The 57,201-nt window shown below is 72.4% G+C and carries 49 protein-coding genes (1 of these 49 only partly in view); 20 read left to right on the top strand and 29 right to left on the bottom strand.

The window, feature by feature from the left end:
- Both ACWGIS_RS11955 and ACWGIS_RS11950 read right to left on the bottom strand, forming a co-directional pair.
- Positions 1–1,553, bottom strand: partial view of an Ig-like domain repeat protein gene (locus tag ACWGIS_RS11955; RefSeq protein WP_453362266.1) — the 5' portion only. The gene continues 145 nt to the left of window position 1, outside the view; only the first 1,553 of its 1,698 coding nucleotides appear in the window; the start codon lies at positions 1,551–1,553; the stop codon falls past the left edge of the window.
- Positions 1,554–1,976: 423 nt separating this feature from the next.
- Positions 1,977–3,809 (bottom strand): phosphoenolpyruvate carboxykinase (GTP), encoded by a 1,833-nt coding sequence (locus ACWGIS_RS11950; protein WP_453362265.1) that lies wholly within the window; start codon positions 3,807–3,809, stop codon positions 1,977–1,979.
- 325 nt (positions 3,810–4,134) lie between these two features.
- Between ACWGIS_RS11950 and trhA the strand changes: the two genes are divergently transcribed.
- The 3 genes from trhA (at position 4,135) to ACWGIS_RS11935 (ending at position 6,458) form a co-directional block, all read left to right on the top strand.
- A complete protein-coding gene (trhA, locus tag ACWGIS_RS11945) occupies positions 4,135–4,839 on the top strand; it encodes a PAQR family membrane homeostasis protein TrhA (RefSeq protein WP_453362264.1) in 705 nt (234 codons plus the stop codon).
- Positions 4,840–5,067: 228 nt separating this feature from the next.
- Positions 5,068–5,685 carry a TetR/AcrR family transcriptional regulator gene (locus tag ACWGIS_RS11940; RefSeq protein ID WP_453362263.1) on the top strand — a complete coding sequence of 206 codons (618 nt, stop codon included), beginning with the start codon at positions 5,068–5,070 and terminating at the stop codon, positions 5,683–5,685.
- Between the two features lie 44 nt (positions 5,686–5,729).
- The gene (locus ACWGIS_RS11935) at positions 5,730–6,458 is read left to right on the top strand and encodes a Mut7-C RNAse domain-containing protein (RefSeq protein WP_453362262.1); all 729 of its coding nucleotides are present in this window, start codon (positions 5,730–5,732) and stop codon (positions 6,456–6,458) included.
- Between the two features lie 31 nt (positions 6,459–6,489).
- Here ACWGIS_RS11935 and ACWGIS_RS11930 read toward each other — a convergent pair whose 3' ends face one another.
- From ACWGIS_RS11930 to ACWGIS_RS11910, 5 genes are all read right to left on the bottom strand, one after another.
- Entirely contained in the window at positions 6,490–8,901 is a 2,412-nt protein-coding gene (locus ACWGIS_RS11930; RefSeq protein WP_453362261.1) for a galactose oxidase-like domain-containing protein, read from the bottom strand.
- A complete protein-coding gene (locus ACWGIS_RS11925) occupies positions 8,898–10,112 on the bottom strand; it encodes a glycosyltransferase (RefSeq protein WP_453362260.1) in 1,215 nt (404 codons plus the stop codon). Before ACWGIS_RS11925 ends, ACWGIS_RS11930 begins: the two co-directional genes overlap by 4 nt.
- Entirely contained in the window at positions 10,109–11,746 is a 1,638-nt protein-coding gene (locus ACWGIS_RS11920) for an ArnT family glycosyltransferase (RefSeq protein ID WP_453362259.1), read from the bottom strand. The genes ACWGIS_RS11925 and ACWGIS_RS11920 overlap by 4 nt, the downstream gene beginning before the upstream one ends.
- Complete coding sequence (locus ACWGIS_RS11915; RefSeq protein WP_453362258.1) at positions 11,743–13,005, bottom strand: glycosyltransferase; 1,263 nt, start codon at positions 13,003–13,005, stop codon at positions 11,743–11,745. The genes ACWGIS_RS11920 and ACWGIS_RS11915 overlap by 4 nt, the downstream gene beginning before the upstream one ends.
- Before the next feature lie 188 nt (positions 13,006–13,193).
- Positions 13,194–15,230, bottom strand: a complete 2,037-nt coding sequence (locus ACWGIS_RS11910; protein WP_453362257.1) for a thioredoxin domain-containing protein — start codon at positions 15,228–15,230, stop codon at positions 13,194–13,196.
- Between the two features lie 202 nt (positions 15,231–15,432).
- On the opposite strand from ACWGIS_RS11910, the gene ACWGIS_RS11905 reads away from it, so the two are divergent.
- On the top strand, positions 15,433–18,651 hold the full coding sequence (locus ACWGIS_RS11905) for a tetratricopeptide repeat protein (protein WP_453362256.1): 3,219 nt from the start codon (positions 15,433–15,435) through the stop codon (positions 18,649–18,651).
- Positions 18,652–18,711: 60 nt separating this feature from the next.
- Here ACWGIS_RS11905 and ACWGIS_RS11900 read toward each other — a convergent pair whose 3' ends face one another.
- Positions 18,712–18,969, bottom strand: a complete 258-nt coding sequence (locus tag ACWGIS_RS11900) for a hypothetical protein (protein WP_453362255.1) — start codon at positions 18,967–18,969, stop codon at positions 18,712–18,714.
- Positions 18,962–19,822 carry a mycothiol conjugate amidase Mca gene (gene mca, locus ACWGIS_RS11895; RefSeq protein WP_453362370.1) on the bottom strand — a complete coding sequence of 287 codons (861 nt, stop codon included), beginning with the start codon at positions 19,820–19,822 and terminating at the stop codon, positions 18,962–18,964. Before mca ends, ACWGIS_RS11900 begins: the two co-directional genes overlap by 8 nt.
- Positions 19,823–20,018: 196 nt before the next feature.
- On the opposite strand from mca, the gene ACWGIS_RS11890 reads away from it, so the two are divergent.
- Both ACWGIS_RS11890 and greA read left to right on the top strand, forming a co-directional pair.
- Complete coding sequence (locus ACWGIS_RS11890) at positions 20,019–20,420, top strand: DUF4307 domain-containing protein (RefSeq protein WP_453362254.1); 402 nt, start codon at positions 20,019–20,021, stop codon at positions 20,418–20,420.
- 227 nt (positions 20,421–20,647) lie between these two features.
- Positions 20,648–21,145 (top strand): transcription elongation factor GreA, encoded by a 498-nt coding sequence (gene greA, locus ACWGIS_RS11885; protein WP_402380308.1) that lies wholly within the window; start codon positions 20,648–20,650, stop codon positions 21,143–21,145.
- A gap of 91 nt (positions 21,146–21,236) precedes the next feature.
- Here the strand turns inward: greA and ACWGIS_RS11880 are convergent, their stop codons facing one another.
- The 3 genes from ACWGIS_RS11880 to ilvA all read right to left on the bottom strand — a co-directional run bounded on the left by ACWGIS_RS11880 (position 21,237) and on the right by ilvA (position 24,566).
- Positions 21,237–22,094: an ABC transporter permease gene (locus ACWGIS_RS11880; RefSeq protein WP_453362253.1), complete on the bottom strand. Its 858-nt coding sequence runs from the start codon at positions 22,092–22,094 to the stop codon at positions 21,237–21,239.
- On the bottom strand, positions 22,091–23,131 hold the full coding sequence (locus ACWGIS_RS11875) for an ATP-binding cassette domain-containing protein (RefSeq protein ID WP_453362252.1): 1,041 nt from the start codon (positions 23,129–23,131) through the stop codon (positions 22,091–22,093). The genes ACWGIS_RS11880 and ACWGIS_RS11875 overlap by 4 nt, the downstream gene beginning before the upstream one ends.
- 205 nt (positions 23,132–23,336) lie before the next feature.
- Complete coding sequence (gene ilvA, locus ACWGIS_RS11870) at positions 23,337–24,566, bottom strand: threonine ammonia-lyase (protein ID WP_453362251.1); 1,230 nt, start codon at positions 24,564–24,566, stop codon at positions 23,337–23,339.
- 164 nt (positions 24,567–24,730) lie between these two features.
- Between ilvA and ACWGIS_RS11865 the strand changes: the two genes are divergently transcribed.
- The 3 genes from ACWGIS_RS11865 (at position 24,731) to ACWGIS_RS11855 (ending at position 26,288) form a co-directional block, all read left to right on the top strand.
- Positions 24,731–25,237, top strand: coding sequence for a MarR family winged helix-turn-helix transcriptional regulator (locus tag ACWGIS_RS11865; protein ID WP_453362250.1), 507 nt, complete (start codon positions 24,731–24,733; stop codon positions 25,235–25,237).
- A gap of 308 nt (positions 25,238–25,545) precedes the next feature.
- Complete coding sequence (locus tag ACWGIS_RS11860) at positions 25,546–26,043, top strand: sigma factor-like helix-turn-helix DNA-binding protein (protein ID WP_453362249.1); 498 nt, start codon at positions 25,546–25,548, stop codon at positions 26,041–26,043.
- On the top strand, positions 26,040–26,288 hold the full coding sequence (locus tag ACWGIS_RS11855; RefSeq protein ID WP_453362248.1) for a hypothetical protein: 249 nt from the start codon (positions 26,040–26,042) through the stop codon (positions 26,286–26,288). Before ACWGIS_RS11860 ends, ACWGIS_RS11855 begins: the two co-directional genes overlap by 4 nt.
- A gap of 7 nt (positions 26,289–26,295) precedes the next feature.
- Here the strand turns inward: ACWGIS_RS11855 and ACWGIS_RS11850 are convergent, their stop codons facing one another.
- Positions 26,296–27,450 (bottom strand): cystathionine gamma-synthase, encoded by a 1,155-nt coding sequence (locus ACWGIS_RS11850; RefSeq protein ID WP_453362247.1) that lies wholly within the window; start codon positions 27,448–27,450, stop codon positions 26,296–26,298.
- Between the two features lie 186 nt (positions 27,451–27,636).
- Here ACWGIS_RS11850 and ACWGIS_RS11845 point away from each other — a divergent pair, with 186 nt between their 5' ends.
- The gene (locus ACWGIS_RS11845; protein ID WP_453362246.1) at positions 27,637–28,755 is read left to right on the top strand and encodes a hypothetical protein; all 1,119 of its coding nucleotides are present in this window, start codon (positions 27,637–27,639) and stop codon (positions 28,753–28,755) included.
- A 156-nt stretch (positions 28,756–28,911) separates the two neighbouring features.
- Positions 28,912–29,577: a peptide-methionine (S)-S-oxide reductase MsrA gene (msrA, locus tag ACWGIS_RS11840; protein ID WP_453362245.1), complete on the top strand. Its 666-nt coding sequence runs from the start codon at positions 28,912–28,914 to the stop codon at positions 29,575–29,577.
- Positions 29,578–29,716: 139 nt separating this feature from the next.
- On the opposite strand, the gene ACWGIS_RS11835 is transcribed toward msrA, so the two are convergent.
- Positions 29,717–29,917 (bottom strand): hypothetical protein, encoded by a 201-nt coding sequence (locus ACWGIS_RS11835; RefSeq protein WP_453362244.1) that lies wholly within the window; start codon positions 29,915–29,917, stop codon positions 29,717–29,719.
- 192 nt (positions 29,918–30,109) lie between these two features.
- Positions 30,110–31,150: an NAD(P)-dependent alcohol dehydrogenase gene (locus ACWGIS_RS11830; protein ID WP_453362243.1), complete on the bottom strand. Its 1,041-nt coding sequence runs from the start codon at positions 31,148–31,150 to the stop codon at positions 30,110–30,112.
- A 171-nt stretch (positions 31,151–31,321) separates the two neighbouring features.
- Here ACWGIS_RS11830 and ACWGIS_RS11825 point away from each other — a divergent pair, with 171 nt between their 5' ends.
- Positions 31,322–32,236, top strand: coding sequence for a helix-turn-helix domain-containing protein (locus ACWGIS_RS11825; protein ID WP_453362242.1), 915 nt, complete (start codon positions 31,322–31,324; stop codon positions 32,234–32,236).
- Positions 32,237–32,401: 165 nt separating this feature from the next.
- On the opposite strand, the gene ACWGIS_RS11820 is transcribed toward ACWGIS_RS11825, so the two are convergent.
- The 6 genes from ACWGIS_RS11820 to ACWGIS_RS11795 form a co-directional block, all read right to left on the bottom strand.
- A complete protein-coding gene (locus ACWGIS_RS11820; protein ID WP_453362241.1) occupies positions 32,402–33,172 on the bottom strand; it encodes a globin domain-containing protein in 771 nt (256 codons plus the stop codon).
- Between the two features lie 151 nt (positions 33,173–33,323).
- On the bottom strand, positions 33,324–36,641 hold the full coding sequence (locus tag ACWGIS_RS11815; protein WP_453362240.1) for a S8 family peptidase: 3,318 nt from the start codon (positions 36,639–36,641) through the stop codon (positions 33,324–33,326).
- 224 nt (positions 36,642–36,865) lie between these two features.
- On the bottom strand, positions 36,866–37,549 hold the full coding sequence (locus tag ACWGIS_RS11810; RefSeq protein ID WP_453362239.1) for an ABC transporter ATP-binding protein: 684 nt from the start codon (positions 37,547–37,549) through the stop codon (positions 36,866–36,868).
- A gap of 49 nt (positions 37,550–37,598) precedes the next feature.
- On the bottom strand, positions 37,599–39,032 hold the full coding sequence (locus ACWGIS_RS11805) for an ABC transporter permease (protein WP_453362238.1): 1,434 nt from the start codon (positions 39,030–39,032) through the stop codon (positions 37,599–37,601).
- 207 nt (positions 39,033–39,239) lie between these two features.
- A complete protein-coding gene (locus ACWGIS_RS11800; protein WP_453362237.1) occupies positions 39,240–40,493 on the bottom strand; it encodes a L,D-transpeptidase in 1,254 nt (417 codons plus the stop codon).
- 243 nt (positions 40,494–40,736) lie between these two features.
- Entirely contained in the window at positions 40,737–41,081 is a 345-nt protein-coding gene (locus ACWGIS_RS11795) for a hypothetical protein (protein WP_453362236.1), read from the bottom strand.
- A gap of 131 nt (positions 41,082–41,212) precedes the next feature.
- Between ACWGIS_RS11795 and ACWGIS_RS11790 the strand changes: the two genes are divergently transcribed.
- On the top strand, positions 41,213–41,557 hold the full coding sequence (locus tag ACWGIS_RS11790; protein WP_453362369.1) for an LPXTG cell wall anchor domain-containing protein: 345 nt from the start codon (positions 41,213–41,215) through the stop codon (positions 41,555–41,557).
- Between the two features lie 60 nt (positions 41,558–41,617).
- Positions 41,618–42,364, top strand: a complete 747-nt coding sequence (locus ACWGIS_RS11785; protein WP_453362235.1) for a DUF2625 family protein — start codon at positions 41,618–41,620, stop codon at positions 42,362–42,364.
- A 283-nt stretch (positions 42,365–42,647) separates the two neighbouring features.
- Here the strand turns inward: ACWGIS_RS11785 and ACWGIS_RS11780 are convergent, their stop codons facing one another.
- The 4 genes from ACWGIS_RS11780 to ACWGIS_RS11765 all read right to left on the bottom strand — a co-directional run bounded on the left by ACWGIS_RS11780 (position 42,648) and on the right by ACWGIS_RS11765 (position 49,050).
- The gene (locus tag ACWGIS_RS11780; protein ID WP_453362234.1) at positions 42,648–44,369 is read right to left on the bottom strand and encodes a DEAD/DEAH box helicase; all 1,722 of its coding nucleotides are present in this window, start codon (positions 44,367–44,369) and stop codon (positions 42,648–42,650) included.
- 294 nt (positions 44,370–44,663) lie between these two features.
- On the bottom strand, positions 44,664–46,202 hold the full coding sequence (hutH, locus tag ACWGIS_RS11775; RefSeq protein ID WP_453362368.1) for a histidine ammonia-lyase: 1,539 nt from the start codon (positions 46,200–46,202) through the stop codon (positions 44,664–44,666).
- Between the two features lie 118 nt (positions 46,203–46,320).
- Positions 46,321–47,472, bottom strand: coding sequence for a diguanylate cyclase domain-containing protein (locus ACWGIS_RS11770; RefSeq protein ID WP_453362233.1), 1,152 nt, complete (start codon positions 47,470–47,472; stop codon positions 46,321–46,323).
- 771 nt (positions 47,473–48,243) lie between these two features.
- The gene (locus ACWGIS_RS11765) at positions 48,244–49,050 is read right to left on the bottom strand and encodes an enoyl-CoA hydratase/isomerase family protein (protein ID WP_453362232.1); all 807 of its coding nucleotides are present in this window, start codon (positions 49,048–49,050) and stop codon (positions 48,244–48,246) included.
- Between the two features lie 201 nt (positions 49,051–49,251).
- Between ACWGIS_RS11765 and ACWGIS_RS11760 the strand changes: the two genes are divergently transcribed.
- Positions 49,252–49,911, top strand: coding sequence for a hypothetical protein (locus ACWGIS_RS11760; RefSeq protein WP_453362231.1), 660 nt, complete (start codon positions 49,252–49,254; stop codon positions 49,909–49,911).
- On the opposite strand, the gene ACWGIS_RS11755 is transcribed toward ACWGIS_RS11760, so the two are convergent.
- Positions 49,886–51,124, bottom strand: a complete 1,239-nt coding sequence (locus tag ACWGIS_RS11755; RefSeq protein ID WP_453362230.1) for an adenylate/guanylate cyclase domain-containing protein — start codon at positions 51,122–51,124, stop codon at positions 49,886–49,888. The two genes, ACWGIS_RS11760 and ACWGIS_RS11755, sit on opposite strands and share 26 nt — an antisense overlap.
- 207 nt (positions 51,125–51,331) lie before the next feature.
- Positions 51,332–52,216, bottom strand: a complete 885-nt coding sequence (locus tag ACWGIS_RS11750; protein ID WP_453362229.1) for a biotin--[acetyl-CoA-carboxylase] ligase — start codon at positions 52,214–52,216, stop codon at positions 51,332–51,334.
- Positions 52,217–52,347: 131 nt separating this feature from the next.
- On the opposite strand from ACWGIS_RS11750, the gene ACWGIS_RS11745 reads away from it, so the two are divergent.
- Both ACWGIS_RS11745 and ACWGIS_RS11740 read left to right on the top strand, forming a co-directional pair.
- On the top strand, positions 52,348–53,949 hold the full coding sequence (locus ACWGIS_RS11745; RefSeq protein ID WP_453362228.1) for an acyl-CoA carboxylase subunit beta: 1,602 nt from the start codon (positions 52,348–52,350) through the stop codon (positions 53,947–53,949).
- A 17-nt stretch (positions 53,950–53,966) separates the two neighbouring features.
- Positions 53,967–54,173: an acyl-CoA carboxylase subunit epsilon gene (locus ACWGIS_RS11740; RefSeq protein WP_453362227.1), complete on the top strand. Its 207-nt coding sequence runs from the start codon at positions 53,967–53,969 to the stop codon at positions 54,171–54,173.
- Between the two features lie 15 nt (positions 54,174–54,188).
- On the opposite strand, the gene ACWGIS_RS11735 is transcribed toward ACWGIS_RS11740, so the two are convergent.
- The gene (locus ACWGIS_RS11735; protein ID WP_453362226.1) at positions 54,189–55,319 is read right to left on the bottom strand and encodes an SGNH/GDSL hydrolase family protein; all 1,131 of its coding nucleotides are present in this window, start codon (positions 55,317–55,319) and stop codon (positions 54,189–54,191) included.
- Positions 55,320–55,469: 150 nt separating this feature from the next.
- On the opposite strand from ACWGIS_RS11735, the gene mmpB reads away from it, so the two are divergent.
- Positions 55,470–55,598, top strand: coding sequence for a morphogenic membrane protein MmpB (gene mmpB, locus ACWGIS_RS11730; protein WP_453362225.1), 129 nt, complete (start codon positions 55,470–55,472; stop codon positions 55,596–55,598).
- A 52-nt stretch (positions 55,599–55,650) separates the two neighbouring features.
- Positions 55,651–56,271, top strand: a complete 621-nt coding sequence (locus tag ACWGIS_RS11725; RefSeq protein ID WP_453362224.1) for a Maf family protein — start codon at positions 55,651–55,653, stop codon at positions 56,269–56,271.
- Here ACWGIS_RS11725 and ACWGIS_RS11720 read toward each other — a convergent pair whose 3' ends face one another.
- Positions 56,272–56,751 (bottom strand): hypothetical protein, encoded by a 480-nt coding sequence (locus ACWGIS_RS11720; RefSeq protein WP_453362223.1) that lies wholly within the window; start codon positions 56,749–56,751, stop codon positions 56,272–56,274.
- Positions 56,752–57,105: 354 nt separating this feature from the next.
- On the opposite strand from ACWGIS_RS11720, the gene ACWGIS_RS11715 reads away from it, so the two are divergent.
- On the top strand, positions 57,106–57,201 hold a 96-nt coding region (locus tag ACWGIS_RS11715; protein WP_279617129.1), incomplete at its 3' end, for a biotin carboxylase N-terminal domain-containing protein.

Here is a 57,201-nt window from a genome sequence, read left to right as displayed (position 1 = left end):
GACGGGAGCGCACCCGAACCGAGGCGGTCGGCGCGCTCCACCCGCACCGTGGCACCGGGTTCCAGCGCCGGTCCCTGCCGGCCCAGCGTGCCGGTGATCTCGACCCCGCCGCCGAGAGTGGCCTCGTCCGGAGCGGTCAGCGTGAGCGTCGTCGGCGCCTTGTACACCGGGACCGTCAGACTGACGTCCTCGGCCGGCCGGTGCGTGAGGTCGCCCAGGTACGAGACGGTGTACGTCGCCTCCCCCACCGCGTCCGGCTCGTCGAACACCGTGAAGGTGCCGTCCGCCCTGGCCTCCACGGAGGCGAGCCGGTGCGTCCCGGACGCGTCCGTGCGGACCGCGGAGACCTTCACCGGATCGACCGGAGCGGTGCCGTCCAGGGTGAGGCGGCCCCGGACGGCGAGCGCCTCGCCGACCACGGCCCGGCTCGGCGAGTGGCTCAGTCCGCCGCTGAAGCGCGAGTCGTACTGGGCGGCGGGCGGCTGGATGACGTGCAGCCAGTACTCGCTGCCGTAGGCGTTGGTGGTGACGGCGAACAGCCGCGTCCCGTCCTTCGACCAGCCGAGCCCGCGCGGGGCGACCCGGTCGCCGTCGAGGCCGCCCTCGAAGGCGAACTCCAGCGGCGCGGCCGCGCTCCCCGGGTCGGCCTTCTGCACGAGCAGGTCGGCCGTGCTGCCGGAGGCGGCGGCACCGCGGGCGAGATAGGTGCCGTCGCCGCTGAACGCCACGGCCGACGCCGTCGCCCCGGCGGGCAGCGCCGCGTAGGAGCCGTCCGCGTCGGAGAGGTCGGCGGTGTTCAGCAGGCGCGTCCCGTAGCCCGCGTCGGCGACCGCGAGCAGCTTGCCGTCCGCCGAGACCGACATGTCCTTGAAGTTCAGCGCGCCGTTGCCGTCGGCGTCCGCGAACCGCCGGGCGGCCCCGCGCACCAGGGTGTCACCGCCGGTGTCGAACGAGGTCAGGAAGGGGTTCTTCTCCGGGCTGCCCTGCGGCTGCCCCATGAAGAGCCGGTTCGGGGCGCCGTCCCCGGTCGCCAGCTGGAGCCGCCCGGTGGCGGACCACTTGGTGTCGTACGCGGCGCCCCCGGTGAACCCGTACAGGCTGTTCGTGTACGAGGAGCAGTCGTCGGTGTTGTAGTTCTGCGTGTACCAGATCTTGCCGCCGGAATGCGCGACCTGGCGCCCGCAGTAGGCGTACCAGGGGGTGTACGCGTACACGCTCCTGGCCAGTGTCTGCGTGTCGTACGCCGCGATCATCTCGTAGTTGGACGCGTAGAGCGTGCCGCTGTCCTCACTGAGCGCCATTCCCGAGACCGGGCCGCTGGAGGTGAGCGTGGCCACCTTGCGGCCCTCGAAGTCGTACACCTGGATGGAGCCGTCGGCGCTGCTCCTGCTGTCCTCGGTGACGTAGACGCGCTGGTGCGCCGAGTCGATCACCATCGCCGCGTACGAGGAGATCGGCAGCTTGGCCACGGAGTCCGTCGCGGCGACCGCCGCGGGCGCCGCCCCCACCGTCAGACCGGCCCCCGCCATCCCGAGCGCGGCCAGCGCGGCCACCGTCCGTCCACGGCTGTGTGCGGTTGTCAACTGTGCCCCCCACAGGCTGAGTCGAGCGCCCCGCTCGTCGAGCGGGGCGCCTGTAGGGGCATGAAACAACTGTGCGTATCCGCTGGGCAAGGGGCTCATGGGGCGTGTCGCCGCCCGGGCCGGGAGGGCCGAGGGCCGGCGCGTCACCCGGGCAGGGAAGTCGCGGGTCCGCATGTCGCCGCCCGGGCGCGGGAACTCGTAGGGCCCGCCTGTCGCCGTCCTGGCCCAGGGCTCCGGGTCGGCGTGTCGCCACACGGCCGGGGCTCGTCCGGCCTGTCGCCGTCACCTGCGCACGGCCGGCCGGCTCGCCCCGGGTGGAGCCGTCACCCGCGGCCGGCCTTGACGACGTCGCAGGTCAGGGCAACGGGCCGGCCGCGGAGCAGGGGGTGGGCCTCAGCCCAGGCGCTGCACCAGCGCGCGGTACTCGTCCCACAGTTCCTTGGGCGTGTGGTCGCCGAAGGTGTTGAGGTGCTCGGGCACCAGCGACGCCTCCTCGCGCCACACCTCCTTGTCTACGGTGAGCAGGAAGTCGAGGTCGGACTCCGGCAGGTCGAGGCCCTTGGTGTCCAGCGCGCCCTTGGCGGGCAGCACGCCGATCGGGGTCTCGACGCCCGCCGCCGTGCCCTCCAGGCGCTCGACGATCCACTTCAGCACGCGGCTGTTCTCGCCGAAGCCGGGCCACACGAACTTGCCCTCGTCGTTCTTGCGGAACCAGTTCACGTAGTAGATCTTCGGGAGCTTCGACTGGTCCTTGCCCTTGGCCACGTCGACCCAGTGCCCCATGTAGTCGCCCATGTTGTAGCCGCAGAACGGCAGCATGGCGAAGGGGTCGCGGCGCAGCTCGCCCACCTTGCCCTCGGCGGCGGCGGTCTTCTCCGAGGCGACGTTCGCGCCCAGGAAGACGCCGTGGTTCCAGTCGAAGGACTCGGTGACCAGCGGCACGGCGGAGGCGCGGCGCCCGCCGAAGAGGATCGCGGAGATCGGCACGCCCTTGGGGTCCTCCCACTCGGGCGCGATGATCGGGCACTGCGCGGCGGGGGTGGTGAAGCGCGCGTTCGGGTGGGCGGCCGGGGTCCCGGACTCCGGCGTCCAGTCGTTGCCCTTCCAGTCCGTCAGGTGGGCCGGGGTCTCCTCCGTCATGCCCTCCCACCAGACGTCGTTGTCGTCGGTGAGCGCCACGTTCGTGAAGACGGAGTTGCCCCACAGGGTCTTCATCGCGTTGGCGTTGGTGTGCTCACCGGTGCCGGGCGCGACGCCGAAGAAACCGGCCTCGGGGTTGATGGCGTACAGGCGGCCGTCCTCGCCGAAGCGCATCCAGGCGATGTCGTCGCCGATCGTCTCGACGGTCCAGCCGGAGATCGTGGGCTCCAGCATGGCGAGGTTGGTCTTGCCGCAGGCGCTCGGGAAGGCGGCGGCGACGTACTTCGACCCGCCCTGCGGCGGCGTCAGCTTGAGGATCAGCATGTGCTCGGCGAGCCAGCCCTCGTCACGCGCCATGACGGAGGCGATGCGCAGGGCGTAGCACTTCTTGCCGAGCAGGGCGTTGCCGCCGTAGCCCGAGCCGTAGGACCAGATCTCACGCGACTCCGGGAAGTGCGAGATGTACTTCGTGGAGTTGCACGGCCACGGCACGTCCTCCTGGCCCTCCTCCAGCGGCGCCCCGAGCGTGTGCACGGCACGCACGAAGAAGCCGTCGGAGCCGAGCTCGTCCAGGACCGGCTGACCCATGCGGGTCATGGTGCGCATGGACACGGCGACGTAGGCCGAGTCGGTGATCTCGACGCCGATGGCGGAGAGGTCGGAGCCGAGCGGGCCCATGCAGAAGGGGACGACGTACATCGTCCGGCCGCGCATGGAGCCGCGGAAGAGACCGCCCTCGCCGTCCTGACCCTGGAAGATCTCCCGCATCTCGGCGGGCGCCTTCCAGTGGTTCGTCGGGCCGGCGTCCTCCTCCTTCTCGGAGCAGATGAACGTCCGGTCCTCGACCCGCGCGACATCGGTCGGGTCGGAGGCGGCGTAGTAGGAGTTCGGGCGCTTGATCGGGTCGAGCTTGCGGAAGGTGCCCTTGCGGACGAGCTCCTCGCTCAGCCGCTCGTACTCCGCCTCGGATCCGTCACACCAGACCACGCTGTCCGGCTGGGTCAGTTCGGCGATCTCGTTCACCCACGAGATCAGTTCCTGGTGAGAGGTGGGGACGACGGTGGGAGCCGCGATGTCGCGCGCCACGATTGCTCCTAGAATGAGGGGTTTTGTTGTTTTATGCCCCGTGGGGGCCGCGACCCGGATGCTTCACGGTGATGGATCATGGGCGCTCATCCGGTGCCGACCGCACTCATTTGATCATCCGACGCATCCGCCCATATGTCCAGAGGGCCTCACACCTGAGCGGCGTGAGCATCACCACTCGCAGGCGGGTTTCCCCGGGCACATTCGTTCCCCTTCGAGGCCCCGTGCTGTCACGTCTGCGACATCACGTGAGACGCTGGCCACTATCGACCGACCCGGGTCGTACTGACGCGTAACTTACGCTTCCGTAGGTAGGATTGACTGCATGACTGCGCCCGTCCCCGACGCGCCCACGGACTCGCCGGCCGCCGGCCGCGGCCCCGTCGAACTCACCCTGCCGCACCCGGTCAAGCCCAAGCTGCGCGGCTGGCTGCACCTCGGCATGTTCCCCGCCGTGCTCATCGCGGGACTGCTGCTCACCGCGCTCGCCGACACCGGCCGCGCACGGCTCGCCTGCGGGATCTACACGCTGACGGCCTGCCTGCTGTTCGGTGTGAGCGCCGTCTACCACCGCGGCGACTGGACCCCGCGCATGGACGGTGTCCTGCGCAGACTCGACCACGCGAACATCTTCCTGATCATCGCCGGCACGTACACACCGCTGACGATGCTCCTGCTGCCCGACGACAAGGGCCGAGTGCTCCTGTGGGGCATCTGGGGAGCCGCCCTGGCCGGCATCCTCTTCCGGGTGTTCTGGGTCGGGGCGCCGCGCTGGCTCTACACCCCCTGCTACATCGCGATGGGCTGGGCGGCCGTGTTCTTCCTGCCCGACTTCATGCGTGCCGGCGGGGTGGCCGTCCTGGTCCTGGTCGTCATCGGCGGCCTGCTCTACAGCGCGGGCGGCGTGATCTACGCGCTCAAGCGCCCCAACCCCTCACCCCAGTACTTCGGCTTCCACGAGGTCTTCCACTCCCTCACCCTGGCCGCGTTCACCGCGCACTACGTCGGCATCTCGCTGGTGGCCTACTAGCACCGGCCTCGCCACCGAGAGCTCCAGGGCCGCGACCGTCCGCCGCGGCCCTGTCCCGTGTCAGGACCCGGTTCCGTGTCCGGGCCTCCCATGTGCGGGCGCTGTTCCACGTGCGGGCCTGTCCCGTGTCCGGGCCCGGTTCCGGCTGACCCCGGCCCGCCGGAACCACCGGCCCAGGCGGCTCACGGCGAGGGTGCTCGTCCCCGCCCGTGGCGGAGAATGGGCGCCATGGCCGCCACCGCACACCGCTCCACCGCCGAGCCCCGGCCGGGGCTGCGCGAGCGGAAGAAGAACAAGACCCGGCTCGCCATCCGCGCGGCGGCCCACCGGCTGGTCCAGGAGCACGGCTACGACGCGACCACCGTCGAGCGGATCGCCGCGGCGGCCGACGTCTCCCCCTCCACGGTCCTGCGCTACTTCCCCGCCAAGGAGGACATCGTGCTCCCGGACGGGCTCGACCGGGAGGCGGAGGAACAGCTCCGGTCACGGCCCGCCGGGGAACCCTGGCCCGAATCCCTGCGGCACGTGCTCGGGCACGCCCTCGGACGCGGCCTCGCCGAGCGGCCCGAGGTGCTGCGGCTGCTCACCCGGCTCATGGCCGAGGTGCCCGCGGTGCGCTCCCGGACGAGGGAGATCCTCTCCGGCACCGGCCGCATGCTCTGCCGGGTCATCGGCGAACGCACCGGACGCGACCCCGACGGCCTGGACCTGCGCGTGTACGCCGCGGCGCTGACCGGCGCCCTGCTGGAGACCGCCCTGTACTGGGCCGAGGGCGGTCACCGCGAGGACCTCGCCGCCCTCGTCGACCGCACCCTGGACGCCCTGGAGCACGGCCCGGCCCGCTGAAAACCCGGAGGCCGCGGGCCCGGCCGCCGTGGCATCCTGACCCGGTGAACGGACCGGAGATCCACGTCGAGTTCGCCCCCGAGCTGGGCCTGTTCGTCCCGCCCGCACGGCGGGCCGCCGCCACCGGGGTGGCCACCGACGGCGCCTCCACCCTCGGCCATGTCGTCGAGTCGCTCGGCGTCCCGCTGACCGAGGTCGGCGCCCTGGTCGTGGACGGCCGCGAGGTGCCCGTGTCGCACATCCCCGCCGCGGGCGAGTCCGTCCACGTGCGTGCCGTCCGGCGCCCGCAGTCCGTACCCGGGGCGCCGCTGCGCTTCCTCCTCGACGTCCACCTCGGGACGCTGGCCCGCCGGATGCGCCTGCTCGGCGTCGACGCGGCGTACGAGTCCACCGACATCGGCGACCCGGCCCTCGCCGCCCGCTCGGCGGCCGAGCGGCGCGTCCTGCTCAGCCGCGACCGCGGGCTGCTGCGGCGCCGCGAGCTGTGGGCCGGCGCCTTCGTGTACAGCACCCGTCCCGACGACCAACTCGGCGACGTGCTCGGCCGGTTCGCGCCCGAGCTGAAGCCCTGGACGCGCTGCACCGCGTGCAACGGGCTGCTCAGGGAGGCCACCAAGGAGGAGCTGGCCGACCGGCTCGAAGGCGGCACGAGCCGGTCGTACGACGTCTTCGCCCAGTGCGCCGCGTGCGGGCGCGCCTACTGGAGGGGCGCGCACCACGACCGCCTGGAGGCCATCGTGGAACGCGCCCTGGCGGAGTTCGGAAGCCACTGAAGGCACGCGGTCCGGCTCAGCGGAGCCGACATCAGGACCTCCGCACGTCCCCCTTTCCGCAGGTCCGGCCGTCCCGGTCGGGGTCGAGGCCCAGCGGATCGTCGCCGCCGTTGACGCGCAGCCGGCCGTAGTCGTTGGCCTTCAGCCAGGCGCACCGGGCCGCCGCCGTGTCCTTCACACCGGCGGGGAACACCGTCGGCACGCACACGTTGACCGACCCGTAGTGCGGGTCGCAGCCGGAGACCGTCGGGCTCACCCGCTGCGAGGTCCGCTTCTTCCCCGGCCCGCTCGTCTTCCCCTCCGGCGCGTCGGCGAAGGCGTGGACGTGCGGCGAGGCGGTGTCCGCGGCCAGCGCGGACGGCCCCTGGAGGTGCACCCACTTCGCCACCGACGGCACGCCGTTGGCGTCGACCGCGAAGAGCATGTACCAGCCGGGCGGGGCCAGATTCGGGTTGCTCGTCACGTTGAGGTCGACGTTGCCGCCGTCCACGCTCAGCGGCAGGTCCACGAACCGCTGGTTCGGGTCGGAGGAGTGCGTCACCGCGGCCGGTCTGATCAACTCGGCCTTGGCGATGGGCCGGTCGACGGTGATGCGCTGGGTGTCGCCGTAGACCCACTCGGTGTCGATCAGCGAAGTGATCTCCGGGCGGGGGCCCTTGAGCAGATACGGCGGGGTATAGAGGGACACGTCGTGGTTCCAGGTGCCGTTGCCGGGGTTGTCACCCGTCGTCATCACCCGGCCGTCGGGCAGCAGGAACGCGGACGAGTGGTAGCCGCGCTCCTCCGGGTCGGGCGTCACCGGGTCGAAGGTGGAGGTCACCGGGTCGAACAGCGACGACTCGTAGACCGGGTCCGCGCGGTTGTGCAGGGCGCCGCCGGTCTCCAGGACCTTGCCGTCGGGCAGCAGCACGGCGGACACGTACATCTTCCCCTGGCCGCCGGTCTGGGCCACCCTGCCGGTGCCGAGGTCGACCTCGCCCTGCGGGACCGGCGGGCCCGCGACGTACGCCGGGGAGGGCGCCTTGAGGTCGATGATGTCCGTCAGCCGGTTCGCGTCCGGGTTGGAGTCGATGTTGCCGCCGCCCAGCGTCAGCACCCGCTGGTCCTGCGCCGGGGGCAGCAGCACGCTCGCGGACTGGTCCCGCTGGTCCTTGTTCCGCAGGCCCGGGACCGCGGTCGTCGTGTTGGCTCCGTAGTCGTAGATCGCGGAGCCGGTGCCCGGGGTGCCGTTGCCGAAGACGTGGCTGCCCGAGTAGAAGAGGCGGCCGTCCTGCATCAGGATCATCGACGGGTACAGACCCCAGTACGACCAGGTCTGGTTGACCTTCCACAGCGGCTGCCAGCGCTGCTCGGCGGCCGACCACAGCTCGGCGGTCACCGAGCCCGTGGAGTCCTCGCGCAGCCCGCCGAACGAGATCACGTCACCGTTGCCGAGGACGGTCGCCGACGGGTACCAGTGACCGTCGTTCATGTCGTTGGTCCTGCTGTACGTCTCGCTGACCGGGTCGAAGACGTACGAGTCCTTGTACCCCTCGTAGCCGTGGCCGCCCGCCACCGGGAACGCCTTGTTGCCGCTCATGACCAGCACACGCCCGTCGGACAGCTGTACGTGCCCCGCGCAGAACATGTCCTTGGGCGTCGGGATCTGCCGGTAGGTGCCCCGCACCGGGTCGTAGACCGCCGAGGTGAACGTGCCCGCCGCGAACATCTCCTCACTGTTGCCGGAGCCCGCGATGAGCAGCACCTTGCCGTTGTTCAGCACGACCGAGTGCATGGACCGGACCGGGTTCCGCGTGGGCAGCACCGTCCACTTCCCGTTGGCGCACTCGTCGGCCGTACCCGTGCACCGGACGGGCGGCACGGGGTCGGCGACCTCGTCCATCGTGTAGTCGTCCGTGGTCGCGGAGCCCGTGCCGTAGACGGACACGCCCCAGCTGACGCGGTCGGTGCCGGCCGGCACCGCGGGCGTGCGCACCGACGCCTGCGTCCAGCTCCCCGCCGTCTCCAGCGTCTTCAGGTCGGTCCAGTACTGCCAGCCGGCCGTCGTGTCGTGCCGGAACAGGGTGAGGGAGGTGTCCGGGGTCGTCGACTTGTACCAGAGCCCGAGGTCGTACTGCCTGCCCGGCGTGACCACCGGGGCGCAGTCCGCGCTCTCGGTGACCAGCGCCTTGCGGTCGCCGTCCACGCGCCGGGTCAGCTCGACCTTCATCGCCTTCGTGCCCGAGTGGGCGCCCGCGACGGTGGAGAACGTGAAGTCGTTGTCGCCCCAGCCGGACTTCTCCCAGCAGTACGGCATGCCGTCCGTGCCCGCCGTCTCGAAGCCGGGGTTCTTGACGAGGTTCGCCGCGGCGGCGGGCTGCGGCGAGACCAGGAGCAGGCCGGCGGCGAGGCCCGTCACCGCCAGCAGGGAGGTTCTGCGCCGGAATCCGAGAGGGAAGGTCACGCGGCTCTCCTCGCTGTGCGGCTGCGGCTGCGGTTCCCGCGTCCGGGCCCGGCGGCCCCGCGCGGCAGGTAGACCAGCGCCTCCGTCCCCGCGTACCGCAGGACGAAGGTCGTCACCAGGGCGAGCGCGGTGGCCTGCACGGCGCCCATCCCGAACTCCCGCACGAACAGCGCGATCAGCGGGATGCGCAGCACCAGGTCGGCGTTGGCCAGCAGCGCGAACCGGCCCGCACGGTCCCACCGGTTGCGGTGCCTGCGCCGTTCGCGGAACAGCAGGTGCTCGATGAGCAGGAAGTTCCACGCCACCCCGAACTGGTTGGCGACGATCTCGGCCGGCAGATAGTGCACCCCGGCGGCCGTGAACGCCCACAGGCCGAGCAGGTTCGGCAGGAACCCCGTCACGCCGATCAGGCCGAAGGCCACCATCCGGGCCACCGGCGAGGCCGTGCGCAGCCCGGCCAGGTGGCGCAGGAAGCGGAACCCCTCCTGCGCCGTCGACTTGGACTCGCCCGCGTACCGGTCCTGGAAGACGAACGGCACCTCGGTGACCTGCCGGGGGCGGCTGCGCACCGCGAGTTCCAGGAGGATCTTGTAGCCGAGCGGCTGGAGGACACCGGCGGTGACCGCGCTGCGCCGGATCGCGAAGAAGCCGCTCATCGGGTCGCTGATGCCACGCAGCCTGCGCGGGAACAGCGCCTTCGTGAGCCAGGTCGCGCCGCGCGACACGGCCACGCGGTAGCCGCCCGCCAGTCCCTCGCGGCTGCCGCCCTTCAGATACCGGCTGGCGACGACGAGCCCGGCGAACGCCCGCTCCCCCGTGGCCACCAGCTCCGGCACCAGGGACGGCGGGTGCTGGAGGTCGCCGTCCATGACGACGATCCACTCGGAGGCCGCGGCCTTCAGCCCCTCCACGACGGCGCCGCCGAGGCCGCCCACGGGCTCCTCCCGGTGCAGCACGGTCACCGGGAACGGGCAGTCCCGTGCCGCCCGCGCGATCACCTCGGGGGTGTCGTCCGTGGAGTCGTCCACGAAGACGACCTCGCAGGGCAGCCGGGCGGGCACCGACTCGGTGATCCGGCGCAGCAGCTCCCGCACGTTCGCGGACTCGTTGAAGGTCGGTACGACGATGGTGACGGCGCCCGGCTCGGGCACCTCGGCCGCGTGCACCGCCGGCTCGCCGAGCTCCTCTGGAACGGTGGACTCGTGACTCATCGGGAGCCTCCCTCGGTCTGGATCCGGCGGATCTCGATCCGGTCCTCACCGGTGCCGAACACGGCCACCGGCGTGGAATGACGCATCGCGGCTCTCACCAGGGGCAGGTCGGCCGCGTCCCGCCGGACCGTCGGCGAGGCGACCACGTAGTCCAGGTCCCGCCAGCCCCGCGGCATCGTCCTCGTCACCGCCGGGTCCAGGTCCGCCTTGTAGAACCAGATGACGCCGAGCCCGGGTTGGTACCCCTGGTGCACGAGGTCGAGCCAGAGCGCGTCGTCGACGAGGACCCGGGTGTCCGCGGGGTCCTCCACCCGCGTGGCGAGCCAGTGCGACGCGGCCCGGTAGGGGGCGTTCGCGTCGGCGGTCAGGGCGGTGCGGTCGCCGTCGTACCAGCGCGGCACGACGTACAGAGCCGCTGCCGCCACGAGCAGGCCCGCGGTCGCCCGGCGCCCCCAGGTGACGTACGGCCGCTCCCGCGGACTCCGCCACCGGCGCAGCACCGCGTGCGCCACGCTCGCGGTGCCCCCGGCGAGCACCAGCGCCAAGAACGGCAGCGCCTGGATGACGTACATGGCGGGCAGGTAGCCGTTCGGGCGCAGCGCGACCAGGGCGAGGATGCCGACGGTGAGGGCCGGGCCGGCCAGCGCGCGCGCCGTCACCGACCAGCGCCAGGAGAGCAGGAGCAGCACGGCGCCCGCCAGCCCGCCGAGGGGCAGGACGCGGTCGTAGTACAGCCAGGACCGCAGCACGCCGTGCGAGCCGGACCCGGGGTCCAGGACGAAGCCGGAGCCGGGGCGGCTCATCTGGTAGGCGATGCCGTCCCACAGCGACACGTGCCCGGAGCCGGGCAGCAACTCGCCCTTGAGGAGCGCGAACAGCGGATACGCCAGGCCGATCAGCACGCAGGCGGTGACCGCTCCGGTCAGGGCGAACTTGCGGGTGTCACGGTGGCCGTGGCGCCACATGGTGACCACCAGCGCGGGCAGGACGACGAGCATCGTCTCCTTGGTGAGCACCGCCGTGGCGGCCGCGACGCCGGCCGCGAAGTGGTGCCAGAGGTGCCGGTTCGGCGAGGCGGCCAGGCAGAACGCCAGCAGCGTCCACATCACCGCGATGTTGTCCAGGAAGATCTCCCGCTGGAGCACGACCGACAGCGGCGAGAGCCCGAAGACCGCCATCGCCAGGCCGGCCGCCCAGCGCGGCAGCCGGAGCCTGCGCGCGAGGACGTACAGCAGGACCGCGCTCGCGGCACCGACCAGCAGCATGGTCACGCGCATCGGGCCGACGGTCATCGACGACGGGCTGATCTGCGCGGGGAGCCAGGTCAGCGCCGCCAACTGGAGCCAGCCGAGCGGCGGGTGGTCGTACCAGTAGGTGTAGTGGGCGAGCCCGTCGCCCTGCTGCACCGCCCACGCCTGCGCCAGATAGGTGCCCTCGTCGTCGCTGAGGGCCGGGTAGTCGGTGATGTTCCAGCCCTGCACGACCATGATCGCCGCGAGCAGCAGCCCGCACAGCACCAGGTCGGAGCGCGAGCTGCGGAAACGGGGGACGGGACGGACGACCGGAACGGTTTCGGGCGCGCGGAGCCGCCGCGCGGGGGCCGTGCCGGCCGCCGCGGGAAGGGTGGAGGTCACGCGGGAACGTCCTCTCGGATCGTCTCGGTGAGATGCGCGCCGACGTGACGGGTCAACTCCCAGTCCGTGCGGCCCCGTTGCTCACGCCACACCGCACGCACGGCCGCCCCCGCGAGGAGCACCTGGTAGAACGGCCCGCCGGCGACGAGCTTGAGGTAGTGCACGAAGCGCACGCGCAGTCCGTACTGCTTGCCGAAGTCGTGCAGGCCGACCACCTCGAAGACGAAGGTGACCAGGGCGGTGACCGCCGGCAGAAAGGTGACGAAGGCGATGCCGACCGGCACGTCCAGGAAGAGCGCGACGGCCGCGTTGAGCGGGATGATCACCCCGGAGACGGCCTGCAGATAGGGCGTCATGAGGGTGTAGCGGGCCAGCAACCGCTGCCGGAACGTGGGCAGTCGCCGCCAGTCCCGCTTGCGGTAGACCTGGAGGAAGCCCTGGTTCCAGCGGGTGCGCTGCTTCAGCAGGGACACCAGGCTGCCCGGCGTCTCCTCCCGGGTCACCATGTCGGAGTCGTAGGCGACGACGACCTTCTTGCCGGCGCTGGACAGCCGCACCCCGAGGTCGCAGTCCTCCGCCAGGCAGTCCGGATCCCAGCCGCCCGCCTCGCGCAGCACCTCCGTACGGACGAAGACGGTGTTGCCGCCGAGCGGGATGAACCCCTTCTGCGCGTGCAGGTGCAGCCGCGAGCGGAACCAGAAGAAGTACTCAAGGCAGTTGCGCAGGCTGTACCAGCTGGAGTGGAAGTCGATGAGCTGCACCCCGCCCTGCACCACGTCCGCACCCGTCGTACGGAACGCGTGGTCGACATGGGCGAGCAGCTCCGGATGCACCTGGTCCTCGGCGTCGAAGACCCCGACGACGTCACCGCGGCAGTACGGCAGCGCCGTGTTCATGGCCTTCGGCTTGTTCTTCCGCTCATGGGTGTCGACGACGACCCGCACCCGCGGATCGCGGGCCTCGGCCCCGCGGGCGACGGCCGCGGTCTCCGGGTCGTCGTGCCCCACGATGACGATGATCTCGAAGTCGTCGTGACCGGACTCCAGCAGGCGCCGGATCGTGTGGTGCAGCACCGCCTGCTCGTGCCGGGCGGGCAGCAACAGCGAGAAGGACAGTCCCTCTCCGCCGTCCGGTCTGCTGAAACGGGTGGAGGCGAGCACCTCGGGCGTACGCCACGCGTGCATCTGCCACCACAGGGTGAAGGCGGCCATCCAGAACAGAACCAGTGAAACGGCAGCGATGAAGACAGACGTGAGCAACAGATCCCCCCAGATCCCCTAACACCTGTCGCGACGGCGTGTCGTCAACCGGCGCGTCACCGTGAGGAGACTAGGAGGGATCTGTGAAATCCGGGCGCTGTCCAGATAAAGGGAGTGTTTCGTCACGCCTATCGGCCAACTACACCTATCGGCCCACGACGGACTGTTCCCGACCAGACGCGCCCGATTCAGCCGGAAACCACACCCCCCAGCGACTCCCGGAGCCGCTCGACGTCCGAAGTCGGCGCGTCACACGTGAAGTTGCGGCAGACGTACGCGGCCGGCTCCCCGCCGAGCAGCGGCCGGTCCGCCAGCAACGGCAGCTCGTCACCGCCCGGAACGCCCACCGCGACCACCGCCCCCGGCGCCGTCCCCAGAAGTGCCGTACGGTGCAGGGCCCTCGTGGCCTCCGCGTCCGCCGGACCGACGACCGCCACCTCGCGCGGCCCGTCCAGGAGCGCCTCGGCCACCGAGAGCCCCCAGCCCACGAACCGCGGCGCGCGCGGACCCAGTACCTTCACCACGCCCAACGCCCGCTCCGCCGCGGTGCGGTGAGGCTCGGCACCGGTCTGGGCCGCGTACGACAGCAGGGCACCGGCCGCCGCGCTCCAGCCGGAGGGAGTGGCGTTGTCGGTGGGGTCCTGCGGGCGGCGGATGAGCTGTTCCGCGTCCGCCGCCGTGTCGTAGAGCGCTCCCGACTCGGCGTCGGTGAACTGCGCGAGGACGTGGTCGAGCAGGAACCCCGCGAACTCCAGCCAGACCCCCTCCCCCGTGACCGACGCGAGCGCGAGGAAGCCCTCGGCGACGTCCGCGTAGTCCTCCAGCACCCCGGCGTGCGCACCGGCCCGGCCGTCCTTGCTGGTACGGGCCAGGCGGGCGCGGTCGTCCAGGTGGACGCGGACGAGCAGGTCGGCGGCGCCGATAGCGGCCTCCACCAGGTCCGGACGCCCGAAGTAGGCGCCGGTCTCCGCGAGCGCGGCGACGGCCAGGCCGTTCCAGGCGGCGACCACCTTGTCGTCCCGGCCCGGAGCCGGCCGCTCCCCGCGGGCGGCGAGGAGCCGCTCCCGCACCGAGGCGATCCTCCCCGCGTCCGGCACGCCCTCCCGCTGCGGGAGTTGCAGCACCGAGGCACCCTCCTCGAAGGTGCCCTCCTCGGTCACGCCGAAGTGCCGGGCGGCGAGTTCGGCGTCGTCCCCGAGCACCTCGCGCAGCTGCCCGGGCGTCCACACGTAGTACGCGCCCTCGACGTGCCGGCCGGTCCCGTCGTCACTGTCGGCATCGAGCGCGGAGGCGAAACCGCCCTCGGCGGTGCGCAGTTCGCGGACCATGAAGTCCGCGGTCTCCAGCGCGACCCGGCGAGCGAGGTCCGACCCGGTGGCACGCCACAGATGCGCGTAGACGCGGCACAGCAGGGCGTTGTCATAGAGCATCTTTTCGAAATGCGGAATCGTCCAGTCCCGGTCGACGGAGTAGCGGGCGAAGCCGCCGCCGAGCTGGTCGTAGATCCCGCCGCGCGCCATGCGCTCGCAGGTGTCCCGCGCCATCTGCAGGGCGCCCTCCGAGCCGGTGCGGGCGTGGTGGCGCAGCAGGAACTCGATCACCATGGACGGCGGGAACTTGGGCGCCCCGCCGAAGCCGCCGCGCTGTTCGTCGTACTCCCGGGTGAGCCCGAGCAGCGCCCCGGCCAGCTCCTCCTCACCCGGCACCTCGGCACCGCCGTAGTTCAGCTCGCGGCCCGCGAGGTCCCGCACGATCTTGCCCGCCACGTCGGCGACCTCGTCGCGGCGGTCGGTCCAGGCGCTGCCGACGCCTTCGAGCACCTGGCGGAAGGAAGGCATCCCGTGGCGCGGCTCGGGCGGGAAGTAGGTGCCGAAGTAGAAGGGCTCGGCGTCGGGCGTCAGGAAGACCGTCATGGGCCAGCCGCCCTGTCCGGTGGCGGCCTGCACGGCCTCCATGTAGACGGCGTCGACGTCGGGCCGCTCCTCGCGGTCCACCTTCACGCTCACGAAGTGCTCGTTCAGGTACGCGGCCGTCGCCTCGTCCTCGAAGGACTCGTGCGCCATGACGTGACACCAGTGGCAGCTGCTGTATCCCACGCTGAGCAGGACGGGCACATCACGTCTGCGCGCCTCGTCGAAGGCCTCGGCCGACCAGGGCCACCAGTCGACGGGGTTGTCGGCGTGCTGGAGCAGATACGGGGACGTCTCATGGGCCAGTCGGTTCACCCTTCCACTCTCCCACGGTGCCCCCAGCGAGGAGGAAGCGCCGCTTCACCCGGCGTGCCCCGGCCGGGGCCTCCCCGTCGGCACGGTCCGGCCTCCCGGCGCCGCGGCGCCGGGCCGGGCCAATGATCGCGGGCCTCTGTCGCTCGGGGCCCGCACCAAGGACACTCAGACCAAGGGGAGTTGCGCCGGAGGGGGACACGAGATGCGGGACAGCCATCGGGCGGAGGCCGAGCGGCTGTTGGCCCGGGCCGTGGAGGAGGAGGTGCGTCGCTCGGGCGGGCGCGCCGACGGGGCCGTGCTGCTGTCGCGCGCGCGGGGCGGCCTGGACGCCATGGCGCAGGCCGCGGCGGAGGAGTACGGGGCGTACACCCGCGCTCTCGACGAGGCGGCGGCGGGCGAGCTGACGTTCGGGCAGCGTTACGCGCGCGAGGGTGCCGGCACCGCCGTGCTGGTGGCGGGCGTCGCCGCGCTCGCGGCCTGCGTCGCCGACCTGGCCCTGGGCACCGGCGCGGGGACGGCGCTGGGCGCCGGTGCGGTGGCCGGGGCGGCCGGGGCGGCGACCACCATGGCGAAGGTGTCCGCCTCGCACCTGCCGGCGGCGAGTCGCCGCGCGGGCGCCCTGAGCCAGCCGGGCGGCCCGGAGCAGCTGCGCCTGCAGTGGCTGACGGCCCTGGAGGTACGCGGCATCCGTCCCTTCCTCGACCAGCAGCGGGTGCTCAACGCGTCGGCGGGCGCGAAGACGGGCGCACCCCAGTTGCGCCGTACGGACAAGAGCGCCGCGGCCCGCAGGCGCAGCGTCCTGGAGCAGTCGTTCGGGCAGCTTCCGGAGCTGGACCCGGTGTTCACCGGGCGGAGGCCGGAGCTGGCCCGGGTCGCGCAGTGGGTGCACGCGGCCCGCGCGAGCACGGAGACCAAGCCGACGGTGGTCGTGCTGCACGGCGCGGCGGGGTCGGGCCGCAGCACCCTCGCGGTGCGGGCGGCGCACGAGCTGCGGGACCAGTTCCGGGGTGCGTGCGTGGTGGATCTGCGCGGCGACAGTCCGGAGGAGCCGCCGCTGTCGACCCGGGACGCGCTGCTGCATCTGCTGAACCGGCTGGGGGCGCCGCGCGAGCAGCTGCTGTTCCGGGAGCGTTCCTCGCAGGACCAGCAGGTCAGGCGGCTGGGTGAGCTGTACCACCAGCATCTGACGGGGCTGCCGGTGACCATCGTGCTGGACGACGCCTCGGATGCCGAGCAGGTCCGCATGCTGGTTCCGGAGCGGTCGGAGAGCCTGGTGCTGGTCACCGCCCGCACTCCCCTGGAGCTTCCGGCGGACCTGGCGGCCTGGGTGCACCACCTCCCGCTGGAGGCGCTGGGCGCGGGTGCCGCCGAGGAGCTGCTGAACGCCGCGGCGCAGGACGCCTCGGGTCCGTACGACGCGGACGCGTGCGACCGGGTCCGGGAGTTGTGCGGCGGCCTGCCGCTGGCGCTGCGCATCGCGGGCTCCTCGCTGGGCCCGCGCACGCCCCGTCGCCTCGCGGTGGACCTGGGGGCGTACGGTCCCGTGGAGCCGGTCGAGCGGGCCCTGTGGCTGCGCTACACGGACCAGTCGGACACCGCGCGGCGCCTGCTGCGGCGGCTGGCGCTGGCCGGGCGGGCCTCGCTGGGGGCGGCGGCCGCGGCCTCGCTGCTGGCGACGGACGAGGAGGAGGCGGCCCGTCAGCTGGCGGCGCTCGCCCGCGCGGGTCTGATCCTCCACGTGCGCGGCAGCCGCTACCGGCTGCACGACGTCGTTCGCGGCTTCGCGCAGGCGCGGCTGCTGGACGAGGAGGAGCCGGCCGAGCGGACGGCGGCGCAGGAGCGGCTGATCGTGAACTACGGAGAGCTGGCGGACTCGGTGATCCGTCTGGTCGACGGGAAGACGTCGACGCGCGCGGACTCGGCGTTCCAGTCGAGCGCGGTCGGCCCGCACGGCTTCACCTCGCTCGACGCGGCGCTGCGCTGGCTGGACGACGAGTCGAGTTTCATCACGGCGGCGCTGCGCCACGCGGAGGGTGTGGACCAGGCGGCCGTGCTCAATCTGCTGGGCGCTCTGTGCGACTACTGCCTGCTGCGCGGGGACCTGTACCGCCTGGGTGAGATCAGCGAGCTGACCCAGGCGGTGGACCAGGGGCTGCTGGTCCGCTCGGTGCAGTGGCGGACGGGCATCGCGGCCCGCCAGCTCGGCGAGCTGGACAAGGCCCGTACGACGCTGTCCTCGGTGGTCGACCTCTACTTCGAGGCGCATCACGACGCGGGCGCCGCGCGGGCGCTGTGCTCTCTGGGGATCACGCTGCACCACCAGGGCAACCTGGCGGAGGCGGCGGCGCGGCTTCAGGAGGCCATGGATCTTCAGGCGGCGCCGGAGCTGGCCGCCGACCGCGCCTGGACGATGCACGCCCTGGCCGCGGTGGAACGCGACCGGGCCCGGCTGGGCGCGGCGCTCGGCCTGCTCACGGAGGCCCTGGTCCTGCACCGCGGGAGCGAGTCGGTGCACGGTGAGGCGTGGGCGCACTTCCAGCTGGGGCAGCTGGCCCTGCGGATGGGCGACGTGGCGCGGGCGGACCGCGAGCTGCGTGAGGCGCTCGATCTGTACGTCCGTACGCGGGACGGCCGGGGTGAGGCGTGGGCGCTGACCCAGCTGGCGCGGGCGCGGCTCGTCGACGGTGATGCCTCGACCGCGGTGGACGGTCTGCGTCAGGCGGTGTCGCGGCACCGGGACAGCGAGGACGCGCGCGGCGAGGCGTGGACGGTGTACTACCTGGGCCAGGCGCTGGAGGAGACGGGCGACCTGGATCAGGCGGTGCGTGAGCTGGAGCGGTCCCGCACGATGTTCTCGCGGATGCGGGACGTGTACGGGCTGGCCTGTGCCCGGCACCATTCGGCGCGGGTGACGCGCGACCAGCGGGCCGCCCGGACGGGTTCCCTGCGCAACTCGGGTTTCGCCCGTCAGCTCCTCGTCGACGCCCGCGCGGACTTCCAGCGCATCGGGGTCGCCCACGGCGAGGCGTGGACGTGTCTGGAGCTGGCGGTGGTGGACGCCGGCAACGCCCGCTCCCCGCAGGCGCTGTCGCTGTGCGACGAGGCGATCGGCCTGTTCACGTCGTACGGCGACCGCCGCGGCGAGGACTGGGCGCGTTTCCTGCGCTGCACGCTGCTGCCCTACGCGGCGGCCGGCGGCTCGGAGATCGGTACGGCGGTGGCCCAGGAGGAGCTGGCCCGGCTGTCCCGCTCCTCGCATCCGGCCCGGGACGGCAAGCTGGACGACTACGTCGAGGCGTACCAGTTGCTGCTGGAGCGCGGGGTCGACCTGGAGGCGGGCTGGCAGGCGTGGCGTCTGGGCATGGTCCCGGACCGGCACGCCCGCGAGGTCATGGGCGTGCCGGTGACGGCCCGCGGCTGAGCGGGGCCGTCACGGGCACGGCCGCGTCCGCCGCGGCCCCTCGCGGGGCGGGCGGACGACTCAGCCCTGCTGGGGCTTGGGGGCGGAGGCTCCCGGGGTCTTCCGGTCGGCCGGGACCCCGTCCTGCTCCGGGTCCTCGAAGTCGACCTTCCGCATGTGGCGGTTCATCGACTTCATCAGGCCCCAGACGGCCAGGGCCATCACCGCGAACACGATGAAACCGAGGACGCCGGGGGTGACCTTGTTCTCGTCGACCTCCTTGGCGAGGGAGACGAGGTTCGTCATTGCCAGGCTTGCGCTTGCGCTCATGTCAGGCATTGTCGCGGATGCCCGCAAAGAGGTCGTCCTCGGGGAGGGAGGTATCGACGAGGGACTTGGCGAGCTCGTACTCCTCGGTCGGCCAGACCGCCTTCTGGAGCTCCATGGGGACCTTGAACCAGCCGCCGTCGGGGTCGATCTGCGTGGCGTGCGCGATCAGCGCCTTGTCGCGGATCTCGAAGAACTCGGCGCAGGGGATGTGCGTGGTCAGCGTGCGCTCGACGCGCTCGAACTCCGACCAGCGCTTCAGCCAGTCCCCGTACGGCGACTCCAGGCCGCGGTCGAGCATCGCCTGGTGCAGCGCCTCGGTGCGCGGGCGGTTGAAGCCCTGGTTGTAGTACAGCTTCTGCGGCTGGAAGGCCGGGCCGAACTCCGACTCCGGGTACTTCTCGGTGTCCGCCGCGCCCTCGAACGCCACCATCGAGATCTTGTGGGTCATGATGTGGTCGGGGTGGGGGTAGCCGCCGTTCTCGTCGTAGGTGGTGATCACCTGGGGACGGAACGAGCGGATCTGCCGCACCAGCTCGCCGGCCGCCTTGTCGACGTCCTCCAGCGCGAAGCAGCCGTCGGGCAGCGGGGGCAGCGGGTCGCCCTCGGGCAGCCCGGAGTCGACGAAGCCGAGCCACTCCTGCTTGATGCCGAGGATCTCGCGGGCCTCGTCCATCTCCTTCTTGCGTACCTCGTGGATGTGCTCCTCGATGTACGTGTCTCCCTGCAACTTCGGGTTGAGGATGGAGCCGCGCTCCCCGCCCGTGCAGGTCACGACCAGCACGTCCACCCCTTCGGACACGTACTTCGCCATGGTGGCCGCGCCCTTGCTCGACTCGTCGTCGGGGTGGGCGTGGACGGCCATCAGTCGCAGCTGGTCAGTCAAGACTCAATCCTCAGTCGGTCGGCTGTCGCCTCGGTGGGTCGGCGGTCGGCGCCCGGCGTGATTCGGCGCGATGGGCGGCTTCTATAGTGACGGAACGAGGGGGCGAAAAATTCCGCGGCCCGGCCCCGGGAGGCCCCGCCGGGACTTCCGCCCCGGCCCCTGCGAGAGGACGACCATGACCACGGCGAGCACGCAGCTGCCCGAGGGCCGGTACGGCCGCTCCGCGGACGAGCGCGCCGACCGCAGGCTCAAGGTCATCGGCGCCGTGCTGGGCGTCGCGCTGCTCGCCCTCGTGGGTTACTTCGCCTACTACTACGTGGGCGGGAGCAGGATCAGCGGTGAGGTGATCGCCTTCAGCGCCGTCTCGGACGAGGCGGTCGAGGTGCATCTGGAGGTCCGCAAGGACACGGGCGTGAGCGGCTACTGCACGGTGCGCTCGCAGGCCCGCGACGGCGCCGAGGTGGGCCGCGCGGACTTCCGCTTCGACCAGCGCTCCTCGCGGGTCGACAAGGTCGTCACGCTGCGGACGACGGCGCGCGGCACCACCGCCGAGCTGCTGGGCTGCCACGCCGACTGATTTCGGCGTATGCGGTGCGTCCCGGGAGGGCGCGCGGCGAACGGCGCGCGACACGGTCGCCCCGCACGCGCCGGCTCGTCGCTGACCTGCGTGGACGTAATTCTCATGCCTTATGTCCTCCCCCTTCGGCCGCTGAATTGTTAGGCTCGTGGTTTCGCCCACCCGAGAAGGAACATTCTTTTGGGTAGGGCGATGCTTTGTCTTCCCAGTACCTACGAGGAGCACCTGTGACCCAGACCAGCGAGAACGTCACCTGGCTGACCCAGGAGGCGTACAACCAGCTCAAGGCCGAGCTGGAGTACCTGTCTGGTCCTGCGCGCACGGAGATCGCCGCCAAGATCGCGGCAGCGCGCGAGGAGGGGGACCTGCGCGAGAACGGCGGGTACCACGCGGCCAAGGAGGAGCAGGGCAAGCAGGAGCTCCGAGTGCGCCAGCTGACCCAGCTCCTGGAGAACGCCAAGGTCGGGGAGGCCCCCGCGGCGGACGGTGCGGTGGCGCCCGGCATGGTCGTGACCATCGCCTTCGACGGTGACGAGGACGACACCCTGACGTTCCTGCTCGCCTCCCGCGAGTACGCGAGCTCGGACATCGAGACGTACTCGCCGCAGTCCCCGCTCGGCTCCGGCGTGAACGGCAAGAAGGTCGGCGACGACGCCGAGTACGAGCTGCCGAACGGCAAGCTCGCCTCGGTGAAGATCCTTAAGGCGCAGCCGTACCAGGGCTGAGCCCCACGACACGGTTTCTGCGAAGCCCCCGGCGTCCGTGCGCCGGGGGCTTCGTCGTGCGGTGTCAGGCCGTGGCTTCGTCGTGCCGGTGTCAGGCCGTGGCGGACCGGTACTTGCGGACGGCGAGCGTGCGGAAGATCAGGATGATCAGGACGGAGTAGATCACCGAGGCCCAGACGGAGTGCTGCATCGGCCAGGCGTCCGACTGCGACTGGCCGGGGTTGGCGAACAGCACGCGACAGGCCTGGACGGTGGCGCTGAACGGGTTCCACTCCGCGATGTGGCGCAGCCAGGGCGTCATGTTCGAGGAGTCCACGAACGCGTTCGAGATGAACGTGACCGGGAAGAGCCAGATCAGGCCGCCCGAGGTGGCCGCCTCGGGGGTCCGCACGGAGAGGCCGATCAGGGCGCCGATCCAGGTGAAGGCGTAGCCGGACAGGAGCAGCAGTCCGAAGGCGCCGAGCACCTTGGCGGCGTTGGTGTCGCCGTCCGATCCCACGCGCCAGCCGACCAGCAGGGCGACGACGGCGAGGACCAGCAGGGTCAGGGAGGTCTGGACGAGGTCGGCCAGCGTGCGCCCGGTGAGCACCGCTCCGCGCGCCATGGGCAGGGAGCGGAACCGGTCGATGAGGCCCTTGTGCATGTCGTCCGCGATGCCCGCGCCGGCGCCCGCGGTGGCGAAGGTGACGGTCTGCGCGAAGATGCCGGCCATCAGGAAGTTCCGGTAGTCGGTGGCGCTGGTGCTGCCGCCGATCTGCATGGAGCCGCCGAACACGTACGAGAACAGCACGACGAACATGACCGGCTGGATGAGCCCGAAGATCACCATCTCCGGGATGCGGGACATCCGGATCAGATTGCGCTTGGCGATGACGAGGGAGTCCCGCACGGACTGGGTCAGGGCGTTGCCCGGGGCCGAGATCTGCACGGTGTCGGTGGCGGCGCTCACTTGGCGGTCTCCTTCGGGTGCTTGCGGCTCTTGGCGTCCCCGGCCCCGGGCCCGGCTGCTGCCTCCGACCCCGACCCCGCCCCCTCGTCGTCTCGCTCCTCGGCGAGGTGACCGGTGAGCGAGATGAAGACGTCGTCCAGGGTCGGGCGGCGCAGTCCGATGTCGTCGATCTCGATGCCGCGGGCGTCCAGCTCGCGGATCACCTCGGCGAGGAGCTTGGCGCCGCCGGACACCGGGACGGTGAGCTTGCGGGTGTGCTCCTCGACCTTGGTCTCCCCCTTGCCGAAGCCGAACAGCACCTCGGAGGCGGTCGCGATGTGCTCCCGGTCGTGCACGACGACCTCGACGCGCTCGCCGCCGGTCTGCGCCTTGAGCTGGTCGGAGGTGCCGCGGGCGATGACGCGGCCCTGGTCGACGACGCAGATGTCGTGGGCGAGGTGGTCGGCCTCCTCCAGGTACTGCGTGGTCAGCAGCAGCGTCGTGCCGCCGGAGACGAGCTGCTTGATGACCTCCCAGAGCTGCTGGCGGTTGCGCGGGTCGAGGCCGGTGGTCGGCTCGTCCATGAACATCACGGGCGGCGAGACGACCAGCGCGGCGGCCAGGTCGAGCCGGCGGCGCATACCGCCCGAGTACGTCTTCGCGGGGCGGTCGGCCGCTTCCGTCAGGTGGAACTGCTCCAGCAGCTCGGCCGCCCGCACCTTGGCCGCCTTCGCCCGCATCTGGTAGAGCTGGCCGACCATCTGGAGGTTCTCGCGGCCCGTCAGGTACTCGTCGACCGCGGCGAACTGCCCGGAGAGCCCGACCGAGCGGCGTACCGCGTCGGGGTGCTTGAGGACGTCGATGCCCGCGACGACCGCCCGGCCGCTGTCGGGCCGCAGCAGGGTGGTGAGACAGCGGACGGCAGTGGTCTTGCCCGCGCCGTTCGGCCCGAGCAGGCCCAGCACGGTGCCCTCGGGGACATCGAGATCGACGCCGTCCAGAGCCCTTACGTCACCGAAGGTCTTCACCAGGCCTTCGGCATAGATGGCGCCTGGCATGTGAGGTCTCCCAAAAAGTTGGAGAAGTCCTGCGGAAAAGATCCTAGGTTTGCGTGGTGTGCGCCGCGCGAGGGACGGAGCGCCGCCCGGACGGGGGAACGCCGCCCTTTTCGCGAGGGCACGGGTGTGGCGAGGAACACACGGTATCGCGATGTATCGCGTCTCTCAACAGATTTGTCCGGCCCGTCACGGCGAACGGCCGGTCTCAGTCGATGACCGTGTAACCCGCCGTACGCAGCGCCCTGTTGACCTCGGCGCAGTGCTCGGGCCCCTTCGTCTCCAGGTGCAGCTCGACCTCCACCTCCGTGAGCCCGAGCCGCGGATCGGTCCGGACGTGGCTCACGTCCAGGACATTAGCGTCGGCCACTGACAACACCCCCAGAAGCGTCGCCAGGGCGCCGGGCCGGTCCGTCAGCCGCAGCGTGACGGCCAGGTAGCGGCCCGCCGCGGCCATGCCGTGCCGCAGGATGCGCTGGATCAGCAGCGGGTCCACGTTCCCGCCGGACAGCACCGCCACCACCGGCCCCTCGAAACTCCCCGGCTCGCTCAGCAGCGCGGCGACGGGACTGGCGCCCGCCGGTTCGACGACCAGCTTCGCCCGCTCCAGGCACAGCAGCAGCGCGCTCGACAGATGGTTCTCCGAGACCGTGCGCACGTCGTCCACCAGGTCGTGGACGATCCGGAACGGCACGTCGCCCGGCCGCCCGACCCTGATGCCGTCCGCCATCGTCGCCGGGTTCTCGATCGCCATCGGGCGCCCCGCCGCCAGCGAGGGCGGATACGCCGCGGCGCCCGCCGCCTGCACACCGACCACCCGCACGTCCGGACGCAGCGCCTTCACCGCCGTCGCGATCCCCGCCACCAGGCCGCCGCCCCCCATCCCGACGACGATCGTGCGGACCTCCGGGCACTGCTCCAGGATCTCCAGGCCGACCGTGCCCTGCCCGGCGATGATGTCGGGGTGGTCGAACGGGTGGATGAACACCGCGCCCGTCTCGGCCGCGTACTCCTGGGCGGCGGCCAGCGTCTCGTCGACCACCTGACCGTGCAGCCTCACCTCGGCGCCGTACTCGCGGGTGGCCGCGACCTTCGGCAGCGGCGCGCCCGACGGCATGAACACGGTCGAGCGCACCCCGAGCAGCGAGGAGGCGAGGGCGACACCCTGCGCGTGGTTGCCGGCGCTCGCCGCGACGACCCCGGCGGCCCGCTCCTCGGGCAGCAGACCCGCGATCCGCACGTAGGCGCCGCGCAGCTTGAAGGAGCCGGTCCGCTGGAGGTTCTCGCACTTGAGGTGCACCGGCGCGCCGACCAGCTGGGACAGGTGCCTGCTGCCCTCCATCGCGGTCATCCGCGACACGCCGGAGAGCATCTTCTGCGCCCCGCGCACGTCGTCCAGGGTCACCGTCGGCAAGGAGTCAGCCGTCCTGTAGCTCATGACCACCAGTCTCGCAGTTCACAGCCCGCCCCTCCTCGTGTGACCACCGGGCGAGACTGGATTGCCCAGCGCCGGTACGGCCCGCGCCCCGGCCGCGTACCCTGTCCCCCAACCCAGGACCCCACGCATGAATTGAGCCCCCGGCCATGCCCACAACACCTGAAATGTCGATGGACATGACGACCGTCGGTGACACCGGTCTTCTCGACACGCTGCAGCACGAGGTGGCGGTGTTCGCGCGCCGCGCGGAACAGACCCGGCTCGGCGGGGTGGGACAGGTGCGCAACTCCATGGACCGCGCCGCGTACCTGCTGCTCAACCGGCTGGACAAGGAAGGCCCGATGGGCGTCAAGGCGCTCGCCGCGAGCATGGGCATCGACTCCTCGACGGTCACCCGTCAGGTCGCACCGCTCGTCGACACCGGCCTCGTCAAGCGCACCTCGCACCCCGAGGACGGGCGCGCCGTCGTACTCCAGCTCTCCCCGCGCGGGCAGTCCCGCCTGGAGGAAGTGCGCTCGTCGCGGCGTCAGTTGATGGCCGAGCTGACACACGACTGGGCGCCGGAGGAGCGCGACGCGTTCTGCACGCTCCTCACGCGCTTCAACGGCGCGCTGTCCGCCCGCCAGGCCGCACAGGGCGGCCCGGCGACGGAGCCCCCGTCGACTTCCTGACCGGCACCCCGGCCTTCCGGCCCGCCCGCCGCGCACCGTCCGTTTCCGCACGCCGACCGGCCGCGGACCGTCCGCAGCACTCCCGGGCCCGACCGGCCACCTCTTCCCCTCCCTCACGCACGCGCGCGCCCGGTACGCACGCGCGTGCGTACGCGCATGTACGCCCGCCTCTTGACCGGGAGGCCGGGCCTGGCCTCATATGAGAGCGGGCCCCGCCGTACACGGTCCGGTACGCCGTGCACGGCCGGGACCACCGTTCCCTTCAGGTCCCCCGGACCCCTCCGGGTCACCCTCAGGCGGGAGGCGCGGTGCGAGAACGGCGGGCGTTCCAGAGCGCTCGCCGCGCCCGGGAGTTCGAGGCGTTCGTCGCGGGCGCGGCAGGGCGGCTGCTGCATGCCGCCACGCTGCTCACGGCCGAGACACCGGACGCCAACCCGCGCGCGCGGCGCCTGCTGACCCAGGCCCTGGCCCACACGTACGCCTCCTGGGACCGGCTCCGCGGCGAGGACCCCTACGACCGCGCCCGCCAGGAGCTGGCCGTCCGCTTCGCGCACGCGGCCTGGCACCAGTACGGCGGCCTCGGCCGGGCCCGCCCCGACCCCGGCAGCGTCCTGGCGCGGCTCACCCCCCAGGAACGGCTGATCCTGGTCCTGCGCCTGTACGAGGGAGTCGCCGAGGAACAGACGGCGGCGCTGCTCGGCCTGCCCCCCGAACGCGTCCGCGCCATCTGCGCCCGGGCGATGACGACCCTGCTGCATCCGCCCCGCGGACCGGCACCGGCCCTGGCGGAGGTGGCCCCGTCGTGAACCAGCCCGAACGGGAGGCCGCCGTACGGCGGATGCTGGAGCAGGACCCGCCGCAGGTGCCGCCCGACCTGTACCCGGCGGTCGTACGGCGCGGCGGGCGGATGCTGCGCCGCCGCACCGCCGCCCGTCGGCTGCTGTGGCTGCTGCTGTTCGCGGCGGCCGTCGCCTTCGTCGTGTGGGCGTCGGCGGCGCGCCCCTGGGTGGAGCCGCCGTCCGACACGACCCCACCCCTCACCGGCTGGTGAGCGCCGGCTAGCCGAGGGCCTGCTGGAGGTCCTGGAGCAGGTCGTCGACGTTCTCGATGCCCACGGACAGGCGCACCAGGTCGGCGGGCACCTCCAGGAGCGAGCCGGCCGTGGAGGCGTGCGTCATGCGCCCCGGGTGCTCGATCAGGGACTCGACGCCGCCCAGGGACTCGCCGAGCGTGAACACCTTGGCGCGGTTGCAGACCTCGACGGCCGCCTCCTCGCCGCCCTCGACGCGGAAGGAGATCATGCCGCCGAACGCCCGCATCTGCTTGGCGGCGACCTCGTGACCGGGGTGCTCCGGCAGACCCGGGTACAGCACGCTCGTCACGCGCGCGTGCCGCGTGAGCATCTCGGCGACCCTGCCGGCGTTCTCGCTGTGCCGGTCCATGCGCACGGACAGCGTCTTGGTGCCGCGCAGCACCAGCCAGGAGTCGAAGGGCCCGGCGACCGCGCCCATCGCGTTCTGGTGGTACGCCAGCTCCTCGCCGAGTTCCGCGTCACCGGTGACCAGGGCGCCGCCGACGACGTCCGAGTGGCCGCCCATGTACTTGGTCAGGGAGTGCACGACGACGTCCGCGCCGAGCGCGAGCGGCTGCTGGAGGTAGGGGGTCGCGAAGGTGTTGTCCACGACGAGGCGGGCGCCCGCCTCACGCGCGACCTGGGCGACCGCCGCGATGTCGGTGATGCCGAGCAGCGGGTTGGACGGCGTCTCCACCCAGATCGCCTTGGTCTTCGGGGTGAGCGCGGCCCGTACCGCCGCGGGGTCGCTGGTGTCCGCGACCGACCACTCCACGCCCCAGCGGGAGACGACCTTCGCGAAGAGACGGAACGTGCCGCCGTAGGCGTCGTTCGGGATCACCACGTGGTCGCCGGGGCTGAGCAGCGTACGCAGCAGGCAGTCCTCGGCAGCCAGTCCGGACGCGAACGCGAGCCCCCGGCGCCCGCCCTCCAGGGCGGCGAGGTTCTCTTCCAGGGCGGTCCTCGTCGGGTTGGCGCTGCGGCTGTACTCGTAGCCGCCGCGCAGCCCGCCGACGCCGTCCTGCTTGTAGGTCGAGACCTGGTAGATCGGCGGGACGACCGCGCCGGTGAGGGGATCGGCGGTGTTGCCCGCGTGGATCGCCAGAGTCTCGAAGTGCTGACTGATGTGCCTGTCGCTCATGGGCACCGAGGGTAGTGCTCCCGCGGCGCCGATGACGGCACGCGGCCCGCCGGAGCGTGCGGACGGGCGCGGACGGGGGCGGATCGGCGCCGCTCCGGGGCGCCCGAGAGGCCCCCGGGAGGCCCCCGGCGGGTATCGGGCCGACCGGGTTCGCCAATTGTCGGACCCGTCTGGTTCGCTTGAGGCATGGAGATTCTCTGGGTCCTGATGGCGGCGCTGATGATGGGGATGGTCCTCTGGCCCCTCGTCCTGCGCCGGCGGGCCGGTATTCAGCAGGTCGCGCCCGGCGACCCGGACGCCGCGGACCCGGCGAACTACGGCTTCGTCCGCCAGGAGGAGCTGGACATCCGCATGCCGGGCCCGGACGGCGACCTCGTCGACGTCCTGGACCTGGTGCAGCGCACCCAGGACTACCGGGCCGCCTCGCAGCTCCTGGCGGGCACGGAAGCGGACGGCGAGCGCCGCTGGCAGCGGGTGCAGGCGTTCGCCGGCGCGGCCTCGCTGGAGCTCCAGCGGCGACCGGGCGGCGTCAGCGACGTGCCGGGCGGTCAGTGGCTGCGCGTGTGGCGGACCGAGGCGCCGAAGGACGCGGGCGGCGCGGCCGTGCACGCCGAGTTCCTGGTGCAGCAGGCGTGGCGGACGTCGACGCCGGGGACGGACGAGTTCCGGATCATCATGGAGGAGGCCCGGGCGGCGTGCGGTGACGCGGCGCTGCTGGCCCCCGGTGACCCGATCCCGTACATCATCGAGCTCTCCGTGGCCCGTGGACTGGCCTACGACCGGGCCGGGTTCGAGCAGCTCTGGCTCAAGATCCTGGACCGGGCGCCGGCCCACCTGGGCGCGCACCTGGCGGCCCTGCACTACTGGTGCGAGAAGTGGCACGGCTCGCGCGAGGTGGCGTACTCGTTCGCGGAGGCCGCCGCGACCCGCGCCCCCCGGGGTTCGCTGCTGGCCGCGCTGCCCCTCTTCGCCGTCTTCGAGCACCTGCCCGAGGTGAACCTGGTCAGCAGCTTCTACCAGAGCGAGGTCGTGACGAAGGCCGTGCACGGCGCGCTGTTCGCGGTGCACGCGGCCCGCCCGGACGACCCGATGCTGGCGCACGTCCGCCACCTCCTGGTCTTCTTCCTGGTCCGCGGTGAGCGCTGGTCCGAGGCGATGAACCAGCTGGTCCACATCGACGGGCACGTCGGCGCCCTCCCCTGGAGCCTGACGTCCGACCCGGCGGCGGACTACGCGGTCTACCGCGCCCTGGCCGTGGCGGGGTACGAGGCGAACGGCGGAAACCCGGCGACGCTGCCGCAGTGACGCGGGACCGGGACCAGGACCGGGGCGGGGGCGGGGTGACGCCGGTCCGGCCGACTCCCGGGCACGGATGAGCGGCCCGCACGGATCGGCGGAATGCCCGACCGGGCGGCTCGGTTGACGTGCGTGGACCCATCCCTGCGACCCCGTGGAGACCGCGTGTTCCAGTACGGCCGTACGCCCAGGCTGCCCACGCGCGAACAGGCGCTGACGGGCCGCCCCGAGCCGATGTTCGCCGTCCCCGCCCGGCACACCGTGCTCGGGACGCCGCTCGCCGGCCCCTATTCGGAAGGGCTGGAGGTCGCCGACTTCGCCCTGGGCTGCTTCTGGGGCGCCGAGCGCGCGTTCTGGAGACTGCCCGGTGTGTACACGACCCTGGTCGGCTACCAGGGCGGCTACACCGAGCACCCCGCGTACGAGGAGGTCTGCTCGGGCCTGACCGGTCACACGGAGGCGGTCCGGGTGGTCCACGACCCCGCGCGGATCACGTACGAGGAGCTTCTGCGGGTCTTCTGGGAGTCGCACGATCCGACCCAGGGCTTCCGTCAGGGCAACGACGTGGGCACCCAGTACCGCTCCGCCCTGCACACCCGCACGCCGGCCCAGGCGGCGACCGCGGCGGCGTCGCGCGAGGCGTACCAGAAGGTGCTGACCGCGGCGGGCCACGGCACGATCACCACGGAACTCCTCCCGGCGGAGGGCCGCCCCTTCTACCCGGCGGAGCCGTACCACCAGCAGTACCTGGACAAGAACCCGGCGGGGTACTGCGGAATCGGCGGGACGGGGGTCTCCTGCCCGGTCGGGGTGGCCCGGGCGGACGGATGAGCGGCGTCCCGCCGGTGGCCACGGCGACATCGGGCATCTGCTGACCGGCTCCGTTCACTGGGGAGCGACGCGCAGGGGTACATGTCGGCGGACGGCCCGTGAGACGTCGCGCCGCGAACGACCGGAGCGGGCCGGTCGGTCAGCCCGACCCCCGCCGTTCGGCGAGCGTGCGCACGGCCAGTGCGCACGCCGCCCACCGCGCCCCGTCCCGGGTGCGCACGACCTTCACGGGCGGCTCGGCGCAAGGGCTGCCGTGCCAGGTGCACCGGGCCTCCCGGTACGACACGCTCTTCGGATCGAGCCCTTCGGGGAAGTCCGGCCACGCGTCAACCGTCGTCATAGCCCCACGCCAGTGAGACGGCACCGCACTGCGCAGCGCCTCGGAGGAGTCGGGCTGTACAGACGGGGGTGCGTCGTCAAAGGGCGCTCCGCGACCCGGGCCGGCCCACTCGCCTGTGCCCGAAAGCGCCGAGGGCGCCCCCGGACGTGTGGTCCAGTGGGCGCCCTTGGCGGGTGGTCCCCCTTGGGAGGACTAGATGGTGGCGGTGTCGATCACGAAGCGGTAGCGGACGTCGCTGGCCAGGACGCGCTCGTAGGCATCGTTGATCTCGGACGCGCTGATCAGTTCGATCTCGGCGCCGAAGCCGTGCTCGGCGCAGAAGTCGAGCATCTCCTGGGTCTCCCGGATGCCGCCGATGGCCGACCCGGCGAGGGTCTTGCGACCGCCGATCACGGAGAACAGGTTGAGCGCGACGGGCTCCTCGGGCGCGCCCACGTTCACGAAGGCGCCGTCCGCCTTGAGGAGGGACAGGTAGGCGTCCAGGTCGAGCGGCGCCGAGACGGTGGACAGGATCAGGTCGAACGTGCCGCGCAGCTCCTCGAAGGTCTTCGGGTCGCTGGTGGCGTAGTAGTGCGAGGCGCCCAGCTTCAGCCCGTCGTCCTTCTTGCGGAGCGACTGGGAGAGCACCGTCACCTCGGCGCCGAGCGCGTGCGCGATCTTGACGGCCATGTGGCCGAGACCGCCCATGCCGAGGACGGCGACCTTCTTGCCGGGGCCCGCGTTCCAGTGCTTCAGCGGGGAGTACGTGGTGACGCCGGCGCAGAGCAGCGGCGCGGCCTCGTCGAGGGCCAGGCCCTCGGGGATGCGGACGGTGTAGTTCTCGTCGACGACGATGTGGGTGGAGTAGCCGCCGTAGGTGGGCTCACCGTTCTTGTCGACGGCGTTGTACGTGCCGGTCATGCCCTTGGAGCAGTACTGCTCCAGGCCGGCCTTGCAGTTGTCGCACTCGCGGCAGGAGTCGACCATGCAGCCGACCCCCACGCGGTCGCCGACGGCGAACTTGCTGACACCGGAGCCGACCTCGGTGACGATGCCCGCGATCTCGTGACCCGGCACCATCGGGAAGATGGCCTCGCCCCAGCCCTCACGGGCCTGGTGGATGTCCGAGTGGCAGATGCCCGCGAACTTGATCTCGATCAGGACGTCGAACTCGCCGACCTCACGTCGCTCGATGGTCGTGCGCTCCAGCGGAGCCTTGGCGGCGGGGGCGGCGTACGCAGCAACAGTGGTCATGCCGTGGGTTCTCCTAGGAAGTCTGTCGCACCCGGCCGTCTGCTGACCGGGCACGTCGACCAGCGTGCCCCCTCGTTCCGCATTCACCCAGGTCACAGCTCTGCCTACGTACAGTGGTCCTACTACTGACGGGGTCAGGTTCCTGGGCGTACGACCGTGAATACTGGACGCATGGACGAACAGGCCTCCCATGAGCCCGCCGGGGACGCGGGGCAGTCGCTGGACCGGCGTGCCGAGCTCAGCGAGTTCCTGCGCACCCGCCGCGCCCGGCTCAAGCCGGAGGACGTGGGGCTGCCGGACTTCGGCCGGCACCGCCGGGTGCCCGGACTGCGCCGCGAGGAGCTGTCCCAGCTCGCCGGGGTGTCCGTGGCGTACTACACGCGCCTGGAGCAGGGGAACGGGCGCAACGTCTCCGCGGAGGTCCTGGACGCCATCGCCCGCGCGCTGCGGCTGTCCGACGCCGAGCACGCCCATCTGACGCACCTCGCCAAGCCCAAGCAGCACAAGAAGAAGCAGACGGCCCGGCCGCAGCAGGTGCGCGGGGCGCTGCGGCAGCTGCTGGACACGCTGGACGGCACGCCCGCGTACCTCACCGGCCGGCGTGCCGACGTCCTCGTCTGGAACCGGATGGCCGCGGCCGTCTTCGGCGACTGGGCGGAGCTGCCGCCGCAGGAGCGGAACTGGGCGCGGCTGGTGTTCCTGAAGCCGGAGTACCGGGAGCTGTTCGTGGACTGGGAGCAGAAGGCGAGCGACGTCGTCAGCTTCCTGCGCATGGACGCGGGCTGCCATCCCGACGACCCCCGGCTGTCCGCCCTGGTGGGCGAACTGTCGGTGAAGAGCGAGGAGTTCCGGCGGCTCTGGGCGACGCACGACGTCAAGGAGAAGAGTCACGGGGTGAAGCGGCTGCACCATCCGCTGGTGGGCCCGCTGACGCTGTCCTTCGAGACGTTCCGGCTGCCGGACGACGGCGAGCAGGCGCTGGTCACGTACCACGCCGAGCCGGGGTCCGCCTCGGCGGACGCCCTGCGGCTGCTGGCGTCGTGGGGCACGGACGCGACGCGCGCCGGGGCGGCGACCCCGCAGTAGGGGCCCCGGTCCCGCGGTAGGGCGGCGGCGCGTCCTGCGGCTCGCCTCGGACCCACCCCGGTGATGGGCCCCGGGTCCGGGCCCGGCACCGCTCCCCCGCCCTCGACCAAGCCCGCTGCCGCAGCGCAGCCGCAGCGACACGGCTTCCCGTGCCCGCCGCCCGCTCTACCCCCGATACGGCGGCGCCGCCCCCCACGTCCACTTGGGGACGGGCTGCTCCGCCGGTGGGGCCGCGTCCGGGCCGGAGAAGTGGACGGCGAGGCGGGTGCCCCACTCCGCGTAGGCGACGAAGGCGGAGCGGAACTCGGGGTCGGTGGGGAGGCCGGCGTCGTCGGCCGCGTCCTGGAGGAGGTTGACCCAGCGGCGGCGCTGGGGCTCGGTGATGCCCTTGCCGAGGTGCTTGGCGACCATGTGGCCGTGTCCGCCCTGTGTCTCGGAGTAGGCCGTGGGCCCGCCGAAGACCTCGCCGAGCCAGAGCGCGACGTGGGCGGCGTGCTCGGGCGCGAGGCCGGCGAAGACGGGGGCGAGGACGTCGTCCTTGAGCACCTTCTCGTAGAACGCCTCGGTGAGCCGGGCGAAGGCCTCGGCGCCGCCCGCCCAGGAGTAGAGGGTCGGCACGGCCGCGCCGGTGCCGCGCACGGTCGTCGGCTTGTAGTGGCGCATCTCCTCGATGTCGCCGACGTAGGGGCGGATCTCGGCGAGGAAGTCCGTGAACAGCTCCGATTCCCGGAAGCCCTCCAGGTGGTCCTCGGTCGAGGTCCAGGTGATCCGCAGCACGAAGTGCTCGAAGTCCTCCTCGCAGCGGGCCAGTTCGTAGTCGACGCACTGCGGGGCCGCCGCGAGCTGGGCGGCGGCCCGGGTGTAGGCGGCCAGGAACTCGGCCGACTGGTGCTCGGGGATCCGGTACCGGATGTACTCCACGGTCGATACGGTCATGCCCCCACACAAACACGGACGGCCCGCGGAAGCTCGGCTTCCGACGGGCCGTCGCGCGTATCAGCGCTGGGCGAAAAACGGCCGGCGCCCGGCGGAGGCCGGGACCGGGCCCGTCCGGCGGGTCACGCGGACCCCGCCGGACGGTTCCGGATCACTTCCCGTAGTACGCGTTGTAGATCGAGATCGTCGACTTGTTGCCCTTCTTGTCGGTGATCTTGGCGTGGAACGAGATGCCCTTGCCCTTCTCCGGGTTGGTCACCTCGACCTTGCCGTTCTTCACGGTGAGCCGGGTCCAGGTCTGGCCGTAGTCGTACGAGACGTACACGTACAGCGACCTGAGGTTGCCGCCGGCCGCCGCGCCCTGCACGGTGACCGGTACCGACGCCTTCTTGCCGGCCTCGACGCGGCTGTCCAGTCCGGTGGCGGCGTTGAAGCGGACCGTGGAGGCGGGCAGCTTCGCGCTGTCGACCTTCTTGGACCGGAACGTCCAGCTGGCGTCGATCCGGGTGGAGGCCGCGGCGACCTTCACGCTGCGCTTGACCGACGTGGTCAGCTTGTACTCGGCCTCGCCCGCCGGGACCTTGAACGCCCCGTCACCGAAGAGCGGGTCCTCGTTCGAGCCCACCTTGGTGCCGTTGCGGTACAGCGTCGTGGCGGCCGAGGTGAACACGGACGAGCCGGAGTGCGTCTTGCCGTCGGCGAACAGCGGCAGGTAGCCGGAGATCTCGTTGCCCTCGCGGAACAGGCCGTAGGACCCGCCGATACGCGGACCGAAGACGGCCGTGTTGAAGGTCTTCTCGTAGCTCTTGCCGCCGGTGAAGCCCTGCGCGTTGCCGAGGGTGTAGAACGCGTCGCTGACCGGCCAGCCGTCCTCGTCGATCCCGGCGATCTGCTCGAAGTCGATGCTCCACTTCACCCCGCCGGTGGTGGACAGGTGCAGCGTCCGGGTGCCGGGCAGGGTCTGCTGGATGCCGATGGCGGAGCCGCCGAAGCTGCCGGGCAGCCAGCCGAACGCCGTGACGGCGCCCTTCTTGCCGCTGGAGGAGGCACCGAGACCGATCTTCACCGAGGCCAGTTCGCTCGCCTTGTAGTGCTTGGTGTAGCCGGTGGCCACCTGCTTGACCTTGGCGGCCGTGGTGGTGTCGTACTCCTCGTCGTCACCCTTGGTCCAGTGCGCGTCCCACTGCTGGGAGAGCGAACCGTCGGTGATCTGCGGACCGAGGTGGGCGGTACGGAAGTTCGCGTACGAGTCCAGCCACCAGCCGTACGAGTAGCTGGCGTTCGCCGTCTCCAGCGTGAAGTCCGGTGACGCGAAGGCCGACTTGGCCGCCGCGTCCGGCACCGTGATGTCCACCGGCCTGGTGGTCCGCGCGTCCAGCGTGATCGTCGTGTCCTTGGCGATGTTCAGCTTGGGCTGGGCGATCCAGTCGGCGCCCTTGGCGAAGTCCTCCGGGTCCACGAAAAGCGCGGAGTTGAGGATGTAGCCGCCCTTGGGGACGCGCACCTCGACCGTGCCGGAGGCGTCGTAGGGCGAGAACCGCATCTCCTTGGCGAGGCCCGAGACGCCGGTCAGGCCCGTGTCGTAGTTCACCGCCGGCGTGCCGTCGCGGCCGATGTGCTTGAGCGTGACCGTGTACGACTCCACCTCGCGCTGCACCGCGGCCGCCGTGCGGACGCTCTGCCCGCCGCCGCTCGCGGTGACGTACGCGGAGTAGGCGCCGTCCGTGGTGCCGCCCAGCCTGGTGTCGGCCGTGAGTCCGACGGACGCCTTGCCGCCGGCCGGGACGGTGACCGTCTTCGCGCCGAGGGTGAAGAAGCCGGCGGGAGCCGCCTGGCCCTTGGGGTTGGTGCCGGCCACCGTGAGGTTCAGCGTGACGGCGGCCGTGCCGAGGTTGTGGTAGGTGATCTGCTTGGTGACCGGGGTGTCGTCTGCGTGGGGCCACTGCTGGACGCCGAAGGCCGCCGACACCGGGTCGGCGATCACGGACTGCTTGATGGCCTTGTCGACCTGGATGCGGCCCGAACCCTGCTGGAACGGCGTGTACTTGCCGCCCTTGGCGGAGCCGGTCAGCGCGCCCTTCAGCTCGGTGTACGTCCAGTCGGGGTGCTGCTGCTTCAGGATGGCGGCGGCGCCCGCGACGTGCGGGGTCGCCATCGACGTACCCGAGATGCTCAGGTAGCCGGCCGGGTTCTGGCCGACCTCCTTGTCGATGACGCTGCCGGGGGCCGCGGCGGCCGTGATGTTCACGCCGGGCGCGGTGACGTCGGGCTTGATCGCGCCGTCGAGGCCGGGGCCGCGGCTGGAGAAGGAGGCCAGCTTGTCGCTGTCGTCGACGGCGCCGACGGTGAGCGCGGCGGCCGCGCTGCCCGGGGAGCCGACGGTCTGCTCGCCGAACTCGCCGTCGTTGCCGGCGGCGATGGCGAACAGGATGCCCTTCTCGGCGGAGAGCTTGTCGACCTCGGCCTCCAGCGGGTCGATCTCCGGGGTGTCCCCGCCGCCGAGGCTGAGGTTGACGACGTCGGCGCCCTGCGCGGCCGCCCACTCCATGCCGGCGAGGATCTCGGAGTCCTCGCCGTAGCCGGTGTCGTTGAGCACCTTGCCGTTGAGGATCTTCGCGCCGGGCGCGACACCCTTGAACTTGCCGTTCGACTTCGCGCCCGTGCCCGCGGCGATGGACGCGACGTGCGTGCCGTGGCCGTAGTGGTCGGTGGCGTCGGCCGCGGTGGAGAAGTTCTTGGACTCCACCACCTGGTCCTCGAGGTCCGGGTGGCTCGCGTCGACACCGGTGTCCAGGACGGCGATCTTGACGCCCTTGCCGTCGTAGCCCGCCGCCCACGCCTTGGGGGCGCCGATCTGCGGCACGGACTTGTCGAGGCTGGCCTTGCGGACGCCGTCCAGCCAGACGTGGGCGATGCCGGAGGCGGCCGAGCCCTCGTCGGTGACCGCGGTCCACAGCCGGCCCGCGTCCTGCTTCGGCGTCAGCACCGCGTCCGCGTTCAGGGTCTTCAGGGTCCGGCGGACCTCGGTGTCCCCCGCGTCCCGGACGTCCGCCTTCGCGGCGGTGGCGGCGCCACGGTAGCCGACGATCACTTTGAGGCCCTGCTTCTGGGCCTTGCGGTTCGCGGACGTGTTCAGCTCGGTGACGTCGAAGAGCCGCTGGTCCAGCTTGCCGGTGGCTATCAGGCGCTGTGCGTCGGCCGGTATGACGAGGGTGTGCCCGTCGGCCTTGCGCACCTGCACGGGCAGGTGCTCGCGTCCCTTGGCGGGCTCGAACCCGACGACACGGCCCTTGGCACCGACGACGACACGGTCACCGGTGACGAGCGTGATGCGGTGCTTGGCCGTGAGGGCGCCCCCCGCCGGGCTGTTCGCGGCCTCGGCCCTGGCCGCCGACGCCGGGCTGGTCATACCCGCCGCCAGTGCCACCGCGGCCGCCGTGGCGATCGTGGCCGCGCATGCTTTTTTCACTTGTCTGCGCAAGTCTCCCCCTGAGTGATTTCCGGGTGAAATTCCCCTTTCACCCGGCCGGGGGCAGTTTCGTACGTCCGTACGTGCACCCCCCGGTGACCGCAGTATGCCCGGGGGGTGATCAGCCGCTCAATAGTGTGACGAGGGTGAAGAGTTGACGTCTTCCTTCCGTTCACCGCCCGAAAGGGACATGAACGTGCCGCTCCTCGTCACCGGACGTGTGCTCAGGCCGCCGCGTTCTCCTTGACGGTGATCCTGCCCTTGCGGATCGTCGCGACCCGCTGGGCCTTCCTCGCGATCGCGGAGTCGTGCGTGACCATGATGAACGTCAGCCCGTGCTCCTTCCACATGGTCTCCAGCACGTCCATGATCTCGTCGCGCATGGACTCGTCGAGGTTGCCGGTGGGTTCGTCGGCGAGCAGCACCTTCGGCCGCTTCACCAGCGCGCGGGCGATGGCGACGCGCTGCTGCTGGCCGCCGGACAGCTCGGCGGGCAGGTGTCCGAGCCGCTCGGCCAGCCCCACCGACTCCAGTGCCTCGGCGGCCCGTTGCCGCCGCTCCCTCGCCTTGAGCCGCATCGGTACGAGGGCGGTCTCGACGTTCTCCTGGGCGGTGAGCGTCGGGATGAGGTTGAAGCTCTGGAAGACGAAGCCGATGTTCTCGCTGCGCACCCGGGTCAGCCTGGCCTCCGACAGCTTCGCGAGGTCGGTGCCGTCGAGCTCGACGCTGCCCGCGGTCGGCCGGTCGAGTCCGCCGAGCATCTGCAGCAGGGTGGACTTGCCGCCGCCGGTGGGGCCCTGGATGACGAGGCGGTCGCCGTCCGCGATGGTGAGGTCGATCCCGGCGAGCGCGCCGACACCCTCCTTGCCCCGCTGATAGCGCTTGGTGACGCCTCTGAGTTCGTACATGGTCCAACTCCTGTGATGGGTAGGGCTGATGGGCGCCGGCGCGGCGGGGCTACTCGACCCGGCGCAGGGCGTCGGCGGGGCGCAGCCGGGAGGCGCGCCAGCCGCCGAAGGCGCCCGCGACGAGGCCGCCGGTGACGGCGAGCGCGACCGCCAGCGCGATGGTGCCGGGACTGACCGGTGCGGTGAGGGCGACGTCGAGGGCCTTGGACGCGGTCTGCCGGGCCGGGCCCACCATGCCGCCGGGGCCGCCGGGGCCGCCGCCCGAACCACCCACCTGGGCCTGGAGCGTGGGGCTGACGGCGGTGACGGCGTAGGCGCCCGCGAGCCCGAGGGCGATGCCGAGCACGCCGCCGACCAGGCCGTTCACCACGGCCTCGCCGACGACCTGGCGGGTCACCCGGCCGGACCTCCAGCCGAGCGCCTTGAGGGTGCCGAACTCGCGGACGCGGCGGGACACGGCCGAGGAGGTGAGCAGGCCGGCCACCAGGAAGGCGGCCACGAGCACCACGACGGACAGCCACTTGCCGACGCTGGAGGCGAGGTCGGACGCGGTCGACAGGGACCCGGAGACGGTGTCGGCGAGGTCGGCGGAGGTGGTGACGGTGGTACCGGAGATGTTCTTCTGGATCGTGCTCTTGACGGCGTCGATCCGCTGCGAGTCGGACGCCTTGACGTAGATCGTGGTGACCTTGTCCGCCGAGTCGCTCAGCTTCTGGGCCTGCCGGAGCGGGAGGTACAGGTTCGCCGCCGCGTCCCCGCTGTCCGGCGTCGCGATGCCGATGACCTTGTACTTGACGCCCTTGACGGTGACGGTGTCACCGAGCGCGAGCTTCTTCTGCTTCGCGTAGGAGGCGTCGGCGACGACCACCTTCGCGTCGGTCTCGGAGGTCTTGAAGGTGCGTCCGCTGGTGATCTTCGAGGAGGTCAGCGGGCCGAGGGCGGGCTCGGTGACGTCGGTGCCGTAGACGGAGTAGCTGTTGACGTCGAACTCGGCGCCGCCGCCCTCCACCCGGCCCTGCGGCGCGGGCTTCGCCCCCTGCTCGCCGCCGGCGCTCTGATCCTGCTTGAACTCGCCGCGCTTGAACTGGCCGCTGACCTTGACGACTTGGAGGCTCAGACCGCCGACGGCGTCCGAGACGCCGTCCTGCGCGGCGACCTTGCCGACGGTCTTCGCGGACAGGGTCTGGAAGCCCTGCACCAGGACGCGGTCGCTGCTCTGCTCCTCGTCGGAGTCGTCGGAGCGGGCGTCGAACTGGAAGCGCGGGCGGCCGCTGTCGGCCTGGGCCGCCGCGGCCTTGGTGACCGTCATGTCCGTGCCCAGCCCGTAGAGCGACTGGAGGACCTTGCCCTGCGCCTTCTCCATCCCCGAGGAGACCGAGCTGACGACGATGACCAGGGCGATGCCGAGAGCGAGTCCGGAGGCGACGACGAGGGCCGCTTTTCTGCGGCGGCGCAGTTCGCGCCTCAGGTAGGTGAAGAACATGGCCGCACGCTAGGTACGGCGCGTGATGAGGGGATAAGCCCGCCATAAGAGAAGGATGAGAAGGCCGTACGGCACGGTGACGGCACCCTGGGCGCCGCATCGGGCCTCCGAGGCGGAGCGGGACGTGCGCGGCACGGAACGGGCCGGGGAACGCGAGAGCGGCGGCCCCCTGCCGGGAGACCGCCGCTCGGGACCGCTGAGGGGGCGTCAGGCCGCCGCGCCCGCCTTCCAGGTGGCCCAGTCCATGTTCCAGTCGCTCAGACCGTTGTCCGGGGAGATCGTCTTGTCGCCGGTGTTCTTGACCACGACGACGTCACCGATCAGGGAGTTGTTGTAGAACCAGGCCGCGGGCGTGTTCGGGTCGTTGGCGCCCTTGGTGTCCGACAGGCCCACACAGCCGTGACTGGTGTTCACCGAGCCGAAGATGGACTTGGCTCCCCAGTAGTTGCCGTGGATGAAGGTGCCGGAGGCGGACAGCCGCATGGCGTGCGGCACGTCCTTGATGTCGTACTCGCCCTTGCCGTCCTCCTTGGTGAAGCCGACGGTCGAGCCGTCCATCCGGGTCTCCTTGAACTTCTCGGAGATCACCATCTGGCCTTCGTACGTCTTGTTCTCCGGAGCGCCCGCGGAGATCGGGATGGTCTTGACGGTCTTGCCGTCCCGGGTGATCTTCATCGTCTTGGTCTCGGCGTCGACGACGGAGACCTGGTTGCGGCCGATCTTGAAGGTGACCGTCTTCTGCTGGACGCCGTACACGCCGTTCGCGCCCTCGACACCGTCGAGGTTCAGCTTCAGGGTGACGGTCGAGCCGCTCTGCCAGTACTCCTCCGGGCGGAAGTCCAGGCGGTTGGGGCTGAACCAGTGCCCGACGACCTCCTGGCCGCTGGTGGAGGAGACGGTGATCCCCTTCTGCACGGCGGACTTGTTGGTGATCGCCTTGTCGAAGTTGATCGAGACCGGCATGCCGACGCCGACGGTGGCGCCGTCCTCGGGCGTGAAGTTGCCGATGAAGCTGTTGGCCGGGGAGACCGTGGTGAACGAGGCGTTCTCGTGGGCGGCGCGGCCCGCGGAGTCCTTCGCCTCGGCGGTGAGCTTGTAGGTCGTGGCGCGCTCGAGCTGGCCGGTGGGGGCCCAGCTCTTCTTGTCAGCGGATATCTGGCCGGCCACGGCGGTGCCCGCGGCGGTCTTCAGCGTGACCTCCGTGAGCTTGCCCTTGCTCACGGTGACCTTGGTGCCGGTGTTGATGGAGGCGTTGTCGGAGCCGTCCTTGGGCGTGATCTTGATCTGGGCCTCGGACGTCTTCTTGGCGGCTGCCTCGTCGACCTTGGCCTGCGAGGTGCTGTCACCGCCGTCCGCCGCGCCGGCCGAATCGTCGCCTCCGCTGCACGCGGAGAGCACCAGCACCCCGCCGAGCAGTGCGGACGCGGCCATCAGACCCTTGCGCCGCTTACTGTCCGTCATCACACGCTTCTCCATCGTTGCCGAAAACCCGAAAACCCGAGAGTCCCGTTAAGAACTTCCAACGCTACGACCGGTACGTCCCGTTCCACATCCCTCGGATGTGTGGGCCACACCACGTCGGGTCGACCGGTCCGACGGGCGGACCGGGACCGACCGTGGTGCTCAGGTGGTCAGTGCGCCTGGTGAGACGAGGAAACCCCGGACGGCGGTTGCCCCCCGGGGTCACGTTTTCCCCAAGTCGCGTCAGCCGAGTCCGTTCTCCTCGTCGTCCTCCGCAGCATCATCCTCGTCCAGGTCCCAATCCGGCGAATCGGGGTCGTAGTCGATCTGCTCGCTGCTCCACGACGCCTGGGCGAGCTCGATCCCGGGCACCTCGCTGACCAGGTCGAACGGATCGACGAGGTAAGCGAGGGCCTCGGCAGTGTCTTCCGTCACCGCGCTCTCGGCGTGCGCCCGCTCGTCGGCCGGCATGTCCGTGTCCCCCGCGATCCGCTGGAGGGCGGCCTTGGTGACGGCGCCGCTGTCGTCGACCTCCAGCACCAGTTCGACCCGAAGCCGTACAAACCGTGATGTCTCAGGAGTACTCATGGGAGGGAGCGTACGGCCCGCACGATGCGCGACTTTCCCACGACCCGCGCTGTTCATTAGCATCGCCCCGCACGGCCAATTCGCCAGCGCCACAAGGGGATCGATATTCCGTGTCCGCCGCACGTCGATCGTTGCTGACCGCCACCGCCGCCGGGACCCTGCTGGGGGCCCTGTGGTTCGTCCCGTCCGCCAACGCCACACAGGACGACCCAGCACAGCACTCGGCGTCCATGACCCGCACCTCCGCCGAGACGGCGAACTCGTCGTCCTGGCCGGACTCCTCGGGGACCTCCCTCACCTCGACGTCCACGGACGTCACTCGGACCTCCGCCGAGACCACGGGTGACGGTGCCCGGCTCGCCGACACCGGCGGCGTCGACACCACGCCCTACGTCGTCGGCGGCACGCTCCTCCTCGGCCTCGGGGCCGGGTTCGTGGCGTACTCGGTGCGACGGGAGCGCGCGACCGCCTTCTGAGCAACGTACGACGGCCCGTTGAGCACGGCGGCCGCGGCACGCGAGAACCCGGGTGGACCCATGCGAGACCTGATCGAGCTGACCGACGTCGAGGCGCCCGCGTGGCCCCTCCTCACCGCGGACCTGGCCGCTAGCGAGGTGCACGTCGACGTGCTCCCCGTGGACCCGGAGCGGGCGCGCGCGTCCCTCCTGCAGATGCAGATCACCGCACGCTCCCGGCTGGGGGCGCTGGTCCTCAACTGCGGTGGCCTGGTGCTGGACAGCGGGTGGCTGCGCGTCTACGGCAGTCCCGGCGCGGCCGCGCCGTCGGCGCCGCCCGGACTGCGCGAAGTGCCCTCACTGGCCGAGGTCAACGGCTTCCCCGTGCGCTTCGACCCCGTATGGCGGCCGCGGGGGGCCCTCGTCGTCGGCCACGACGTGCTGGGCGGCGTCTTCGCGCTGAACGGGGCGGACCCACAGGTCTCGGGGCGGCCGGGCGAGCCCGGCGAGATGGTGTACTTCGCGCCGGACTCGCTGCGCTGGGAGGCGCTCGGAGCCGGCTACGGCCCGTGGCTCGCCTGGCTGTTGACCGGCGGCATGGAGCAGTTCTACGAGACCCTGCGCTGGCCCGGCTGGCGGGCCGAGTCGGGCGCGCTGACCGGATCGCAGGGGATCTCGATCGCGCCGTTCCTGTGGTCGGCCGAGGCCCGGCGGGACCTGGCGGCGACCAGCCGCCGCGCGGTCCCCCTCGCCGAACTCCTCGGCGTCAACCGGCACTTCTGCCTGGAACTCGACTCCGTGGACCCGGGGTTCCTGGGCGACGTGTAGCCGGCGTCTGCCGGGTGATCCCCACCGGCTGCGGCGTCCGGCGCGGTCGGCGGACCTGCCCGCCCGGTCCGACAGCGACGCCCACCGGGGGGCGCTCGCCGGCTGCGCCGTCCGGCGCGGTGCACGAACCTGCCCGCCCGGTCCGAGCGGGACCGGGCACAGTGCCCCGGCGCGGGTGCGCCGGGACCTCGACAGGCAGGGCGGGGCCTGTCGTCCGGGCCCGGCCGACCAATGTGACCGGCGTTCGTCACGGCCGGGGCCGGCCGGAAAAGGACGAGGAAGCCTAGGCCGCGCTGCGTCCGCCGCCGCCCTGGCCGCCGCGCTGCGGGGCACGGCCCCGGCCGCGCCCGCCCGAACCCGAGCGCGTACCGCCCGTGCCGGCTCCGGAACCGGCGGCGCCACGGCCCCCGGTGCCCGATCCGGTGCGGCCACCGGTAGCCGCGCCGGTACGGCCGCCGGCGGAGGCACCGGTGCGTCCGGCGGTGCCGCCGGCCGTACGGCCCCCGGCGCCGGTGCCGTTCGTACGGCCGCCCGTGCCGGTGCCGCCGGTGCGGCCCGCGGAACCGGTGCGCCGGCCCGTGCCGGTGCCGGCGGCGGTCCTCGGCCGCGACCTGGGCCGCTGCTTCGGCTGCTCGACGGGCTGCGGGATCTCGATGACGACCGGGACGCCGGAGGGCTCGCGCGCCCCGGTGAGCCGGGCCAGCTCCTCGTCGCTGGACGTGACGCGGGCCGTGCGCGGGCTGATGCCGGCGTCGGCCATCAGCCGCGTCATCTCCCGCTTCTGCTCGGGCAGGACGAGCGTCACGACGCTGCCGGACTCGCCGGCCCGGGCGGTACGGCCGCCGCGGTGCAGGTAGTCCTTGTGGTCGGTCGGCGGGTCGACGTTGACCACGAGGTCGAGGTCGTCGACGTGGATTCCGCGGGCCGCGACGTTGGTCGCGACGAGCGCGGTGACGTCGCCGTTCTTGAACTGGTCGAGGGTGCGGTTGCGCTGCGGCTGGCTGCGTCCGCCGTGCAGGGCGGAGGCGCGCACGCCGTTGGCCAGCAGGCGCTTGGTGAACCGGTCGGCGCCGCGCTTGGTGTCCACGAAGAGGATCACCCGGCCCTCACGGGCCGCGATCCGCATCGCGACGGCCTTCTTGTCGGTCTCGTCGGCGACGTGCAGCACGTGGTGCTCCATCGTCGTCACCGCGCCGGCCGACGGGTCCACGGAGTGCACCACCGGGTCGGTGAGGAACATCCGGACGAGCCGGTCGATGTTCTTATCCAGCGTCGCCGAGAACAGCATCCGCTGCCCGTCCGGCTCGACCTGCTTGAGCAGCGCCGTGACCTGCGGCATGAAGCCCATGTCGGCCATCTGGTCGGCCTCGTCGAGGACGGTGATGGCGACCTGCTCCAGCGTGCAGTCCCCGCGCTCGATGAGGTCCTTCAGGCGGCCGGGGGTGGCGACCAGCACCTCGGCGCCGCGGCGCAGCGAACCCGCCTGCCGCCCGATCGACATGCCGCCCACGGCGACGGTCAGCCGGAGGTTGACGGCGGTCGCGTACGGGGTGAGGGCGTCGGAGACCTGCTGGGCCAGCTCACGGGTGGGCACCAGGACCAGCGCGAGCGGCGCCTTGGGCTCGGCGCGGCGGCCGGCGGTGCGGGCCAGCAGGGCGAGTCCGAACGCGAGCGTCTTGCCCGAGCCGGTGCGTCCGCGGCCGAGCACGTCGCGTCCCGCCAGGGTGTTGGGCAGGGTGGCGGCCTGGATCGGGAACGGCTCGGTCACACCCTGGGCCGTGAGGGTCTTCGTCAGCGCGGCCGGCATGTCCAGCGCGTCGAAGGACTCGACGGCGGGCAGTGCGGGCGTGACGGTCTCGGGCAGCGAGAATTCCTGCGGCGCCACGGCCTTGCGGACCGGGCCGCCCTTGCCGGCGCCCCTGGTGCCGTTCTTCTGGGGACGCCGGGCGGCGGCGCCGGTGGGCCGGCCCGAAGTGGTGCGGGCGGCGCGTTCGGATCGAGTCATGCTGGCTCTGGATTTCCTTCCTGGGCCCCGTAAAGAGCAGGAGTCGGGGCCCGCACCCGAGAGGTGTGGGCCCCGGCTCAAAAGAAGCGCGTCCCCGATGCAGACGGGGGCGTCGTTCCGTAAAACAAAACGCGCCTGCGGAAGATTCCGATCAGGCGCAGAAAGTAAGGGGATAACTGAATAGCGTATCAACGAGACCTTAGCACAGGTGGGACCGCCGCCCGGTCGGCAGCGGCCCCACCCGTATCTCCGGCACCGGCGCCGGGCGGACGCGCCCGGTGGTGCCGGGGGGACTCAGGCCAGGGGCCCCGTCACCGGCTCCACCGCGGCCACGACCCGGCCGGCCCGCACGAAGGCGTCCGCCGCGGCCAGGTCGGGCGCGAGGAAGCGGTCGGGGCCGGGACCCTGGACGCCGGCCGCGCGCACGGCCTCGATGACCGCCCGCGACGCCGGGGCCGGGGCCAGTCCCTCGCGCAGCTCGATCGCGCGGGTGGCGGCGTACAGCTCGATGGCGATGATCCGGGTGAGGTTGTCCACGGCCGTCCGCAGTTTGCGCGCCGCCGACCAGCCCATCGAGACGTGGTCCTCCTGCATCGCGGAGGAGGGGATGGAGTCCGCGGAGGCCGGTACGGCGAGCCGCTTCATCTCGCTGACCAGCGCGGCCTGCGTGTACTGGGCGATCATCAGGCCCGAGTCGACGCCGGCGTCGTCCGCGAGGAACGGCGGCAGCCCGTGCGAGCGGTTCTTGTCGAGCAGGCGGTCGGTGCGGCGCTCGGCGATGGAGCCGAGGTCGGCCGCGGCGATGGCGAGGAAGTCGAGGACGTACGCCACCGGGGCGCCGTGGAAGTTGCCGTTCGACTCGACGCGCCCGTCGGGCAGGACCACCGGGTTGTCGACGGCGGAGGCGAGTTCGCGCTCGGCGACCGTGCGGGCGTGGGCGAGGGTGTCGCGTCCGGCGCCCGCGACCTGCGGGGCGCAGCGCACGGAGTACGCGTCCTGCACGCGCGGCGCGTCGTCCTGGTGGTGGCCGGTGAGCTGCGAACCCTTCAACACCGCCAGCATGTTGGCGGCGGAGGCGCCCTGCCCGGGGTGCGGGCGGATGGCGTGCAGCTCGGGGGCGAGGACCTTGTCCGTGCCGAGCAGGGCCTCCAGGGAGAGGGCCGCGGTGACGTCGGCGGACTTGTAGAGCGTGTCCAGGTCGGCGAGGGCCATGACGAGCATGCCGAGCATGCCGTCGGTGCCGTTGAGAAGGGCGAGGCCCTCCTTCTCGCGCAGCTCGACGGGGGCGATGCCGTGCTCGGCGAGCAGTTCGCCCGCGGGCCGGACGACCCCGTCGGGGCCCTCGGCGTCCCCCTCGCCCATCAGCGTCAGCGCGCAGTGCGAGAGCGGGGCGAGGTCGCCGGAGCAGCCGAGCGAGCCGTACTCGTGGACGACGGGGGTGATGCCCGCGTTCAGGATGTCGGCCATGGTCTGCGCGACCTCGGGCCGTACGCCCGTGCGTCCCGAGCAGACGGTCTTCAGCCGCAGGAACATCAGCGCGCGGACCACCTCGCGCTCCACGCGCGGGCCCATCCCGGCCGCGTGCGAGCGGACGATGTTGCGCTGGAGCTGGGCGCGGAGTTCCGGGCTGATGTGCCGGGTCGCGAGGGCGCCGAAGCCCGTCGAGACGCCGTACACGGGGTCCGGTTTGGCGGCCAGCGCCTCCACGATCCCGCGGGCCGCGGCGAGGGCCGCCACCGCCTCGCCGGAGAGCTCGATCCGGGCGCCGCCGCGCGCCACGGCGAGTACGTCGGACGCGGTCACGCCCGACGTCCCCACCACCACAGTGTGCATATCCATATTCAGGAGCGTACGCAGTGAATTCCTCGATGTCACTAGTGGGTGGCCGGTTGACCCCTTACTCCGAGGTACGTCACGAAGGCGCCCTCGCGTCCCGGGCGCACCCGCCCGATCAGGGCCGCGGTTCATGCCGGCCCCGGAAGCGGCGGCGCTCCGCGGCTGCGGGCGGCGGGGTGTCCGCGAGGCGCACGACGGGGTCGTCCGGACCCTCGCGCCCGGCGACCACCGGCCTCGTGGCCCGCACGGCCTTCGCTCGGTACTGGGCGGCGTCGGCCAGCCGGAAGAGCCGGCGGGCGGACCGTACGGGCCCGATCGGGTCCTCGGTGGAGGCGACCCCGCAGGCCACGCCGTCGCCGAGTTCCAGCTCGGCCGCCCGCCGGCACAGCTCGTCGGCGATGCGGACGACCTCGTCGGAGGCGGGCCCGACCGCGAGCAGGCAGAACTCGTCGCCGCCGAGGCGGGCCGCCAGGGCGCCCGGGAGCATCGCCCCGCACAGCGACAGCACGGACCCGAAACGTTCCAGCAGGCGGTCGCCCACGGCGTGCCCGCGGGTGTCGTTGACCCGCTTGAGCCCGTTCAGGTCACAGACGACGAGGCTGACCACGGCGCCGTCCCGCCGGTGCAGCTCGACGGCCTCGTCGAGGCGTACGTCGACGGCGCGGCGGTTGGCCAGGCCGGTCAGCGCGTCGGTGAACGCGAGCCGGCGAGCCTCCTCCAGACGCTCGGTCTGGGCGATGCCGGCGGCCACGACGGAGGCCAGCACGGTGGCGAAGTCGGCGTCGCCGCCGTCGAAGACGGGGTCGCCCGTGCGGCGGGCCACGTACAGCTCCCCCCAGGCGCGGCCGTGCAGGACGATCGGCGCGACGACGCAGCAGCCGCGGCCGCGCCTGCGCAGGGCGGCGACCCGCTGGTGGCAGTACCCGGCGCGGCCCCCGGCCGGGCCCTCCGCCGTCTCCACCCAGGCGTTGGGCTCGCCGCCGCACGCCCAGCGCTCGTGCAGGAACTCGGTGATCTCCGGGAACTGGTGCACGGGGTAGGACTCCCCGTCGGGGAACTCCTCCTCGTCGGCCGCGCGCTCGCCCACGTTGACCAGGACGCGCAGCCTGCCGAGTTCGCGCTCCCACACGGAGAGCGCGGCGAAGCTGCCGGACAGCGCGCGGCACGCGCCGAGCGCTGCGGCCCGCCAGGACTCCCGCGGGCTGTGCGCCGCCGCCATCCCCTGCGCCAGCGCCACCACGGCCCTCAGCCGAATGTCCTCACCCATCACCACAGGCTAGGTAAATTTCCGACAATTAGGGCGATCAGTGCGCCGAACAGCCGCCCGACTGGCCGTGGCGCCCCACCCACCGGTCGGCACGACCACCATCGCGGACACGACGACGCCGGTAGGCCGTCTGGGCGCGGCATGAACATGGCCACCCCCTGGCGGGGCCGGCGTCCCCACCACGGGGGTGCGACGGGGGGAAGGTCCGTCCGGGCGGTACCGGCACCGCCGTGGGACGGAAAACACTCAGGCCCGCCCCTGAAGCGCGGCACCAGCATGGGCAGCCCGACGCCCGGCCGCCGACGTCCCTGTCCCGGGGCGCGGCGCGGGGAAACCGGCCCGCCGGGCCCCGCGACCGCCGCGGCCCGGAAAACACCAGCCCCCTGACGCGCGGCATCAAGGCGGCCGCCTGTAGCCCGGTCGGCGGCGCCCCACCCCGGAGGCGCGACGCGGGGAACATGGGCCGCCGGACGCTGTGACCACCGCGGCCCGAAGACACGCAAGGCCGCCCTGAAGCGCGGCACCAGCATGGCCGCCCGGCCCCCGGCGCCCCCATCCATCCGGGCGCGCGGCGCGGGAGCCTCCGCCCGCCGGGCGGGACGGCCACCACCGCGGGACCGACGGCACCGGGAGGCCGCCCCCGGCGCGCGGCATTTGGCGCGACCGCCCGACACCCGGCCGGCCACGCCCTCACCAACGGGGCCCGACTCCCCTGGGCTCGCGGGCGCCTCGCCAGGGCGGCCCGCGGTCAGGGCACCGGCGTCGCAGGGGTCACTCGCCCGGCCACTGCGGGTCCCGCTTCTCGTTGAAGGCCGCGACTCCTTCCGCGCGGTCGCCGGAGAAGGCGACCGAGCGCCAGGCGGCGTCCTCGACCTCCAGGCCCGCCCGCAGGTCGAGGCCGTGGCCCAGCCGCAGCGCGCGCTTGGCGGCCCGCAGGCCGACCGGCGAGTTCGCGGCGATCCGGGCGGCGAGCGCGAGCGCCTCCTCGCGGTCCCGGCCCTCGTCCACCAGCTCGTCGACCAGGCCCAGCTCCCGCGCCTCCTCGGCCCGCAGCCGCCGCGCGGTGAAGATCAGCTCCGCCGCGCGGGCCGCGCCCACCCGGCGGGGCAGCAGCTGCGTACCGCCGCCGCCGGGGATCACCCCGACCGACACCTCGGGCAGCCCGAGGACGGCGGTGCGGTCGGCCACGATCAGGTCGCAGGACAGCGCGAGCTCGAAACCGCCGCCCAGCGCGAACCCGTGCACGGCGGCGACGGTGGGCATCGGCAGCTCCAGCACCCCGGTGTACGCGGCCCGCGCCACGGGACGCTGGCGCAGCAGATCGGCGTCGCTGAAGGAGTTGCGCTCCTTGAGGTCGGCGCCGACGCAGAAGGCCCGCTCGTGCGTGGAGGTCAGCACGACCACCCGTACGTCGCGGTCGGCGGCGAGGGCGTCGCAGGCCCCGGCGACGGAGCGCGCCATGTCCGTGGACACCGCGTTCATCGCCTTGGGCCGGTCGAGCGCGAGCTCCGCGACATGCCCGTGCCGCCGTACGGCGACGAACTCCCCGAACCGCCGCTCGTCCCCTTGCTCCGCCATGACGCCCTCCTGGTTAACGCGGGTTAACACCGACGTCCCGATCATCGCAGCCGGGGCCGCCGAGGAAAAGGCGTCCCGTCCCGCCCGGCTCCTCGTTCGGGTGACACGGGCCCCGACTCCGCCCGTACGCCCGCAAGCCGCGCATAACCTGCGCACCGCTACAGCGCATCGGGGGGCGCCGACGCACCGGGAGGGACCGGCATGACGGAAACAGCGGAAGCGACACCACCGCCGGACACGGCGCCGACGGCACCGCCGACGGGCGGGGAGGCGCCCCGGGACCGCCTCGCGCCGTGGACGCGCCCCGTGCGGGGACGTCACCGCAGGCCACGGCCGCGCCGGACCCTGGTCGCGGTCGGCGGTCTCGCCCTCGCCGCCGGTGCGCTGAGCCTCGTACGGCTCACGCCCGATCCGCTGGGCGGGGGTGCCGGGCGGGTCGAGGCCGGGCCCCACGGGACCGGCGCCGCCAGCGACCCGGCGGGCAACGCCGCCGCCACCGTCGAGCCGACGCCCACGACCGGTACCGCTGCTCCTTCGGCGAGCACCGTGATGGGCGGGGCGGGTGCCACCCCGACCTCGGGGGCGACGGCCGTGCCGACGTCCGCCACGGGCACGCCCCCGCCGTCCCGGCCCGTGGACCCGGCGGCCGGCCGGACCGGCATCCCGGAGGGTCCCGCGGACCCCGTGACCTCCGCGCCGCCGGCCCCGTCGAGGCCGCCCGCCACGTCCGCCGCGCCGCGGCCCGCCCCGAGCCGCAGCACGCGCGCACCGGACCCGGGCCCGGACGACCCGGGCCTGTGCGTGCCGGTGATCGGCCTGTGCGTCGACCCGCTGGCTAGGGTGCCGCGCCCCGTCGGGTGAGCAGCCAGGGCTCCACGACGCCGAGGCCGCGCACGGGCCGCTGCCACATCGGCTGGAGCGCGAAGCGGTAGGTGGGCGGCTCCTCGCCCTCCTTCTCCGCGGCGGCCGCGGCCTCGGCGGCCTCCGCCTCGGAGGCGGGCGCCTCGCCGGTGCGGACCAGTTCCTCCGCGAAGGCCCCGTCCACCAGGACGGCGTCCCGCGGCGCTATCGACGTGAGCCGGCTCGCCAGGTTCACCGTCGTGCCGAAGACGTCGCCCATCCGGGTGGTCACGGTGCCGAAGGCGATGCCGACGCGCAGCTCCGGCATCGTCTCGTCGTTCGCCATCGTCTCGATGAGGCGCAGGGCGATCTCGGCGGCCACTCCGGCGTCGTCCGCCGCGTAGAGCACCTCGTCGCCCAGGGTCTTGATGAGCCGGCCGCCGTGCGCGGCGACCAGGTCGGCCGCGGTGGTCTCGAAGGCCTCGACGAGTTCGCCGAGCTCCTCCTCCTCCATCCGGCGGGTCAGCCGGGTGAACCCGACGAGGTCCGCGAAGCCGACGGCCAGCCGCCGGTCGACCATCTCCTCGTCGTCCGCGGCCTGGACGACCCGGCCGGTCGCGGCGGCGAGCTGGCGCCGCCACACGTACACGATGAACTCCTCCAGCTCGGGCAGGAGCAGCTCGACCAGGGGGTACGTCACCTCGGTGCGGGTCATGCCCGGCTCGGGCGGCTCGGTCAGGCCCTCCAGGAAGGAGTCGATCTGCCACTCGGCGAGCCGCGCCGTCGTCTGCCCGGTCGAGCGGGCCACCTGCACGGCCATCGCCTCGCTCAGCAGTCCCGCCTCGACGAGACCGGCGAGGCGGCGCAGGGCGAGGACGTCCGCCTCGGTGAGCGCCTTGGCCTGGCCGATGTCGGCGAAGCCCATGGCCCGCCAGAAACGGGACGCCAGTTCCATGGAGACGCCCGCGCTGCGGGCCGCCTGGAAGGGGGTGTAGCGGCGCTCGGCGCCGAGGATGAGCTGTTCGAGCCGCAGGGCGAGCGGGTCGCCCTCGCCCTGGTCGTCCTCGGAGTCCACCCGGTCGTGCGCCTCGGACCGGCCGGCCGGTGCGTCCGTACGCCCGTGCGCGTCGGTGCGGCCTCGCGGCGCAGGGGCGGCCTGCCCGGCGGTGCGCGCCGGCCCGGCGTCGGGATCGGGGTGTGCACCCGTGCCGGAGCCCGTGTCGTCGACGGTCACGCCTGCTGCCCTTCCGATCTGCCGCGGTCAGGTATCGACCGCGCTCAACTCTACGGCAGGTGTGCGCTGGCTCACTCCTGACTCGTACGGTCCTGGGGCCGGCCTCGAAACCTTTCGCTCCGGCCGCCGCCTCCCGCGCCGACCTGGGACTCCTGCCCCGGGCTCCGCTTCTCGAACGCCCGGGGTCCGGTGAACGGCGGCCCCGGTTCAGGCGGGCCGCAGGTGCACGATGTCCCCCGCGCCCACCGGCTGCTGCACGCCCTCGCCGGTGGCCAGCACCAGGCGCCCGTCCCCGTCGACGGCCACCGCCTCACCGGTGATGGACGTGTCCCCGGGGAGTTCGGCCCGGACCACTCGCCCCAGCGTCGCGCACCCGGCGGTGTACGTCTCCTGCAGACCCGACGCCCCGGGGTCGCCGCCCGCCGCCCGCCATCTGCCGTACCACTCCTCCAGCGAGCGCAGCAGGGACCGCAGGATCGTGTCGCGGTCCGTGGAGACGGCACCGGCGAGGGCGAGCGACCCGGCGCCGGGCACCGGGAGTTCGTCCTTGCGCAGGGTGACGTTGAGGCCGATACCGATGACGACACCGTCGGTGCCGGCGCGCTCGGCGAGGATGCCGCCGGCCTTGCGCTCCTCGCCGTCGACGGTGACCAGGAGGTCGTTGGGCCACTTGAGTGCCGTGTCCACGCCCGCGGAGCGCGGCAGGGCCGTCGCGACGGCGACACCGGCGAGCAGCGGCAGCCAGCCCCAGCGCTCGACGGGTACCTCGGCGGGCCTCAGCAGCACGGAGAAGAAGAGCCCGGAGCGGGCCGGAGCGGTCCACCGGCGGTCGAGCCGGCCGCGCCCCGCGTGCTGCTCCTCGGCGACGAGGACGGCGCCCTCGGCAGGCGTTCCGGGCCGTCCTGCCAGGTCGGTGTTGGTGGAGCCGGTCGCGGGTACCACGTCGAGCGAGGACCACAGACCGCCTTCCCGGACCAGCGCCCGGCGCAGGGCGGTGGCGTTCAGGGGCGGACGGTCCAGGTCCGACCAGCGGCTCGCGCGCGGGCCGTCGCCGGGCTCGTCGTGCGCGTCTGAGGAATCTCGCGGCGTCATGCAACCCACCCTAGGTGTGGTAAACGCCGCACTGCCGAACGGTATCCGCGCCACTACCCTACGAGTCAGTAGCAAACCCCTGAGCACGTCACCCTCACGTCCCCACTGAGCAGGCAGGGAGCCGCATCCCGATGTCCGAGCCGGAAGAGCTGCACCACCCCGACATCCACACCACCGCGGGCAAGCTCGCGGATCTGCAGCGGCGCATCCAAGAGGCGACGCACGCCGGCTCGGAGCGCGCCGTCGAGAAGCAGCACGCCAAGGGCAAGCTGACAGCGCGTGAGCGCATCGAACTCCTCCTCGACGAGGACTCCTTCGTGGAGCTGGACGAGTTCGCGCGGCACCGCTCGACCGACTTCGGCATGGAGAAGAACCGCCCGTACGGCGACGGTGTCGTCACCGGGTACGGCACGGTCGACGGCCGCCCCGTCGCCGTGTTCTCGCAGGACTTCACCGTCTTCGGCGGCGCCCTGGGCGAGGTCTTCGGGCAGAAGATCATGAAGGTGATGGACTTCGCGCTGAAGACGGGCTGCCCGGTCATCGGCATCAACGACTCCGGCGGCGCCCGCATCCAGGAGGGCGTCAGCGCGCTCGGGATGTACGGCGAGATCTTCCGCCGCAACACCCATGCCTCGGGCGTGATCCCGCAGATCAGCCTGGTCGTCGGCCCCTGTGCGGGCGGCGCCGTCTACTCGCCGGCGATCACCGACTTCACGATCATGGTCGACCAGACCTCGCACATGTTCATCACCGGCCCGGACGTCATCAAGACGGTGACCGGTGAGGACGTCGGCTTCGAGGAGCTGGGCGGCGCCCGCACGCACAACTCCGCGTCCGGTGTGGCCCACCACATGGCGGGCGACGAGAAGGACGCCATCGAGTACGTCAAGCAGCTGCTGTCGTACCTGCCGTCCAACAACCTCAGCGAGGCGCCGGTCTTCCCCGAGGAGGCGGACCTGACGCCGACGGACGAGGACCGCGAGCTCGACACGATCGTGCCGGACAGCGCGAACCAGCCGTACGACATGCACACCGTGATCGAACACGTCCTGGACGACGCCGAGTTCTTCGAGACGCAGGCGCTGTTCGCGCCCAACATCCTCACCGGCTTCGGCCGGGTCGAGGGCCAGCCGGTGGGCATCGTCGCCAACCAGCCGATGCAGTTCGCGGGCTGCCTGGACATCGACGCGAGCGAGAAGGCCGCGCGGTTCGTGCGCACCTGCGACGCCTTCAACGTCCCGGTGCTCACCTTCGTGGACGTGCCGGGCTTCCTGCCGGGCGTCGACCAGGAGCACACCGGCATCATCCGCCGCGGCGCCAAGCTGATCTACGCGTACGCCGAGGCGACCGTCCCGCTGATCACCATCATCACCCGCAAGGCCTTCGGCGGCGCCTACGACGTCATGGGCTCCAAGCACCTGGGCGCCGACCTCAACCTGGCGTGGCCGACGGCGCAGATCGCGGTGATGGGCGCGCAGGGCGCGGTGAACATCCTGCACCGCCGCACCATCGCGGCCGCGGAGTCCGAAGGGGACGGCGAGGCGACCCGGGCGCGGCTCATCCAGGAGTACGAGGACGCCCTCCTCAACCCGTACACGGCGGCCGAGCGCGGCTACATCGACGGTGTGATCATGCCGTCCGACACCCGTGCCCAAGTCGTCCGGGGGCTCCGCCAGCTGCGGACGAAGCGCGCGTCCCTGCCGCCGAAGAAGCACGGCAACATCCCCCTCTAGGCCCCCTGGGAGCGGTCATGACGATCAAGGTCGTACGGGGCAATCCGACCCCGGAGGAGCTGGCCGCCGCACTCGCGGTGGTCCGGGCGCGCGCCGCGGCGGCGGACACGCCGTCCGGCGCGCCCCGTGAACGGGAGGCGTGGGCGGACCCGGCGCGGCTGGCGCTGCGCCGGACGCCGGCGCCGGGCCCGCGGGCGTGGGGCCGTACGTACTGGCCCGGATAGCGCCCGTCCGCCTTCTCAGAGCAGTTCCGCGACGGCCTCGGCCATCACCGCGTACCCGGCGTCGTTCGGGTGCAGGTGGTCGCCGAAGTCGTACGCGGGGTGCAGCCGGTCCGGGTCCGCCGGGCCGGCGAGCACCGCCGCGAGGTCCACCACCGCGTCCCACTCCCCCGAGGCGCGGATCCACTCGTTCACCTCGTGGCCCACCTTCGCCGCGTGCTCGCCCCAGTGGTCGGAGCCGCCGAACGGCAGCAGGGTCGAGCCGATCACCCGCAGGCCGCGTGCGCGGGCCTGCCGTATCAACGCCCGGTGGCCGTCGATCAGTTCGTCCGCCTCGACGACCGGCGCCGGGTGGTACGTGGGCTGTTCGCGGGTCTCACCGAACCCGATGTCATTGAGCCCCAGGAGCACGACGAGGGTGTCGACGCCCGGGTGCCGCAGGACGTCCCGGGCCAGCCGGCGGACGCCCCGTTCGCCGTACCAGGCGGAGTCGTTGAGCAGCAGGTTCCCGCCGATGCCCGCGTTGAGCACGGGCCGTCCGGTGCGCCCCGCGAGCGCGTCGGACCAGCGGCGGTCGGCGCCCGGGGTCGAGCCGAAGCCGTCCGTGACGGAGTCCCCGAAGAGGGCGACGGCGTCGCCGCCGCCCGCGTCGACCTCGACGGCCGACAGGAAGTACCAGGACTCGTCGGTCTCCTCGAAGCCGTCGCCCGTGACGTCCTCCAGCAGGTCGCCCGGACCGCGGTGGCCGGTCGTGAACGCCTGTGCGTGAAAGGTCGCGGGGCCGGTGACGGCGTCGAAGTACAGGGTCACGGTCAGTGACTGCCCCGCCTCCAGCGTGAGCCCCGCCGGGTCACTGAGCACATCGCCGCGCGCGGGGACGGTGACCTCGTACGCACCCTCGAAGGCGAGCCGCCGGACCGAGCCGGGCTCGACGGCGGCACCCGCGGCCGTACGGGCGACCGTGGCGCCCGCGATCCGCAGGGGCGAGAGCCCGTAGTCGTTGGAGAGGCGGACGCGGAGACGGTCGCCGCCCGCGGTGACGCGGACGGTCTGGCGCAGCGACTGACGCCAGAAACCCTCGCGTGACCGGTTGGGCGTGAAGCCCTCGGCGGGGAGCTGGGGCGCTGCGGTCCAGGCGGTGGTGAACACAGGCGTTCCTCTCTAAAAGGCACCGGAGTTCCTTTAGCGACGCCCCTGACGGTAGCAGGCAGTGACGCGTAAGGGAACGACAGAACCGTTTAGGGAAGTTGAGTATGCGTACTCAGGCGCTCCGGATCCCGCCGCCGCACGATCGGGGACATGCTGTGGTCCGACCCCGAGAACGAGCCGCCCGAGGAACTGCGCGACATGCAGGACATGCTGCGCCGCCTCGGTGTCCTCATGGCGCTCGCGATCATGGTCGCGATGATCGTCCTCGGTCTCGGCTGACCGCGCACCGCGCGGCCCGGGACGCACCCGGCGGCGCCGATACCCTGGCGGCATGACCGATCAGCCACGCCGCCGCCTCGTGCTCGCCTCCCAGTCCCCCGCCCGGCTCGGCCTGCTGCGGCAGGCCGGACTCGCTCCCGAGGTGATCGTGAGCGGCTTCGACGAGGACAGCGTCACCGCCCCGACGCCCGCCGAACTCGCCCTCGCGCTCGCCGAGGCGAAGGCGTCCGTCGTCGCGGCGCGGCCCGAGGTCCAGGGCGCGCTCGTGATCGGCTGCGACTCGGTCCTCGACCTGGACGGAGAGGCGCTCGGCAAGCCCGCCGACGCCGAGGAGGCCACCGCGCGCTGGAAGGCGATGCGCGGCCGGGCGGGAACGCTCCAGACCGGGCACTGCGTCTACGACACGACGGCCAAGCGGTACGTGTCGGCGACGGCGTCCACCGTGGTGCGCTTCGGCGAGCCCACCGACGCCGAGATCGCCGCGTACGTCGCCTCGGGCGAACCCCTCCACGTGGCCGGGGCGTTCACCCTCGACGGCCGCTCGGCCCCGTTCGTCGAGGGCATCGACGGCGACCACGGCAACGTCATCGGCATCTCGCTGCCCACGGTGCGCCGGCTGCTCGCCGAACTGGGCGTCGGCATCACGGAGTTGTGGACGCCGCGGGACAGGTGATCAGCCCGCCGTGGGGGCCGGGGGCGCCGTGACCGGCGCTCCCCCGCCGTCCCCGGCGCCCTTCTCCGGCGGCGCGGCCGCCGGGCCCGGGCGGCGGTCGTACGCCACCAGGACGAGCACGATCAGCCCGAGCACCACCATCATGAAGACGAACGCGCCCCAGCCGACCAGCCCCACGGCGAAGGCGCCGAGCAGCGCGTGCACCACGGCGGCGCTGATCAGCAGGATGCGGCCGATGCCGGCCGGGGGCCGGTCGCGCAGCGCCACCATCAGCGCGGCCAGACCGCACAGCGCGAAGTACAGGCCGAAGACCAGCCCTCCGGCCTTCGAGGAGACGGACATCTTGTGCGGGTCGAGCCCGGCCAGGGACATGTCCTGCCGGTCGACCACCATGCCCAGGTACCAGTTCAGCAGCGCGATACCGAACGCCTCCACGAAGAGCACGATCGCCGCCACCCACGCCGCCGGTCTGCGCACCACCGGTCCCCACCCACTTCCGCGTGCTGTTACCCCAAGTACGTTCGAGACAAGCGAACGCTACTAACGGGTAAACCGCGGGACAAGGGCCCGGCGCAGGGCAAAGAATCATTGGGCCATTCGTAGGGACTCCACAAAGAAACCCTGTGGGGCGCAGCACGCTCTCACAGAGACCTTGGCCACACCGGAGGGCTAGGGTTCAGGGGAGGATTCCTGCGTACCGCGGTGCGACAAGGGATTTCGCAGGCTGAGCGAGCCTCGAATCACGCTCCGTGTGGGCAAGCTCACCATTGGGGACGGGTCGAAAGGTCGTGTCGGCTGTCCCTAAACTCGGCTTGTTTCAAGGAGGGAGTCATCGTGCGCAAGGTGCTCATCGCCAACCGTGGCGAAATCGCTGTCCGCGTGGCCCGGGCGTGCCGGGATGCCGGGATCGCGAGTGTGGCCGTCTACGCG

The organism is Streptomyces sp. NPDC054842, assembly GCF_053611025.1.
This window is presented reverse-complemented; position numbering and strand designations above follow the sequence as displayed.

Bases quoted from the DNA above. Each gene is read 5' to 3' on its own strand.
- trhA (WP_453362264.1), top strand. From the start codon at position 4,135: ATGACTGCGCCCGTCCCCGACGCGCCCACGGACTCGCCGGCCGCCGGC.
- ilvA (WP_453362251.1), bottom strand. From the start codon at position 24,566: ATGAGCTACAGGACGGCTGACTCCTTGCCGACGGTGACCCTGGACGAC.
- ACWGIS_RS11890 (WP_453362254.1), top strand. From the start codon at position 20,019: ATGACCACGGCGAGCACGCAGCTGCCCGAGGGCCGGTACGGCCGCTCC.
- ACWGIS_RS11760 (WP_453362231.1), top strand. From the start codon at position 49,252: ATGACGGAAACAGCGGAAGCGACACCACCGCCGGACACGGCGCCGACG.
- hutH (WP_453362368.1), bottom strand. From the start codon at position 46,202: ATGCACACTGTGGTGGTGGGGACGTCGGGCGTGACCGCGTCCGACGTA.
- ACWGIS_RS11750 (WP_453362229.1), bottom strand. From the start codon at position 52,216: ATGACGCCGCGAGATTCCTCAGACGCGCACGACGAGCCCGGCGACGGC.
- ACWGIS_RS11810 (WP_453362239.1), bottom strand. From the start codon at position 37,549: ATGTACGAACTCAGAGGCGTCACCAAGCGCTATCAGCGGGGCAAGGAG.
- ACWGIS_RS11770 (WP_453362233.1), bottom strand. From the start codon at position 47,472: ATGGGTGAGGACATTCGGCTGAGGGCCGTGGTGGCGCTGGCGCAGGGG.
- mca (WP_453362370.1), bottom strand. From the start codon at position 19,822: ATGGCCGTCCACGCCCACCCCGACGACGAGTCGAGCAAGGGCGCGGCC.
- ACWGIS_RS11820 (WP_453362241.1), bottom strand. From the start codon at position 33,172: ATGACCGTATCGACCGTGGAGTACATCCGGTACCGGATCCCCGAGCAC.
- ACWGIS_RS11835 (WP_453362244.1), bottom strand. From the start codon at position 29,917: ATGACGACGGTTGACGCGTGGCCGGACTTCCCCGAAGGGCTCGATCCG.
- ACWGIS_RS11900 (WP_453362255.1), bottom strand. From the start codon at position 18,969: ATGCCTGACATGAGCGCAAGCGCAAGCCTGGCAATGACGAACCTCGTC.
- ACWGIS_RS11825 (WP_453362242.1), top strand. From the start codon at position 31,322: ATGGACGAACAGGCCTCCCATGAGCCCGCCGGGGACGCGGGGCAGTCG.
- ACWGIS_RS11795 (WP_453362236.1), bottom strand. From the start codon at position 41,081: ATGAGTACTCCTGAGACATCACGGTTTGTACGGCTTCGGGTCGAACTG.
- ACWGIS_RS11925 (WP_453362260.1), bottom strand. From the start codon at position 10,112: ATGAGTCACGAGTCCACCGTTCCAGAGGAGCTCGGCGAGCCGGCGGTG.
- ACWGIS_RS11905 (WP_453362256.1), top strand. From the start codon at position 15,433: ATGCGGGACAGCCATCGGGCGGAGGCCGAGCGGCTGTTGGCCCGGGCC.
- ACWGIS_RS11940 (WP_453362263.1), top strand. From the start codon at position 5,068: ATGGCCGCCACCGCACACCGCTCCACCGCCGAGCCCCGGCCGGGGCTG.
- ACWGIS_RS11785 (WP_453362235.1), top strand. From the start codon at position 41,618: ATGCGAGACCTGATCGAGCTGACCGACGTCGAGGCGCCCGCGTGGCCC.
- ACWGIS_RS11725 (WP_453362224.1), top strand. From the start codon at position 55,651: ATGACCGATCAGCCACGCCGCCGCCTCGTGCTCGCCTCCCAGTCCCCC.
- ACWGIS_RS11780 (WP_453362234.1), bottom strand. From the start codon at position 44,369: ATGACTCGATCCGAACGCGCCGCCCGCACCACTTCGGGCCGGCCCACC.
- ACWGIS_RS11865 (WP_453362250.1), top strand. From the start codon at position 24,731: ATGTCGATGGACATGACGACCGTCGGTGACACCGGTCTTCTCGACACG.
- ACWGIS_RS11875 (WP_453362252.1), bottom strand. From the start codon at position 23,131: ATGCCAGGCGCCATCTATGCCGAAGGCCTGGTGAAGACCTTCGGTGAC.
- ACWGIS_RS11805 (WP_453362238.1), bottom strand. From the start codon at position 39,032: ATGTTCTTCACCTACCTGAGGCGCGAACTGCGCCGCCGCAGAAAAGCG.
- ACWGIS_RS11765 (WP_453362232.1), bottom strand. From the start codon at position 49,050: ATGGCGGAGCAAGGGGACGAGCGGCGGTTCGGGGAGTTCGTCGCCGTA.
- ACWGIS_RS11850 (WP_453362247.1), bottom strand. From the start codon at position 27,450: ATGAGCGACAGGCACATCAGTCAGCACTTCGAGACTCTGGCGATCCAC.
- ACWGIS_RS11845 (WP_453362246.1), top strand. From the start codon at position 27,637: ATGGAGATTCTCTGGGTCCTGATGGCGGCGCTGATGATGGGGATGGTC.
- ACWGIS_RS11800 (WP_453362237.1), bottom strand. From the start codon at position 40,493: ATGACGGACAGTAAGCGGCGCAAGGGTCTGATGGCCGCGTCCGCACTG.
- ACWGIS_RS11830 (WP_453362243.1), bottom strand. From the start codon at position 31,150: ATGACCACTGTTGCTGCGTACGCCGCCCCCGCCGCCAAGGCTCCGCTG.
- ACWGIS_RS11740 (WP_453362227.1), top strand. From the start codon at position 53,967: ATGACGATCAAGGTCGTACGGGGCAATCCGACCCCGGAGGAGCTGGCC.
- mmpB (WP_453362225.1), top strand. From the start codon at position 55,470: ATGCTGTGGTCCGACCCCGAGAACGAGCCGCCCGAGGAACTGCGCGAC.
- ACWGIS_RS11745 (WP_453362228.1), top strand. From the start codon at position 52,348: ATGTCCGAGCCGGAAGAGCTGCACCACCCCGACATCCACACCACCGCG.